Annotated in this window: 51 protein-coding genes, 1 tRNA gene and 3 rRNA genes (1 of these 55 cut by a window edge); 23 read left to right on the top strand and 32 right to left on the bottom strand. The window is 52.1% G+C overall.

The genetic code is table 11. The features are described 5' to 3' along the window. Positions 1–48, top strand: partial view of a hypothetical protein gene (locus EHV07_RS23395; protein ID WP_147200460.1) — the end only. 384 nt of this gene lie to the left of the window's left edge; only the last 48 of its 432 coding nucleotides appear in the window; the start codon falls outside the window, past its left edge; it ends in the stop codon at positions 46–48. Between the two features lie 111 nt (positions 49–159). Here the strand turns inward: EHV07_RS23395 and phoU are convergent, their stop codons facing one another. Genes phoU through pstS form a run of 5 tightly spaced genes read right to left on the bottom strand, consistent with a single transcriptional unit; the run spans position 160 to position 4,681 of the window. Then, positions 160–894: a phosphate signaling complex protein PhoU gene (gene phoU, locus EHV07_RS23390; RefSeq protein WP_147200459.1), complete on the bottom strand. Its 735-nt coding sequence runs from the start codon at positions 892–894 to the stop codon at positions 160–162. Positions 895–911: 17 nt separating this feature from the next. After that, complete coding sequence (gene pstB / locus EHV07_RS23385; protein ID WP_147200458.1) at positions 912–1,682, bottom strand: phosphate ABC transporter ATP-binding protein PstB; 771 nt, start codon at positions 1,680–1,682, stop codon at positions 912–914. Between the two features lie 43 nt (positions 1,683–1,725). Beyond that, positions 1,726–2,613, bottom strand: coding sequence for a phosphate ABC transporter permease PstA (pstA, locus tag EHV07_RS23380; RefSeq protein WP_147200457.1), 888 nt, complete (start codon positions 2,611–2,613; stop codon positions 1,726–1,728). Beyond that, positions 2,610–3,572 carry a phosphate ABC transporter permease PstC gene (gene pstC, locus EHV07_RS23375; RefSeq protein WP_147200456.1) on the bottom strand — a complete coding sequence of 321 codons (963 nt, stop codon included), beginning with the start codon at positions 3,570–3,572 and terminating at the stop codon, positions 2,610–2,612. The genes pstA and pstC overlap by 4 nt, the downstream gene beginning before the upstream one ends. Before the next feature lie 59 nt (positions 3,573–3,631). Then, a complete protein-coding gene (gene pstS / locus EHV07_RS23370) occupies positions 3,632–4,681 on the bottom strand; it encodes a phosphate ABC transporter substrate-binding protein PstS (RefSeq protein ID WP_147200455.1) in 1,050 nt (349 codons plus the stop codon). Positions 4,682–5,029: 348 nt separating this feature from the next. On the opposite strand from pstS, the gene EHV07_RS23365 reads away from it, so the two are divergent. Further along, positions 5,030–5,458 carry a hypothetical protein gene (locus EHV07_RS23365; RefSeq protein WP_147200454.1) on the top strand — a complete coding sequence of 143 codons (429 nt, stop codon included), beginning with the start codon at positions 5,030–5,032 and terminating at the stop codon, positions 5,456–5,458. A gap of 8 nt (positions 5,459–5,466) precedes the next feature. Next, a complete protein-coding gene (locus EHV07_RS23360; protein WP_147200453.1) occupies positions 5,467–6,012 on the top strand; it encodes a hypothetical protein in 546 nt (181 codons plus the stop codon). A gap of 42 nt (positions 6,013–6,054) precedes the next feature. Here EHV07_RS23360 and glmS read toward each other — a convergent pair whose 3' ends face one another. The 5 genes from glmS to EHV07_RS23335 form a co-directional block, all read right to left on the bottom strand. Then, positions 6,055–7,887, bottom strand: coding sequence for a glutamine--fructose-6-phosphate transaminase (isomerizing) (gene glmS, locus EHV07_RS23355; RefSeq protein WP_147200452.1), 1,833 nt, complete (start codon positions 7,885–7,887; stop codon positions 6,055–6,057). Between the two features lie 153 nt (positions 7,888–8,040). Then, positions 8,041–9,411 (bottom strand): bifunctional UDP-N-acetylglucosamine diphosphorylase/glucosamine-1-phosphate N-acetyltransferase GlmU, encoded by a 1,371-nt coding sequence (gene glmU / locus EHV07_RS23350; RefSeq protein ID WP_147200451.1) that lies wholly within the window; start codon positions 9,409–9,411, stop codon positions 8,041–8,043. A 251-nt stretch (positions 9,412–9,662) separates the two neighbouring features. Further along, entirely contained in the window at positions 9,663–9,980 is a 318-nt protein-coding gene (locus tag EHV07_RS23345; RefSeq protein ID WP_147200450.1) for a phage holin family protein, read from the bottom strand. Further along, on the bottom strand, positions 9,977–10,498 hold the full coding sequence (locus tag EHV07_RS23340; protein WP_168199662.1) for a lysozyme: 522 nt from the start codon (positions 10,496–10,498) through the stop codon (positions 9,977–9,979). Before EHV07_RS23340 ends, EHV07_RS23345 begins: the two co-directional genes overlap by 4 nt. Before the next feature lie 57 nt (positions 10,499–10,555). Beyond that, positions 10,556–12,616: a glycosyl hydrolase family 18 protein gene (locus EHV07_RS23335; RefSeq protein ID WP_371419658.1), complete on the bottom strand. Its 2,061-nt coding sequence runs from the start codon at positions 12,614–12,616 to the stop codon at positions 10,556–10,558. Positions 12,617–13,175: 559 nt separating this feature from the next. Here EHV07_RS23335 and EHV07_RS23330 point away from each other — a divergent pair. Then, positions 13,176–13,607: a winged helix-turn-helix domain-containing protein gene (locus tag EHV07_RS23330; protein ID WP_147200447.1), complete on the top strand. Its 432-nt coding sequence runs from the start codon at positions 13,176–13,178 to the stop codon at positions 13,605–13,607. Positions 13,608–13,690: 83 nt separating this feature from the next. On the opposite strand, the gene EHV07_RS23325 is transcribed toward EHV07_RS23330, so the two are convergent. The 16 genes from EHV07_RS23325 to ravA all read right to left on the bottom strand — a co-directional run bounded on the left by EHV07_RS23325 (position 13,691) and on the right by ravA (position 31,097). Then, entirely contained in the window at positions 13,691–14,110 is a 420-nt protein-coding gene (locus tag EHV07_RS23325) for a F0F1 ATP synthase subunit epsilon (protein ID WP_147200446.1), read from the bottom strand. Between the two features lie 21 nt (positions 14,111–14,131). Further along, positions 14,132–15,514: a F0F1 ATP synthase subunit beta gene (atpD, locus tag EHV07_RS23320; protein WP_147200445.1), complete on the bottom strand. Its 1,383-nt coding sequence runs from the start codon at positions 15,512–15,514 to the stop codon at positions 14,132–14,134. Between the two features lie 31 nt (positions 15,515–15,545). Continuing rightward, complete coding sequence (gene atpG, locus EHV07_RS23315) at positions 15,546–16,415, bottom strand: F0F1 ATP synthase subunit gamma (protein ID WP_147200444.1); 870 nt, start codon at positions 16,413–16,415, stop codon at positions 15,546–15,548. A gap of 54 nt (positions 16,416–16,469) precedes the next feature. After that, positions 16,470–18,011 (bottom strand): F0F1 ATP synthase subunit alpha, encoded by a 1,542-nt coding sequence (gene atpA, locus EHV07_RS23310; RefSeq protein ID WP_147200443.1) that lies wholly within the window; start codon positions 18,009–18,011, stop codon positions 16,470–16,472. A 14-nt stretch (positions 18,012–18,025) separates the two neighbouring features. After that, positions 18,026–18,559, bottom strand: coding sequence for a F0F1 ATP synthase subunit delta (gene atpH / locus EHV07_RS23305; RefSeq protein WP_147200442.1), 534 nt, complete (start codon positions 18,557–18,559; stop codon positions 18,026–18,028). Positions 18,560–18,573: 14 nt separating this feature from the next. Beyond that, positions 18,574–19,044: a F0F1 ATP synthase subunit B gene (gene atpF / locus EHV07_RS23300; RefSeq protein WP_147200441.1), complete on the bottom strand. Its 471-nt coding sequence runs from the start codon at positions 19,042–19,044 to the stop codon at positions 18,574–18,576. 216 nt (positions 19,045–19,260) lie between these two features. Further along, positions 19,261–19,500: a F0F1 ATP synthase subunit C gene (gene atpE, locus EHV07_RS23295; protein ID WP_003849523.1), complete on the bottom strand. Its 240-nt coding sequence runs from the start codon at positions 19,498–19,500 to the stop codon at positions 19,261–19,263. Positions 19,501–19,549: 49 nt separating this feature from the next. Beyond that, a complete protein-coding gene (gene atpB / locus EHV07_RS23290) occupies positions 19,550–20,365 on the bottom strand; it encodes a F0F1 ATP synthase subunit A (protein ID WP_147200440.1) in 816 nt (271 codons plus the stop codon). An 8-nt stretch (positions 20,366–20,373) separates the two neighbouring features. Beyond that, complete coding sequence (gene atpI, locus EHV07_RS23285; RefSeq protein ID WP_147200439.1) at positions 20,374–20,754, bottom strand: F0F1 ATP synthase subunit I; 381 nt, start codon at positions 20,752–20,754, stop codon at positions 20,374–20,376. A gap of 842 nt (positions 20,755–21,596) precedes the next feature. Next, on the bottom strand, positions 21,597–22,226 hold the full coding sequence (rsmG, locus tag EHV07_RS23280) for a 16S rRNA (guanine(527)-N(7))-methyltransferase RsmG (protein ID WP_147200438.1): 630 nt from the start codon (positions 22,224–22,226) through the stop codon (positions 21,597–21,599). 74 nt (positions 22,227–22,300) lie between these two features. Continuing rightward, positions 22,301–24,190: a tRNA uridine-5-carboxymethylaminomethyl(34) synthesis enzyme MnmG gene (gene mnmG, locus EHV07_RS23275; RefSeq protein ID WP_147200437.1), complete on the bottom strand. Its 1,890-nt coding sequence runs from the start codon at positions 24,188–24,190 to the stop codon at positions 22,301–22,303. Positions 24,191–24,651: 461 nt separating this feature from the next. Next, the gene (mioC, locus tag EHV07_RS23265; protein WP_147200436.1) at positions 24,652–25,095 is read right to left on the bottom strand and encodes an FMN-binding protein MioC; all 444 of its coding nucleotides are present in this window, start codon (positions 25,093–25,095) and stop codon (positions 24,652–24,654) included. Between the two features lie 257 nt (positions 25,096–25,352). Next, entirely contained in the window at positions 25,353–25,814 is a 462-nt protein-coding gene (asnC, locus tag EHV07_RS23260) for a transcriptional regulator AsnC (RefSeq protein WP_147200435.1), read from the bottom strand. Between the two features lie 116 nt (positions 25,815–25,930). Next, on the bottom strand, positions 25,931–28,063 hold the full coding sequence (ovoA, locus tag EHV07_RS23255; protein ID WP_147200434.1) for a 5-histidylcysteine sulfoxide synthase: 2,133 nt from the start codon (positions 28,061–28,063) through the stop codon (positions 25,931–25,933). A 77-nt stretch (positions 28,064–28,140) separates the two neighbouring features. Continuing rightward, positions 28,141–29,604 (bottom strand): ATPase RavA stimulator ViaA, encoded by a 1,464-nt coding sequence (gene viaA, locus EHV07_RS23250; RefSeq protein WP_147200433.1) that lies wholly within the window; start codon positions 29,602–29,604, stop codon positions 28,141–28,143. Beyond that, on the bottom strand, positions 29,601–31,097 hold the full coding sequence (ravA, locus tag EHV07_RS23245; protein WP_147200713.1) for an ATPase RavA: 1,497 nt from the start codon (positions 31,095–31,097) through the stop codon (positions 29,601–29,603). The genes viaA and ravA overlap by 4 nt, the downstream gene beginning before the upstream one ends. Before the next feature lie 258 nt (positions 31,098–31,355). Between ravA and kup the strand changes: the two genes are divergently transcribed. Further along, entirely contained in the window at positions 31,356–33,227 is a 1,872-nt protein-coding gene (gene kup / locus EHV07_RS23240; RefSeq protein WP_147200432.1) for a low affinity potassium transporter Kup, read from the top strand. A gap of 90 nt (positions 33,228–33,317) precedes the next feature. Here kup and qseC read toward each other — a convergent pair whose 3' ends face one another. After that, a complete protein-coding gene (qseC, locus tag EHV07_RS23235; protein ID WP_147200431.1) occupies positions 33,318–34,667 on the bottom strand; it encodes a quorum sensing histidine kinase QseC in 1,350 nt (449 codons plus the stop codon). Further along, entirely contained in the window at positions 34,664–35,326 is a 663-nt protein-coding gene (gene qseB, locus EHV07_RS23230) for a quorum sensing response regulator transcription factor QseB (protein WP_147200430.1), read from the bottom strand. The genes qseC and qseB overlap by 4 nt, the downstream gene beginning before the upstream one ends. 219 nt (positions 35,327–35,545) lie before the next feature. Between qseB and EHV07_RS23225 the strand changes: the two genes are divergently transcribed. Continuing rightward, positions 35,546–35,950, top strand: a complete 405-nt coding sequence (locus EHV07_RS23225) for a YgiW/YdeI family stress tolerance OB fold protein (protein ID WP_147200429.1) — start codon at positions 35,546–35,548, stop codon at positions 35,948–35,950. Between the two features lie 188 nt (positions 35,951–36,138). Here the strand turns inward: EHV07_RS23225 and EHV07_RS23220 are convergent, their stop codons facing one another. Further along, complete coding sequence (locus tag EHV07_RS23220; RefSeq protein WP_147200428.1) at positions 36,139–37,026, bottom strand: LysR family transcriptional regulator; 888 nt, start codon at positions 37,024–37,026, stop codon at positions 36,139–36,141. A gap of 105 nt (positions 37,027–37,131) precedes the next feature. Between EHV07_RS23220 and budA the strand changes: the two genes are divergently transcribed. The 9 genes from budA (at position 37,132) to rbsR (ending at position 46,474) form a co-directional block, all read left to right on the top strand. Further along, positions 37,132–37,914: an acetolactate decarboxylase gene (budA, locus tag EHV07_RS23215; protein WP_147200427.1), complete on the top strand. Its 783-nt coding sequence runs from the start codon at positions 37,132–37,134 to the stop codon at positions 37,912–37,914. A 14-nt stretch (positions 37,915–37,928) separates the two neighbouring features. Then, positions 37,929–39,608 carry an acetolactate synthase AlsS gene (gene alsS / locus EHV07_RS23210; RefSeq protein WP_147200426.1) on the top strand — a complete coding sequence of 560 codons (1,680 nt, stop codon included), beginning with the start codon at positions 37,929–37,931 and terminating at the stop codon, positions 39,606–39,608. Positions 39,609–39,628: 20 nt separating this feature from the next. Then, positions 39,629–40,402 carry a (S)-acetoin forming diacetyl reductase gene (locus tag EHV07_RS23205; protein ID WP_147200425.1) on the top strand — a complete coding sequence of 258 codons (774 nt, stop codon included), beginning with the start codon at positions 39,629–39,631 and terminating at the stop codon, positions 40,400–40,402. A 274-nt stretch (positions 40,403–40,676) separates the two neighbouring features. Continuing rightward, positions 40,677–41,096, top strand: coding sequence for a D-ribose pyranase (gene rbsD / locus EHV07_RS23200; protein ID WP_147200424.1), 420 nt, complete (start codon positions 40,677–40,679; stop codon positions 41,094–41,096). Positions 41,097–41,103: 7 nt separating this feature from the next. After that, complete coding sequence (gene rbsA / locus EHV07_RS23195) at positions 41,104–42,609, top strand: ribose ABC transporter ATP-binding protein RbsA (protein ID WP_147200423.1); 1,506 nt, start codon at positions 41,104–41,106, stop codon at positions 42,607–42,609. After that, positions 42,606–43,574 carry a ribose ABC transporter permease gene (gene rbsC, locus EHV07_RS23190; protein WP_147200422.1) on the top strand — a complete coding sequence of 323 codons (969 nt, stop codon included), beginning with the start codon at positions 42,606–42,608 and terminating at the stop codon, positions 43,572–43,574. The genes rbsA and rbsC overlap by 4 nt, the downstream gene beginning before the upstream one ends. Positions 43,575–43,596: 22 nt before the next feature. After that, a complete protein-coding gene (gene rbsB / locus EHV07_RS23185) occupies positions 43,597–44,478 on the top strand; it encodes a ribose ABC transporter substrate-binding protein RbsB (RefSeq protein ID WP_174822373.1) in 882 nt (293 codons plus the stop codon). 64 nt (positions 44,479–44,542) lie between these two features. After that, positions 44,543–45,469 carry a ribokinase gene (gene rbsK / locus EHV07_RS23180; RefSeq protein ID WP_147200711.1) on the top strand — a complete coding sequence of 309 codons (927 nt, stop codon included), beginning with the start codon at positions 44,543–44,545 and terminating at the stop codon, positions 45,467–45,469. A 3-nt stretch (positions 45,470–45,472) separates the two neighbouring features. Next, positions 45,473–46,474: a ribose operon transcriptional repressor RbsR gene (rbsR, locus tag EHV07_RS23175; RefSeq protein ID WP_254446285.1), complete on the top strand. Its 1,002-nt coding sequence runs from the start codon at positions 45,473–45,475 to the stop codon at positions 46,472–46,474. On the opposite strand, the gene mdtD is transcribed toward rbsR, so the two are convergent. Beyond that, positions 46,471–47,871, bottom strand: a complete 1,401-nt coding sequence (gene mdtD, locus EHV07_RS23170) for a multidrug transporter subunit MdtD (protein WP_147200421.1) — start codon at positions 47,869–47,871, stop codon at positions 46,471–46,473. The two genes, rbsR and mdtD, sit on opposite strands and share 4 nt — an antisense overlap. A 550-nt stretch (positions 47,872–48,421) precedes the next feature. Between mdtD and EHV07_RS23165 the strand changes: the two genes are divergently transcribed. From EHV07_RS23165 to EHV07_RS23145, 5 genes are all read left to right on the top strand, one after another. Continuing rightward, positions 48,422–49,962, top strand: a 16S ribosomal RNA gene (locus EHV07_RS23165). Positions 49,963–50,035: 73 nt separating this feature from the next. Next, a tRNA-Glu gene (locus EHV07_RS23160) sits at positions 50,036–50,111 on the top strand. Positions 50,112–50,336: 225 nt separating this feature from the next. After that, positions 50,337–53,246 (top strand): 23S ribosomal RNA (locus EHV07_RS23155). A 104-nt stretch (positions 53,247–53,350) separates the two neighbouring features. Continuing rightward, positions 53,351–53,466: ribosomal RNA gene (gene rrf / locus EHV07_RS23150) — 5S ribosomal RNA — on the top strand. The 16S, 23S and 5S rRNA genes sit together here with 1 tRNA gene alongside, the layout of an rRNA operon. A 393-nt stretch (positions 53,467–53,859) precedes the next feature. Next, positions 53,860–54,177, top strand: coding sequence for a hypothetical protein (locus tag EHV07_RS23145; protein ID WP_147200420.1), 318 nt, complete (start codon positions 53,860–53,862; stop codon positions 54,175–54,177). A gap of 71 nt (positions 54,178–54,248) precedes the next feature. On the opposite strand, the gene mobB is transcribed toward EHV07_RS23145, so the two are convergent. Both mobB and mobA read right to left on the bottom strand, forming a co-directional pair. Next, complete coding sequence (mobB, locus tag EHV07_RS23140; protein ID WP_147200419.1) at positions 54,249–54,755, bottom strand: molybdopterin-guanine dinucleotide biosynthesis protein MobB; 507 nt, start codon at positions 54,753–54,755, stop codon at positions 54,249–54,251. Further along, complete coding sequence (gene mobA, locus EHV07_RS23135) at positions 54,755–55,351, bottom strand: molybdenum cofactor guanylyltransferase MobA (RefSeq protein WP_371419657.1); 597 nt, start codon at positions 55,349–55,351, stop codon at positions 54,755–54,757. The genes mobB and mobA overlap by 1 nt, the downstream gene beginning before the upstream one ends. A 76-nt stretch (positions 55,352–55,427) precedes the next feature. Between mobA and EHV07_RS23130 the strand changes: the two genes are divergently transcribed. The 3 genes from EHV07_RS23130 (at position 55,428) to dsbA (ending at position 57,448) form a co-directional block, all read left to right on the top strand. Continuing rightward, positions 55,428–55,697: a YihD family protein gene (locus EHV07_RS23130; RefSeq protein ID WP_147200418.1), complete on the top strand. Its 270-nt coding sequence runs from the start codon at positions 55,428–55,430 to the stop codon at positions 55,695–55,697. Positions 55,698–55,779: 82 nt separating this feature from the next. After that, positions 55,780–56,772: a serine/threonine protein kinase gene (locus tag EHV07_RS23125; RefSeq protein WP_147200417.1), complete on the top strand. Its 993-nt coding sequence runs from the start codon at positions 55,780–55,782 to the stop codon at positions 56,770–56,772. 46 nt (positions 56,773–56,818) lie between these two features. Next, positions 56,819–57,448 carry a thiol:disulfide interchange protein DsbA gene (gene dsbA / locus EHV07_RS23120; RefSeq protein ID WP_147200416.1) on the top strand — a complete coding sequence of 210 codons (630 nt, stop codon included), beginning with the start codon at positions 56,819–56,821 and terminating at the stop codon, positions 57,446–57,448. Positions 57,449–57,671: the final 223 nt, after the last annotated feature.

The raw sequence follows: 57,671 nt of genomic DNA, 5'->3' as shown, positions 1-57,671 counted from the left end.
CCCGATAGTATAGCGGTGCAGATTTATCGCAGCCCGGATACTGAATAGCGGATGATATCGGCAAAAAAATGAGAAGGGTTTATGGGAACTCTTCTCATTTTTATAAAAGTCATTGATGATCAAGATATTGATAGATTAACGTCCTTGTTACTCTTTCTGTCAGACAGGCGTATCTTTACTGCTTTCGCCCGTCAACAGTTCATCAAGCTTGTCGCCACCAACGTGGCGGAAATCCTGCCCTTTAACAAAGTAGAAGATGATCTCGCAGATGTTCTGACAGCGATCGCCAATACGTTCGATAGCGCGCGCACAGAACAGCGCGGTCAGCACGCTGGGGATAGTGCGGGGATCTTCCATCATGTAGGTCATCAGCTGCCGCACGATGCCCTCGTATTCCTGATCGACCTTCTTGTCTTCACGGTAAATTTCAATAGCCGCGCTCAGATCCATGCGGGCGAAAGCATCCAGTACATCATGCAGCATCTGAATCGTGTGATACCCCAGCGATTCCAGGCTCACCAGCAATGACTGATGCTGCTGGCCAAACTTCTCCAGTGCCGTGCGGCTGATTTTTTCCGCTACGTCGCCAATGCGTTCCAGTTCGGAAATGGTTTTAATAATCGCCATCACCAGACGTAAATCGCTGGCGGTAGGCTGACGCTTGGCGATAATCCGCACGCAGGCTTCATCGATCGACACTTCCATCATGTTGACCTTCTGATCGCCGTCAATGACCCGCTGCGCCAGCTCGCCGTCCTGATTGTGCATGGCGATAATCGCGTCCGTCAGCTGCTTCTCCACCAGCCCGCCCATGGTCATGACCTGGGTGCGGATATGCTCCAGCTCGGCGTTGAACTGCCCGGAGATATGTTTATTCAGATTCAGGTTATCCATGATGTGCTCCAGGCAACTCAGCCGTAGCGGCCGGTAATGTAGTCTTCAGTTTGTTTCTGGTGCGGCTTGGTGAACAGCGTGTCGGTGTCGCTGAATTCAATCAGCTCGCCCAGATACATAAATGCCGTGTGATCGGAACAGCGCGCCGCCTGCTGCATGTTGTGGGTTACGATAACGACGGTGTAATCCTGCTTCAGCTCGGTAATCAGCTCTTCGATACGTCCGGTAGAAATCGGATCCAGCGCCGAGCACGGTTCGTCCAGCAGCAGCACTTCCGGCCGAATAGCGATGCCGCGAGCGATACAGAGTCGCTGCTGCTGACCGCCGGAAAGGCTGTAACCGCTTTGATGCAGCTTATCTTTGGTTTCATTCCACAGAGCGGCTTTACTCAGCGCCCATTGTACCCGCTCGTCCATATCGGCACGGGAAAGTTTTTCAAACAGGCGCACGCCAAAAGCGATGTTATCGTAAATTGACATCGGGAACGGCGTCGGTTTCTGGAACACCATCCCGACGCGCGCGCGCAGCAGGGCGATATCCTGGCTGGCGGTCAGGATGTTTTCGCCATCCAGCAGGATCTCGCCTTCGGCGCGCTGCTCAGGATAGAGCGAGAACATCTTGTTGAAGGTGCGCAGCAGGGTAGATTTACCACAGCCTGACGGGCCGATAAACGCCGTGACCTGGTTTTTAGCGATATCCAGATTAACGTTTTTCAGCGCATGAAATTTTCCATAATAGAAGTTCAAATCGCGAACCTGAATCATATTTCCGGCGGTATTGTCAGCCATTCTCTTTCTCGCTTGTTTGCGCCGCCGCAGCCGCGCATCTTAATTAGTGTTTGCGCTTGGAAAAAATCACGCGTGCCAGGATATTCAGTACTAACACGCAGAGAGTAATCAGCAGCACGCCAGCCCAGGCCAGACTTTGCCATTCGGCAAACGGGCTCATGGCGAATTTAAAAATGGTTACCGGCAGGTTGGCCAGTGGCTGCATCAGGTCGGTGCTCCAGAACTGGTTGGACAGCGAGGTAAACAGCAGGGGAGCCGTCTCGCCGGCAATGCGCGCAACGGCCAGCAGAACACCGGTAAGAATGCCGGATACCGACGCTTTCAGCGTGATGGCCGAGATCATTTTCCATTTTGGCGTTCCCAGCGCGTAAGCCGCTTCACGCAGGCTGTCCGGCACCAGTTTCAACATGTTTTCCGTGGTGCGAATAATGATGGGGATTTGCAGCAGCGCCAGCGCGAGCACGCCAGCCAGACCGGAGAAATGCTGCATCCGCGCGACGACCAGCGTATAGACAAACAGGCCAACCACGATGGACGGTGCCGACAGTAGAATGTCGTTGATAAAGCGGATCACTTCAGCCAGCCAGCCTTTACGGCCATATTCCGCCAGATAAATGCCCGCCATAATGCCCAGCGGTGTGCCGATCACGGTAGCCCACAGGATCAGCAGGCCGCTACCCATAATGGCATTCGCCAGACCGCCGCCAGCCGTATTGGGTGGAGGCGTATTTTCGGTGAACAGCGACAGCGTCATGCCGTCGAAACCGCGAGTCACGGTGGCCCACAGGATCCAGACCAGCCAGAACAGGCCAAAAGCCATCGTCAGCAGAGAAAGCGTTAGCGCAATGCGGTTTTTCATCCGCCGCCACGCCTGCATTTTACGGCGTGATGCGTCCAGTTCGGCGCGCGATTGCAAAGCCATCATCGTCATGAGCGTGCTCCTTCACTTTTTGCCAGGCGCAGGATCATAAATTTCGAGCAGGCCAGCACGATAAAGGTAATCACAAACAGGATCAGCCCCAGCTCCATCAGTGCGGCGGTATGCACGCCCGATTCCGCTTCAGCAAATTCATTCGCCAGCGCCGAGGTGATGCTGTTACCCGGCATAAACAGCGAGGCGCTGTCGAGCTGGTAGGTATTGCCGATAATAAACGTCACCGCCATGGTTTCACCCAGCGCGCGGCCCAGTCCCAGCATCACGCCGCCGATCACGCCATTTTTGGTGAACGGCAGAACGATGCGCCAAATCACCTCCCATGTGGTGCAGCCAATGCCATAAGCCGACTCTTTCATCATCACCGGCGTCTGTTCAAAGACGTCACGCATGACAGAGGCGATATAGGGAATGATCATAATGGCCAGGATAATCCCGGCGGCAAGAATACCAATACCGAAAGCCGGGCCGGAAAAGAGCATGCCGACGATGGGAATATTCGCCATCAGCTCGCCGAGCGGCGTCTGGAAATAAGTGGCAAACAGCGGGGCAAAAATAAACAGACCCCACATGCCGTAAACGATGCTGGGGATCGCTGCCAGCAGCTCAATCGCCATGCCTAAGGGGCGACGCAGCCAGTTTGGCGCCAGTTCCGTCAGAAACAGCGCGATGCCAAAGCTAACCGGAACGGCGATAATCAGCGCAATAACCGAGGTGACAACAGTGCCGTAGATGGGCACCAGCGCACCAAACTGTTCGTTGGGCGCATCCCAGGTTTTGGTCCATAAAAAAGAAAAGCCGAACTTTTGTATGCTGGGCCAGGATGAGATAACGAGTGAGACAATAATGCCGCCAAGCAGCAACAGGACAATCAGCGCAGCCAGTTTTACCAGCGCGCCGAAAAGGATGTCGCCCTGCTTGCCGGGGGGATTAAATGTCGGCCTGGTCGTAGCCATAGAATTCTCGATAGTAGAGGTTCAGGGCGGCGCAGCGTCCGCCCGTAACTTTTAGCCGTTTAATCAGCCTGGTACAGCGCTTTACCTGAGCTGTCTTTCACATTGGTTTTCCAGGCTGCACGAACCTGTTCAACAACGGAATCTGGCAGAGAAGCATAATCAAGGCTGTTGGTGGTCGCAGTGCCGTTTTTATAAGCCCAGTCGAAGAACTTCAGCACGGCAGTCCCTTTCTCAGCGTTCGCCTGCTCTTTTTGCAACAGGATGAACGTGGTTGAGGTGATCGGCCATGCATTCTCACCTTTTTGATAAGTCAGATCCTGAGCAAAAGATTTGCTCCAGTCTGCACCCTTAGCCGCATCGCTGAAGCTCTGCTCGCTCGGCTCAACCGCTTTGCCATCGGCATCCAGCAGTTTGGTGTAAGCCAGGCTGTTCTGTTTGGCATAAGCGTATTCAACATAGCCGATAGAGCCAGGCAGACGCTGAACAAAAGCGGCCACGCCATCGTTACCTTTCCCGCCAAGGCCGACCGGCCAGTTAACGGTGTTGCCTTTACCAATTTTACTGTTCCAGTCGCTGTTCACTTTTGCCAGATAGCTGGTAAACACGAATGACGTACCGGAACCATCAGCACGGCGTACCACGTTAATATTGCTGTCCGGCAGTTTTACGTCGGGGTTCAGTTTAGTGATGGCCGGGTCGTTCCATTTTTTAACGGTACCCAGATAGATGTCGCCAACGGTTTTACCATCCAGCGTCAGCTGACCGGATTTTACGCCTGGGATATTCACCGCCAGCACGACGCCGCCAATCACGGTTGGGAACTGGAACAGACCATTTTTTTGCAGATCTTCTTCTTTCATTGGCGCGTCCGAAGCACCGAAGTCGACCGTTTTTGCAATAATCTGTTTTACGCCGCCCGAAGAACCGATGCCCTGATAGTTAACCTGAGCGCCCGTTGCCTTATTGTATTCCGCCGCCCATTTGTTATAGACCGGTGCCGGGAAAGTCCCACCTGCGCCAGTAAGATTGTCGGCGGCAAAAGCAGAAACAGCGCTCAATGAAAGGGTTAAAGCGATACATTGAGCCAGCGTTTTTTGCATCAGTGTCATGTTCCCTCCAGGGGAGTAAAGTCAGGCTACATGCCGTTTTATCAGTAATAATGATTGCTGCTGGAGGCAAAATAGGACAGTTTGATGACAGTGAAATGTAGAAAATATGACAGTTTTGTGACAACTAACTCATCTTTCCTCCTTACAGGAGTAGTCTTTTTTTCGAAAGAAAAAAAAGGATTCAAATATTAAAAATTTGAGTTAATCCAGCAACATTAATCATTTTTTGTTGCCCGCTTTCGTTCAGGAGTGTAAAACCCTCTTCAGGTAATAGATTTTACCAGACCTTGATCGCTGTCTGTGAAACCACGATCAAGTACAACAATGGATGTTGTAAGAGGGATACTTATGACTATTAAAAATTTTTATTTTTCACAGTTGGCTGACATGCGTATAGAAGGCGTAGGCATACATGCAAGCTTCTCAATTTCTCTGGTTGTAAAAGATGAAAACACAACTGACGGAAAAAAAATATATATCTCTGCAGCAGGTAAAACTGCTGCAGTTAAAGCTGCTGGTTCGGGAGTAGCTTTGTTTTGGTGTAAAATAAGAAATAACATAGATAACCATGAAGCTATTTTACAAAAAAAATTTAATGAAAGATTTGCAGTAGGAATCGATGAGATTCTCATTGGCAGTACAGAATTTTTTATTAAAAAAAACGATAAATCTGCCTCAATCATCGTTGAAGGCGGATACGTAATCTCAGGTTACACAGGCCAGATTGTGCCTTTTCCTAAAAGTCTCAAAAGAGTCATAAATCTTACTCCTTTTTAGGTAAAATAATGAAAAAATTAATTTTTATGATGTTATTTTCATTCTGGTCAGGTTACTCCCTGGCGACAGGTGCTTACGCTGACAAAGCAACGCAGGAAGTTTCAGAGCTTGTCTCAGGATATTTGAAAGCCGACGATCACAACAAACTTGTAATAATTGAAAAGATTGAATCCATTGTAAAAAATAATCCCGACAACGGTAATGTGAAAAATATGTATGCGAATATTCTGGTAGCCGACGGGCAGTATCTTAAAGGGCTCAAAGAAATTGAAAGTATAAATATTAAAAATAAGAGACCCGTATCATCCCTGACTGAATGCATGCTAAAAGAAAAACTCTCCATGCCATACAATCAATGTTACAAAGAAGTAGTCAAGTTATCTGAAAAAGAAAAAACAAAAGATATTAATTATCTTGCAGCTTTATATTTAGGCAGCGACAAAAGATTTCCAGCAGAAAAAGAACGTTTACTTCAGCAAGGGAAAATAACCACTGAGGAAGTGGAACATTTCAATTTGGACAGAAATAAATATATAAATGAAATTTTCCCATAATATTTTGCTGTGCCATACAGGCACAGCAAAATTCAGAACCCGTTACTCGACCGTGACAGACTTCGCCAGGTTACGCGGCTGATCCACATCGGTGCCTTTAATCAGCGCCACGTGATACGAGAGCAGCTGAAGCGGGACGGTGTAGAAGATCGGGGCAATGATCTCTTCCACATGCGGCAGCGAGACGATCTGCATACCCTCGGAGCTGGTGAAACCCGCGTCCCGATCGGCAAAGACATACAGCAGGCCGCCACGAGCACGCACTTCTTCGATATTCGACTTCAGCTTTTCCAGCAGTTCGTTGTTAGGTGCCACAACGATAACCGGCATATCCGCATCAATCAGCGCCAGCGGGCCGTGCTTCAGTTCGCCCGCCGCGTAAGCTTCTGCATGAATATACGAAATCTCTTTCAGCTTCAGCGCCCCTTCCATCGCAATCGGATACTGATCGCCACGGCCAAGGAATAAGGCGTGATGCTTGTCGGAGAAGTCTTCTGCCAGCGTTTCGATCAGTTTGTCTTGTGACAGCATCTGCTCAATTCGGCTTGGCAGCGCCTGAAGACCGTGAACGATATCGTGCTCAATCTGCGGATCCACACCCTTCAGACGACCCATCTTCGCCACCAGCATCAGCAGGACGGCCAGCTGGGTGGTAAAGGCTTTGGTAGAAGCCACGCCGATTTCGGTGCCCGCTTTGGTCATCAGCGCCAGATCGGATTCACGTACCAGCGAGGAGCCTGCCACGTTACAAATTGCCAGTGAACCGAGGTAGCCCAGCTCTTTTGACAGGCGCAGTGCCGCCAGCGTATCGGCCGTTTCGCCAGACTGCGACAGCGTAATCAACAGGCTGTTTTTACGCACGGCAGATTTGCGATAGCGGAATTCTGACGCGATTTCCACATCACAAGGTATGTTTGCCAGCGCTTCAAACCAGTAGCGTGACACCATTCCTGAATTGTATGAGGTACCGCAGGCGATGATCTGAATATGTTCGACCTGGCTCAGTAGCGCGTTAGCATCGGGTCCCAGTTCAGAGAGATCCACTTCGCCATGGCTGAAACGCCCGCTAAGGGTGTTTTTGATTGCCATTGGCTGTTCATAAATCTCTTTCTGCATGTAGTGACGGTACAGGCCTTTGTCACCCGCATCGTACTGCACGTTGGATTCGATTTCGTTGCGCTGTACCCGATCGCCATTACGATCGACGATGGTAACGTCGCGACGGGTAACTTCAGCGATATCGCCTTCTTCCAGGTAGATAAAGCGACGCGTCACCGGCAGCAGCGCCAGCTGGTCAGAAGCGATAAAGTTTTCGCCTACACCACAGCCAACCACCAGTGGGCTACCGGAACGGGCAGCGACCAGCACGGACGGATCGCGGCTGTCCATGATCACCATACCGTATGCGCCACGCAGCTGAGGAATAACTCGCTGTACGACTTCACGCAGCGTGCCGCCGTACTGCTTCTGCTCCCAGTGCACTAAATGCGCTACAACTTCGGTATCGGTTTCGGAAGCAAAATGATAGCCACGCGCCATCAGCTGCTCGCGCAGTGGTTCGTGATTCTCAATAATGCCGTTATGAACAATGATGATGTGTTCTGAGATATGAGGATGCGCATTGGCTTCTGAAGGTTCACCATGCGTTGCCCAACGGGTATGTGCGATACCGGTGCCGCCTGTCAGCGGCGTCGTTTCCGCCGCTTCTGCCAGTTTTTGCACCTTACCCAGTCGACGAAGACGGGTAACCTGCCCTTCTGCCGTCACCACAGCAAGCCCGGCAGAATCATAGCCGCGATATTCCAGGCGACGTAATCCTTCAAGAAGGATCTCAGCGATATCACGCTGCGCTACTGCTCCAACAATTCCACACATAGTAGTTTTCCTGACGTTATGGCCTGAGCCATTAACTTTGTCTTCTGACCTGTTTGTTCCGGTATTTTCCGGTGCCCCGAGCCTTGTAGAGAGTGGGGCTTATCATTATGACTGCTTCAATCAGGCGGCTCTCTGGCCGCCTTAAGGTGCTGCTTATTGTTTCTTAACCGGACGCTGCCAGCCTGTTTTCAGCTGCTGATCCCGACGATTGTAGACCAGGCCTTTGGCTGCCACGTCTTTCATCACTGTCGTTCCGGCAGCGATGGTTGCCCCGGCAGCGACGGAAACCGGCGCTATCAGTTGCGTATCTGAGCCGACGAACACGTCGTCGCCAATAACCGTTAGCGATTTATTTACGCCGTCATAATTGCAGGTAATCGTTCCGGCACCGATATTCACGTTGGCGCCAATTTCTGCATCGCCCAGGTAGCTCAAATGGCCCGCCTTCGAGCCTTTACCCAGCGAGGCTTTTTTCATTTCAACGAAGTTGCCAACGTGTGCCCCTTCAGCCAGCGAGCTACCGGGACGTAACCGAGCGAAAGGCCCGACGGTGCAGGTCGCCGCCAGCTCTGCATTTTCCAGCACGCTGTAGGGACTGATTTCGCAGTCATCACCAATAACACAGTTTTTCAGTATGCATCCGCTGCCAATCTTCACGCGATCGCCGAGATGAACGCGGCCTTCTACGATAACGTTAGTATCAATCACCACGTCACGGCCATGCGTCAGTTCGCCCCGCAGATCGAAACGAGCCGGATCCTGCAACATTACGCCTGCCAGCAGCAGCTTTTCAGCTTGTTCTGCCTGGAAAACGCGTTCCAGCGTCGCCAGCTGAAGCCGGTTATTGACGCCGTCGGTTTCCGAATTGCGGGAAGGATGCACCGCTTCAGTGACCCGTCCTTCCTGATGCGCGAAAGCAATGATGTCGGTAATGTAGTACTCGCCCTGCGCGTTATTATTGGTCAGTTTGCTCAGCCAGCGCTTCAGATCGGCGCCGTTAGCCAGCAAAATACCGGTATTGATTTCGCGGATCGCCAGCTGTTCCGGCGTGGCATCTTTCTGTTCCACAATACCGACAACTGAACCCTGTTCGCGGATAATGCGGCCGTAACCCGTCGGATTATCAAGGATAACAGTCAGCAGCGCGATTCCGCCTTTGGGTTTAGCGCTGCGCAGGCGCTGGAGCGTTTCTGGCGAAATCAGCGGCACGTCGCCGTAGAGCATCATGATGTCTTCATCATCGGCAAAGAAAGGCGCAGCCTGCTGCATAGCATGGCCGGTGCCCAGTTGCTCTGCCTGGAGCACCCAGTTCAGCGAGGGATCGGTTAAGCGAGATTGTAGTAACTCGCCGCCATGGCCATAGACCAGGTGGACTTTATCAGCACCTACGCCGTTAGCCGCGTCGATAACGTGCTGTACCATCGGTTTACCGGCCAGCAGATGAAGAACTTTAGGAAGGTCGGAATACATACGGGTTCCCTTGCCTGCTGCAAGGATCACCACACTCATCGCGCTGTTTGACATAAACATCCTGCTTCTGATTTTGGCGAAAAAAATCTGCTTTCCACGCCGAAAAGTAAAACCATTTTGCGGCATAAATACTACTTCTTTTGCCACTCAAAAATACTTCGGTCATGGCTGATAAAAGAGGAGGAGATCTGAGCGACCTTCCCTCAATAGCAGCGGGCATGATATCACCAAAACTGTGCCATTCCTTCAGGATCTGGGCACCTGGCGGCGGTGAAAGCCGATGATGCAGAATTACTTAAAAAAAGTTACGCTTTTCTTTGTCCCAGCCACAGGCTCAGGCGCTTTTGCAGCAGCAGGATAATTTCACTGCCGCTGGTGCCGGCGACTCCGGCAAAAAACAGCGTCTGGGATGTTGTGGCATTGAAATCGACACACAGTAAACCGATTAACAGCCCGGTAAACATCGATACGATCAGATGCTGTAGAAATGTTTTCAGCCGGTGCGCGTTGCAGGGCTTGATTCGCTGATGAAGAATATAACTCACCACGCCACCCATCCCTGAAATGACGACCGCATCCAGAAGATGATGCTCAGATAAAAAGACCCATAGTAAAGGACTCATCGCGGCAGCCCTCCTGAAGCAGCGTGCTGGAGAATGACATCCGTCGCCAGGCGGCGCTTGCGAAGAAAAAGATTCTTCTCATGTTCTCTGCGCAGTATCAGGTCTTTTTTTACAGTATTGCCCGCATAGATCCATGAGCCAAACTGCTCTGCCGCGGCCGCATAACATCCCTGATTAAGAAACAAAAGAAGCGCAGATGGCTGCCCACTTCTCAGTTCCACCAGCCCGCTTTTTACCCCTCGCTGTCCGGCACCCACACTGAAAAGAAAAGAACAAAGCGCATCGAACTGATTTTGTGAAACGGGAACCTCGATGACGTTGTTAAGCAGCTCGCTGCATTTCAGCAGATCCTGCTTTAGCCATTCATCCGCTTCTTCCTGAGTAATGACCTGGTTTTCACAGATATTCTCTCTGTGCCCATAACCGATAACCCGGATATTCATATCATCAAGGCTGGCACTTAGAATAAGTTTCTCGTGGCTTTTAATGAAATTAATACCCGCACTGGAAATATTCATTTTCTTACCATAAACAGAATAATGCTCCCGAAGGAGCATTAAATTAAAATGACATTATCAGAGATAATCCCATGGCTTACCGAACTGTCCGGTCGTTTCTTCCAAGCCCGGTTCGGAACCCTGTGACCAGAATTTACCGATGAAGTTAACGCCTTTGTGGGTAACTTTACTGCCTTCCAGGTAAGTTGCCGTTGCGCTCCATTGTGGATAGTCAGAAGGCACTTCAGGATTAACAGGCACATCCGGTACAACTGGCTCATCCGGCGTAACGGCTGCCGCAGGCGCGATAATAACTTTATAAGAAGCCATATCGGTTTTACCGTTCGCAGCGGTCACGGTCAGCAGCACTTCCACCACGGTTTCAGTGGTCACGGCTGGCAGAGCAACATTCGTTTCGCTGGCCTGCGGAGAAACAATTTGCACGTTACCGGTGCTTGACCATTTGTAGCTGGCTGCTTTTGCAGATTTGTCAGCCGAGAAAATTAACGTGCTGCCGCCCACTGCTTTAACGGTGATAACCGCCGTTGGCATGGTGTTATCCTCCGGATCAACAGGCTCTACAGGATCAACAGGCTTAACCGGCGTTTCACCCTCAATATTGATACCTTTGAAATAGAAAGGAGACATATCAATATTCTGCTGAACAATAGGGCAATCCATACCTTCACGACCCGCATTAACCAGCAGGCCATTGTCGTTATCGATAGTCCAGGTGAACAGACCGCCCAGACCTTTTTCAATAACGTAGCGGGCTTTTTCACGAACGGTACGTGGGGTATCAATAGAATGGAAAACTTTTGACGTAGGGCTGTAGAGATAATCCGCACAGGCTTCATCATCGGTATAAACGTTAAAACCGTTACGACCAGACTGATTTTCCAGATCCAGATAGTTATTAATGACGTCATACCATTCCACACAGCCTGATTCAAACGTACCGGCGGTCGTACCGTTACCGTCATAAGAACCTTCGAGTGGAGAGAAAGAACGGATTTCACCGCCTTTGGCACTGCGTGAATAGCCTGCGTAACCAATGTTGATGGCTTCAGGATCGACACCCAGGTTCAGCAGATATTCCACTGCTTCTTCCAGGCTATAGGTCGAATTTTGGGTTTTATACAGGTTAGCATGATGACCCAGACCGTCCGCCCACGGCGTACCGAAGAAGTCATAAGTCATCAGGTTGATGCCATACAGACCCACTTCCAGCAGACCTTTGATATTGGAATGCTGTAACACTTCCACGTTAGCCGAAGAAGCGATGCTGATTTTTACATGGCTCATGTTATTGGCGATCAGCGCTTTGTGCAGCGTATCAATCAGCACGGCGTAGTTGTCGCCGTCTTCCGGGCCATGTGGGTTGCCTGCGCCTGGCGCATTGGGGTATTCCCAGTCGATATCGATTTCAGAAAACATCGGAAAGCGGTTGAAGAAATCAATGATACTGGCAACCAGCGTATCGATAGCGCTCTGGCTTTTCGCCAGCTCGTGGAACGCATCACTCATGGTCCAGCCACCGAGGCTGAAAGAGAGCGCCAGATCGTGGCCCTGTGCTTTCGCGTTTTTCTGTAAGTCGCGCATCGCACCCAGCACACCCTGTAGGTTAGGGTGATTTTGATAGAAGCAGTCTTCCTCGATATCGGAACCAATGCTGCCAGCACCAAAACCGAACGCTTTCCAGCCGCTAAAACCACAGTTGATATAGGACTGGCAATCGCCCCACGGATCCAGGATGGTCATTTCATTGGTTTTTTTCAGCGTTTGTTTCGCTGCCAGCTCAATTTTTTCCCGATTATCACCTTTATCACCAACGATACCGGTAAAACCAAAAATGATTTTATCGTAAGCGGTTGGGTCTAATTTAGTGATGTCAATCCCACGGCCACGGCTCGCTTTGGCGATGTTGCCATTATTATCAACCTGACGTTGATCGTAATGCGCCCAGTCGGTGTAGTAACCAAACAGCTTAGGTTTATTAGCGGTGTTATATTTGTTATACACACGTTTCGCTACGCGGCCGGAAGTATAGCTGAACTCAGCGGTATTCGTTGCCGGGTTAAAGCCATCCGCAGCATAGGATTGCTCGGTTAAAAGATCTTTTTGAATCAACTTACTCATGATAATTCCTTCTTTTGCGAGGGTTGCGTTTCCGTTTGTATTGAATCTTCATATCACTACCCCGCTGAGTCTCTTCCTTAACCCCTGGCGTTTCCAACCATAAATAAAGAGTAATATTGAAAAATAATTGTAAGAAACCTGAGGCGCCATCAAAAATATTATTAATAGCAACGCAGTTTAAACAAAGGGTGATTTCTTATGATAACTTTCACTCTTAAAAATAAATGGAAGGTAAACAATTTTTACTCTTGCCTGAGGTTTTTTGCTCAGTGTAGCCGCAGCCAGCCCGGTCAGGATAAGGCTTTGCTCCTGCGGGCATGCACTTTTTGCGAGCGAGGTGTTAATAATTGCAAGACAGATATTCTTTTTTGCCTGTTATATTGCGCTCTAGACGGCGACTGGAAGCATCTGGCTAATATTTATGAACGCAGTAAGTCATTAAGATAAAATCGTTAATAACGCATAAAATTAATTACGGTTATCTTATTTCTCTGACAACGCCTCATACTTCTTTCGCTATAACGATTTATAACCTTCATTTTGAACGAGTAGCCGGTAAATGAACAAAAAAATCCATCTTGGTAATAATATCTTCTTTTCAGAAGAGACTAACCAACTTATCAATGGTGCTATTAAATTAAGTATCAGTGAAAAAGAGAAACGACTGCTGAGTCATTTTATCCGACACCCTGATACTGAACTGACCAAAAGAAATTTGATTGGCGTGATTTGGGAACAGCGGGCGGAAACAACGGATGATGCCAATTTGACACAGCTGATTTACAAAACACGACGGGATCTGGCGGCCGTAAACCTGACCAATTGCATCAAGACCATCCCCGGCAAAGGCTATCTTTTTATTTCCGATAAAGCGGATGGGGCGGTCATTTACCACAAGCCGAGATATGAACGCCTCATTGGTTCAATTATTACGTTCATCGCCTTTATCATCCTGATCTATACCCTCATCTACTGTTTTCATCCGGCCTGATTGGCGCGGTGTTGCTGGCTGACCGTAAGGCAAAAAAAATGCCAGTCAGTTTCCTGACTGGCATTCTGTAGCTTAAACCTGAGTTACATCGCTTTTTTGGTCAACTCGATCACGCGCAGTTTGGCGATCGCTTTAGCCAGTTCAGCAGATGCAGTAGCAAAGTCTACATCGCCATGAGAGCTGTTCATGTGCTCTTCAGCTTTGCGCTTCGCTTCCAGGGCGCGAGCCTCATCGAGGTCGGTGCCGCGGATCGCAGTATCAGCCAGCACGGTAGCCGCGCCAGGCTGTACTTCCAGCATGCCGCCAGAGAGATAAATATACTCTTCGTCGCCGTGCTCTTTAACGATACGGATCATACCAGGTTTAATGGCGGTCAGCAGCGGGGCGTGGCCAGGGAAAATCCCTAACTCACCTTCGCTACCTGACACCTGGATTTTCTGCACAGTGCCGGTGAACATCTGCTGTTCTGCACTGACAACGTCCAGGTGATAAGTCATAGCCATAGTTAACCTCCAGAGAAACTCTTACAGTTTCTTCGCTTTTTCCACAGCTTCTTCGATGGAACCAACCATGTAGAAAGCCTGCTCTGGCATATGGTCGAATTCACCGTCCATGATGCCTTTAAAGCCACGGATGGTATCTTTCAGCGACACATACTTACCAGGTGAACCGGTGAAGACTTCTGCCACGAAGAACGGCTGAGACAGGAAGCGCTGCATCTTACGAGAGCGAGCAACCACCAGCTTGTCTTCTTCAGACAGCTCGTCCATCCCCAGGATGGCGATGATGTCTTTCAGTTCCTGATAACGCTGCAGCAGCGACTGAACGCCACGCGCTACGTCGTAGTGCTCCTGGCCAACAACCAGTGGATCCAGCTGACGGCTGGTAGAATCCAGTGGGTCAACCGCTGGGTAGATACCCAGAGAAGCAATCTGACGGCTCAGTACCACGGTTGCGTCTAAGTGAGCAAAGGTGGTGGCTGGTGATGGGTCAGTCAAGTCATCCGCAGGAACGTAAACGGCCTGTACGGAAGTGATTGAACCGGTTTTGGTTGAGGTGATACGTTCCTGCAGAACGCCCATCTCTTCCGCCAGCGTTGGCTGATAACCTACCGCAGAAGGCATACGACCCAGCAGTGCAGAAACTTCTGTACCGGCCAGGGTATAACGGTAGATGTTATCGATGAACAGCAGAACGTCACGACCTTCGTCACGGAACTTCTCAGCCATAGTCAGGCCAGTCAGCGCGACGCGCAGACGGTTTCCTGGTGGCTCGTTCATCTGACCATAGACCAGAGAAACTTTATCGATAACGTTAGAGTCGGTCATTTCGTGGTAGAAGTCGTTACCTTCACGGGTACGCTCGCCCACACCGGCAAATACGGAGAAACCTGAGTGCTCAGCCGCAATGTTACGGATCAGCTCCATCATGTTTACGGTTTTACCTACACCCGCACCGCCGAACAGACCAACTTTACCGCCCTTAGCGAACGGACACATCAGGTCGATAACTTTGATACCGGTTTCCAGCAGCTCCTGAGAGTTGGACTGGTCTTCGTACGAAGGTGCTGAACGGTGGATAGCCCAACGCTCTTCTTCGCCGATATCGCCTTTCATATCGATTGGCTCACCCAGCACGTTCATGATACGGCCAAGTGTTGCAGTACCGACGGGTACTTCGATTGGGTGCGCAAGGTCTGCGACTTCCAGGCCACGCTTCAGGCCATCGGAAGAACCCATCGCGATGGCGCGAACCACGCCGCCACCCAGCTGCTGCTGAACTTCCAGCACCAGACGGGCATCACCATTTTTAGTCTCAAGCGCGCTGTACACCTGTGGTACTGCGTCCTGAGGAAACTCGACGTCAACAACGGCGCCGATTACCTGGACAATTTTTCCAGTAGCCATTCTGAATCCTCTACCTAATTCGTTAACCTGGTTAAACCGCGGAGGCCCCACCGACAATCTCGGTAAGTTCCTGGGTGATGCTGGCCTGACGAGCCTTGTTGTATACCAACTGCAGCTCTTTGATCAGGTTTCCGCCGTTGTCGGTCGCAGCTTTCATCGCCACCATACGCGCGGCCTGCTCGCTGGCCAGGTTCTCTACAACACCCTGGTAAACCTGAGACTCGACGTAGCGACGCAGTAACGTGTCCAGCAGCGCTTTCGGATCCGGCTCATACAGGTAATCCCAGGTACTCTTCTTCACCACGCCTTCAGTTTCTTCTGCTGGCGGTAACGGCAGCAGCTGAACGATTTGTGGAGACTGGGACATGGTGTTGATAAATTTGTTGCTGACAATAAACAGCTTGTCGATACGACCTTCGTCGTAGGCTTGCAGCATCACTTTCACTGGGCCAATCAGGTCAGACAGGGAAGGTTTATCCCCCATGCCGGTAACCTGGGCAACCACGTTGCCACCGACAGAACGGAAGAATGACAGACCTTTTGAGCCGATAATCGCCAGATCGCTCTCGACGCCTTTATCTGCCCAGCCTTTCATATCAGCCAGCAATTTTTTGAACAGGTTAATGTTCAAACCACCACAAAGCCCGCGGTCGGTAGACACGACCAGGTAGCCGACGCGCTTAACGTCACGCTCATCCAGGTAAGGGTGTTTGTACTCCAGATTCCCTAACGCAATGTGACCAATCACTTTGCGCATGGTCTCTGCATAAGGACGGCTGGCCGCCATGCGTTCCTGCGATTTACGCATCTTGGAGGCGGCGACCATTTCCATCGCTTTGGTGATCTTTTGCGTGTTCTGCACGCTTCCGATCTTACTACGTATCTCTTTTGCGCCGGCCATAAGCTTCTCCTCAAAGCCTTGCGGCCTGCCCCTTAAAGGACAAGCCGCCAGACATTACCAGGACTGGGTTTTCTTGAACGTTTCGAGCAGGCCTTTCAGCTTCGCTTCGATATCGTTGTTGTAGTTACCAGCCTGGTTGATTTCAGCCATCAGCTCATTGTGCTCACGATCCGCATAAGCCAGCAGCGCTGCTTCGAAGCTGCCTACTTTCGCCAGTTCGACGTCAGTCAGGAAGCCACGCTCTGCGGCAAACAGCACCAGACCCTGCTGCGCTACGGACATCGGCGCATACTGTTTCTGTTTCAGAAGCTCGGTCACTTTCTGACCGTGGTTCAGCTGTTTACGGGTCGCTTCGTCCAGATCGGAAGCGAACTGAGAGAACGCTGCCAGTTCACGATACTGTGCCAGTGCGGTACGGATACCACCGGACAGTTTCTTGATGATCTTGGTCTGCGCAGCACCACCCACACGAGATACGGAGATCCCTGGGTTAACTGCAGGACGAATACCAGAGTTGAACAGGTTGGTTTCCAGGAAGATCTGACCATCAGTAATCGAGATTACGTTGGTCGGAACGAACGCGGAAACGTCACCAGCCTGAGTTTCAATGATTGGCAGCGCGGTCAAAGAACCGGTTTTACCTTTCACTTCACCGTTGGTGAAACGCTCAACGTACTCAGCGCTAACGCGAGAAGCACGCTCCAGCAGACGGGAGTGGAGATAGAACACGTCACCAGGGAATGCTTCACGACCTGGTGGACGACGCAGCAGCAGGGAAACCTGACGGTAAGCAACAGCCTGTTTAGACAGGTCATCGTATACGATCAGTGCATCTTCACCGCGGTCACGGAAGTATTCGCCCATGGCGCAACCTGCATACGGAGCCAGGTACTGCAGAGCAGCAGACTCAGAAGCCGTTGCCACAACAACGATGGTGTTAGCCAGCGCGTTATGCTCTTCCAGTTTACGAACCACGTTAGCGATAGTAGAGGCTTTCTGACCGATAGCCACATACACACACTTGATGCCAGAATCACGCTGGTTGATGATTGCATCGATCGCCATTGCGGTTTTACCGGTCTGACGGTCACCGATGATCAGCTCACGCTGGCCACGGCCGATTGGGATCATCGCATCGACAGCTTTGTAACCAGTCTGTACAGGCTGGTCAACGGACTGACGGTCGATAACGCCCGGTGCAATCACTTCAATTGGCGAGAAGCCGTCGTTATCAATGGCGCCTTTGCCATCGATTGGTGCACCCAGGGTGTTCACCACACGACCCAGCAGGCCACGGCCTACCGGAACTTCCAGAATACGGCCAGTACACTTAACTTTCATGCCTTCGGCAAGGTCAGCGTATGGGCCCATCACTACTGCACCTACAGAGTCGCGCTCGAGGTTCAGTGCGATTGCGTAGCGGTTGCCTGGCAGTGAGATCATCTCACCCTGCATAACATCGGCCAGGCCGTTTACGCGGATGATTCCGTCACTGACAGAAACAATAGTACCTTCGTTGTGAGCTTCACTCACGACATTGAACTGAGCAATGCGCTGCTTGATCAGTTCGCTGATTTCGGTGGAATTCAGTTGCATATGCTCCAGTCCCCTTAAGACTGCAAGACGTCTGCAAGACGCTCAAGACGGCCGCGTACGCTGCCGTCAATGACCATATCACCCGCACGGATGATTACGCCTGCCATTACAGACTTATCGATTTTGCAATTCAGCTTAACTTTGCGTGACAGACGTTTTTCCATAGCGGCGCTGATTTTATTCAGCTGTTCGTCACTCAGTGTAGTGGAAGAGATTACCTCAACTTCCGCAGTCGCATCGTATGCGGCACGTAGCTGGATAAACTGAGCCAGTACATCGGGAAGCGCGGGTAAACGTTTGTTTTCAGCCATGACCTTAATCAGGTTCTGACCGGCTTCATCCAGTTGATCACCACAGATAGCGATGAACTGCGCAGACAACGCTTCCGGCGCTAACGCGCCGGAAAGGAGTTCTGCCACTTGTTCATTGCTGGCTACCTGGGTAGCGAACGCCAGCATCTGCTGCCAGCGATCGACACTTTGATGCTCAACAGCAAAGTCAAAAGCTGCTTTGGCGTAGGGGCGAGCTACAGTAGTAAATTCAGACATCAGCCCCTCCCTCCTTACAGTTCAGCGACCAGTTTATCAACGATGTCGCTGTTAGCAGCTTCATCCACGGAACGTTCAATGATTTTCTCGGCGCCGGCAACAGCCAGCATCGCGACCTGCTTACGCAACTCTTCACGTGCACGTTTGCGTTCGGCGTCAATTTCAGCCTGCGCCTGGGTGACGATCTTGTTACGTTCCTGCTCAGCTTCGGCTTTGGCTTCGTCCAGGATCTGCGAACGACGCTTATTAGCTTGTTCGATGATTACCTGAGCTTCTTCTTTCGCTTTTTTCAGCTGGTCGGTCGCATTAGCCTGCGCGAGATCCAGATCTTTTTTGGCACGTTCAGCGGAAGCAAGGCCATCAGCAACTTCTTTCTGGCGCTTTTCGATAGCAGCCATCAGCGGCGGCCATACGTACTTCATGCAGAACACTACAAACAGGATGAACGCGATAGCCTGGCCGAGGATTGTTGCGTTTAAGTTCACAGCACAATGCCTCTTGTTAAGTTAACTTTCTTCTACCCCTATCTTTCAAGCTGTAGCTGCGTTAGCGGCCCTCTCTCACTCCAGTCACTTACTTGAGTAAGCTCCTGGAGATTCATTCGGTTGCTGCTTTGCTACAACTTGAAATCTACGGGCATAAGTAGAGCAATCTTTAAAACCCATTCATCGACGGGCTAAGCCCTGTGATGAACAATCGAGTTACGCGACAGCAAACATCACGTACAGGCCCAGACCAACAGCGATCATCGGGATTGCATCCACCAGACCCATTACAACAAAGAACTGCGTACGCAGCAGAGGGATCAGATCCGGTTGACGCGCGGCGCCTTCCAGGAATTTGCCTCCGAGGATGCCGATACCGATTGCAGCACCGATTGCCGCTAAGCCCATCATCACAGCGGCAGCCATGTACAGCAGATCCATATTCAGGTTTTCCATGACAGTCTCCAGTTTGTTTCAGTTAAAACGCAGTAGTGTTAATAAAAAATCAATGTTCTTCAGATGCCATCGACAGATAGACAATCGTCAGTACCATGAAAATGAAAGCCTGTAGCGAAATGATCAGGATGTGGAAAATGGCCCATGGCACACTCAGAACCCACTGTGACCACCACGGCAACAGACCGGCAATCAGGATAAAAATCAATTCACCCGCATACATGTTGCCGAACAGTCGCAGACCAAGTGAAACCGGTTTGGACAGCAGGCTCACACCTTCAAGGATCAGGTTGATCGGAATGAAGATAGGGTGATTGAAGGGTTGCAATGTCAGCTCTTTAGTAAAGCCCCCAATGCCTTTCATCTTGATGCTGTAGAACAGAATCAAAATAAATACGCCAAGTGCCATAGACAGCGTGACGTTTACGTCAGCTGAAGGCACAACACGCAACGCTGGCAGACCCAGGAGATGCTCGCCAACATATGGCAGCAAATCGATAGGCAGCAGGTCCATGAAGTTCATCAGGAAGACCCAGACGAAAATCGTCAGAGCCAGCGGAGCGATTAGTTTGCTTTTACCGTGGTACATGTCGCGGACGTTGCTGTCGACAAAGCCAACAACCAACTCTATCGCGGCCTGCAGTTTTCCCGGTACGCCGCTGGTGGCTGATTTCGCAACTTTACGAAACAGCACCAGGAACACCAGTCCCAGCACCACAGAGAAAAACATGGAGTCGATATTTAATACCCAGAACGACGGAGCGTCGTGCGGATTCACTAGCTCGAAGGTACGCAGATCAAGCTGAAGGTTATTCAGATGATGACCTATGTATTCCTGCGGCGTAGAGATTTCTCCTGCAGCCATGATGCCTCTTACCCTTTGTTGTTAATTACAGCCGGTGCGACGATTTGCACAATCAGCACCGATAACCAGGTCAGTCCGAGCGGCGTAAATGCCGCCCCAAATACCGCCAGCGCCACGACAAGCAGAAGAATGGTTGTCAGAACCTTCGCCACTTCACCTAAGGCAAAGCTCCAGGCGACGCGCCCTTTGACCGGGTCTCCCGCCTGATGACGCCAGGCAAAAATCATAAACAGAATGTTTGGCAGCCAGGCCGCCAGACCACCCGCAAGCGCGGATAAGCCCCAGGTCAGATCCTTCAGGGCAAACAGCGCACCGATGATGACCAAAATCACCAGTTGCAGGAGCAACACGGTTCGGGCAAATTTTACTCTGTAAAGGGACACTGACATGACGCTAAAACTCTCCTGCCCCATCCGGGGTATGTCGCGTGTCGTATAAAACTGCCTTTGCCGCTTTGAGTCAAGCAGCAAAAAACGTGCAAATTATACGGTGCGTCCCTGCGATTTCAATGGATAAGTAGCGAAAAGGTGAACAATTATTTAAATTTCTTTCGCCAGCCCTGTTTTTCAAAAGCACGCAGAACGGTAAACAGGCAAAAATTCCCTGCAAAGCCGCTTAAATACTGGTCATAAAGCGTGCCCAAGATCACAATTCAGTAATATATTCATTAATATACAAGCCAGATTATTCCTGGTGTTAATTAATTTAATACTTTAAAAACAATAACTTCTAACAAAACACCGTCACTTATTTTTTGTAGTTACCGGTTTTCTGATTAAAAGCATTAATTGACATCCTTCATAACTAAATTTTTCAGACTTTACGCCACGCTATCCGCATTTATAAAGAGGATATAATCCCCTCCCCTGCCGCTGGAATTTTCATTATCGCGCGGCAAGGTAAATTCCTTGATAACACAATGTGACATTTAGGTTAAATGTAAACAAGCGTGACAGATAATTTCAAGGTGATATTTTAACCTGACAGAAACAATTTAGCGGTCGAAAAAAATCTGCGTATTTCCCTCAAAAGGCTAAATTTGCACCACCCTTTTTCACTCACGGCGGCCGGGCTTTCCAAAAGCCGCCCCGAATGTGTCTGACCTTAAGCTAAATTGAGCGGCATAAAGCACTTACTGCCTGTGTGCCTATTGATAAAACAGGGCATAATCGAGCTAAAAAACTCAAAAAAACTCAGCATAAGCGGATAAATAACCGCCAAAAAGCGCGTCTTATCCGCCGCTTTTTTTGCCGTTTACTATCACCAGATGACGCTCGCCTTCCAGCTGCGGCACAGAAAGTCTGACCACGCGATTGAGGGTAAATCCTTCCGCCAGAGCAGCAATTTCCTCTTCAGGAACTACCCCTTTTAGTGCGTAAAAGTGCCCATTTTGGCCAGGAAGATGATGACACCAACTGAGCATATCATTCAGCGAGGCGAACGCCCGGCTTATGACCCCATCAAACGGCGGCTCTTCGCTAAACTCTTCTACCCTGCTCTGCACCGGCGCAATGTTATCCAGCTTCAGCTCATGCTGAACTTGTTTAAGAAAGCGTATGCGCTTGCCTAAGCTGTCCAGCAGGGTGAAATGTGAATCAGGACGGACAATCGCTAACGGCACGCCAGGTAATCCAGGACCGGTTCCCACATCGATAAAACGGCTGCCCTGCAAATGCGGCTCAACCACGATGCTGTCCATGATGTGGCGAACCAGCATCTGTTCCGGGTCACGCACTGAGGTCAGATTATAGGCCTTGTTCCATTTGTGCAGCAGTTCTACATAGCCAACCAGCTGCTGTTTTTGCTGATCGGACAGAGTTATCTGGGCGGCACTGAGCAGCGAAGAGAGTTTATTAATCACAATGGCATCCGGTAATGATGTTAAAAGGGGCGAAATTATCGCCCCTGAAGTACAGACTGAAAAGCAGAGCTGACTCAGGCGCTTTTGCGCAGCAAACCCTGTTTTTTCAGATAGATCAGCAGAATAGAAATGGCCGCTGGGGTAATCCCCGAAATTCGTGATGCCTGACCAATCGATCCTGGCTTGTGATCGTTGAGTTTGGCAATCGCTTCGTTGGACAGGCCACTCACCTGGCGGTAATCAAGATCTACCGGCAGTAAAGTGTTCTCATTGCGCAGCTGGCGATCGATCTCTTCCTGCTGGCGAGCGATATAGCCCTCATATTTTACCTGGATTTCAACCTGTTCGGCCGCCTGAGGATCGCTCAGCGCAGGTGCAAAGGTGCTCAGCGTCATTAGCTGCTGATAAGTCATCTCTGGCCTGCGCAGCAAATCTTCGCCGTTAGCTTCTTTGGTCAGAGCGGCGCTCAGCACGCCATTCACTTCGTTTACCGTTTCCGATTTAGGGTGAACCCAGATATCACGCAGACGCTGGCGTTCCTGCTCAATGCTTTCCAGCTTCTCGTTGAAGCGAGCCCAGCGAGCATCATCCACCAGGCCAAGTTCACGACCGGCTTCAGTCAGACGTAAATCAGCGTTGTCTTCACGCAGCATCAAACGGTATTCCGCACGGGAGGTGAACATGCGGTACGGTTCTTTGGTGCCCAGCGTACACAGGTCGTCGACCAATACGCCCAGGTAAGCCTGATCGCGGCGTGGTGCCCAGGTTTCTTTGTCGGCAGAAAGTCGTGCAGCGTTCAACCCGGCCAGTAACCCCTGCGCTGCGGCTTCTTCGTAACCGGTAGTGCCGTTGATCTGACCGGCAAAGAACAAACCATGGATAAATTTGCTTTCCAGCGTCGGTTTCAGATCGCGAGGATCGAAGAAATCATACTCAATGGCATAGCCTGGACGGATGATTTTTGCGTTTTCCAACCCCTGCATGGAGCGTACGATCTGCATCTGAACGTCAAACGGCAGGCTGGTCGAGATGCCGTTCGGGTAAATTTCGTTGCTGGTCAGTCCTTCCGGCTCCAGGAAGATCTGATGCGCGTTACGATCGGCAAAGCGCATCACTTTGTCTTCGATGGACGGACAGTAACGTGGACCGATCCCTTCAATCACGCCAGCATACATTGGGCTGCGATCCAGGTTTTGGCGGATCACATCATGGGTTTTTTCGTTGGTGTAGGTGATGTAGCAAGGCACCTGTTGTGGATGCTGCGCGACATTGCCCATGAACGAGAAGACCGGCAGTGGCGTATCGCCGTGCTGCGGAGCCAGTACGCTGAAATCAATGGTTCGGGCATCGATACGGGGTGGCGTACCTGTTTTCAGACGGCTCACGCGCAGCGGTAACTCACGCAGTCGACGAGCCAGTGGGATCGAAGGCGGATCCCCTGCACGTCCACCGCTGTAATTATCCAGCCCGATATGAATTTTGCCATCCAGGAAGGTGCCCACGGTCAGTACAACTGACTTAGCGCGGAATTTCAGTCCCATCTGGGTGACTGCACCCACAACGCGATCGTTCTCAACGATAAGATCGTCGACCGCCTGTTGGAAGATCATCAGGTTCGGCTGGTTCTCCAGCGCAGTACGGACGGCCTGCCGGTAAAGCACGCGATCCGCCTGAGCACGGGTTGCCCGAACCGCCGGCCCTTTGCTTGCGTTTAGTATCCTGAACTGGATACCCGCATGGTCAATGGCATGGCCCATCAGGCCGCCAAGTGCATCCACTTCCTTAACCAGATGTCCTTTGCCGATACCACCGATCGCAGGATTACAGGACATTTGTCCAAGCGTATCAATGTTATGGGTTAAAAGCAGGGTTTGCTGACCCATTCGGGCAGCCGCCATAGCGGCTTCGGTGCCCGCATGACCACCACCGATCACGATGACGTCAAAAGGATCTGGATAAAACATGGTACTGCACCTCGCGGTTGTGCGATTAAGAGATTGGGGTATGTCAGGGCGTGAATTCTACTCAACTTCGGGTGAAGGTGAAAGCTCAGGGGTCAGACACGTATTAAAAAGAAGATCTTTTTTATCTAGAGATCTCTTTACTAGATCTTCTATTAGGATCGACGATCTCTGTGGATAAGCCTTTTTTCCTGATTAGGATCATCGCTTTATCCGGGATCGTTTGCTGTGAAAGATCGGTGATCCTGGCGCGTATAAGCTGGGATCAAAATAGCATGTTATGCACAGGCTCAGGCAAGTACCCGAGTTGTTCTTTGGATAACAACCGGTTATTACCGGGTAATTAGCCATGTTATCCACAGTTGATCGCTATTTAAATGAACAAAATGAGGCAATATTTACAAAACTCTGCCTCTTTTTTCAGCTGTGAACCGCTAAATCATCACGATCCAGCAGTAAGATCGTCAGTTGAGCAACGTTTTCCAGCTCTCGATCCACACCTCTGCGGGATCTTCAGGGATCTCATGTTCCATTACGTCAATATCGAGACGATCGCCCAACCGTTTTGCGCCACAGGAGGCCAAAAGATTGTCCATCTTCTCTATGGCACCGCAAAACAGATCGTATTCACGATTGCCAATACCCACTGCGCCATAACGGACACCGCTAAGATCGGGTTTCTTCTCTTCTATTGCATCGAAAAGCGGTTGCAGGTTATCAGGCAGATCTCCGGCACCATGGGTTGACGTCACTACCAGCCAGGTTCCGCTCACCGGCAGGGCTTCCAGCTCAGGCCCGTGCAGCATTTCTGTAGAAAAACCGGCTTCTTCTAACTTCTCAGCCAGATGTTCAGCAACATACTCTGCGCTGCCTAAGGTGCTGCCACTGATTAAGGTTACGTCAGTCATGAGGGATCCCTGTTCACTAAAGGCGGGTATTGTACGCTGTGATCAGTCTGGGATCTACCTGTGGAAAAATAGGGTTTTTATGTGGGGCGTCTGGCTTACTTGCCATTTTGAATTCGGGCAGTGCTCGCGGTCCTCACATACTTAAGTATGCTGCGGGCGCTGTGCGCTGGCCGAATCCAAACTGACTGCGACGCCGACGACGCTGACTTTTTTGAAGAAAAAGATTAAAAGAAGCTGTGGATAGTTTTGTGCACAGATCAGGGCTTGATCGACCGCATGATCGGGTTTTGCAGGGAGATCAGGGTTTCGGTTGACTGGATTTCGTCAATGGTCTGGATCTTGTTGATCAACACCTGCTGAAGCGCATCAATTGAGCGGCACATGACTTTAATGAAGATGCTGTAGTGGCCGGTGGTGTACCAGGCTTCAACCACTTCATCCAGCGCATCGAGTTTGGCCAGTGCCGCTGGATAATCCCTGGCGCTTTTTAAAATAATGCCGATAAAACAGCAAACGTCATAGCCCAACTGCTTGGGATCGATCTCAACGCGAGTGCCTTTGATAATCCCTGCCTGCTTCATTTTTTCAACGCGTACGTGGATGGTGCCGGGGCTGACATTAAACTGTTTCGCCAGCTCTGCATAGGCGATGCGGGCATTAGCCAGCAGGGCGTTAAGAATGCCGCGGTCGAGATCGTCAGGTTGTTGATTATCGGCCATTATGGCTCCGTCATTGAGGAATTATTAATTTACATGCGGATAATGTGAAGGAATACAGGTGAACAGGCAATATGATTCAATATGCGGGTGCCGGGCAGCACCCGCTTTTGGTAAGTTTATCGTTTACGCCAGACCGTCAACTGCGCCAGGGTATGCTGATATTTACGGGCCGTTTCACGGATGACGAAAGGCACATCCTGCGGTGGCGCAATCTCATCAAAGTCAGTGGCCAGCAAACGTTGCAGCGCCTGATGCGTCGTCAACGCTTCTCCATTCTCCCGGATACCCCCCAGCCAGTTCTCCTTTGGTGTGAACGCTTCCAGCCAGGTATAAGGTGAAGAGAGCATCAGCACGCCACCAGAGTTGATCATGCGGGTGATATCTTGCAGGAAGCGTTTTGGCTGTCGCAGCCTGTCGATCAGGTTAGAGGCAAGGACCAAATCATAACGATCTTTCCCAGGCTTCAGATTGCAGGCATCACCCTGTACGAACCTGATTCGGCTGCCCTGTTCAGGGCCGAGATCAAAATCTTTCAGGCGTACCTGTCGATATTCGACCAAATCGCCTTCTTCCTGCGTCACGTAACGGAAATCTTCACCGCTGGTGAGCTGCAATGCCACGTCGATAAAGCGTGCGGAATAATCCATACCCACGACTTCATCGAAATGACGGGCCAGTTCAAAGCTGGCGCGGCCGGTAGCACAGCCTATATCCAGCGCTTTGCCACGTCTGTCCGTCATCTCAATGGCGATATCCACCAGCGCTTTCGCATAGTTCTGCGTACTGAAATAGTCCGGGCCGTACTGGAAGTCCAGATACTGAGAAACCATGCTGTCGGTTTCGTACGGGTTGAGCGTCATCTTTTCCTGGTGGCTGGAAATCACGTAGCGGAAACCGGCATGCTGGAAGAAGTGACGGCGGAAGGCGTAGCGGGAGGATTTAATCGCTTCATTACCCGTCGAGATCCAGCTGCCGCCTTTGATCAACGCATGCTTGCCGTCAAAGGTTGGCGTTGAGAAATCATCGTAAAGCGGATGAACTTTAAATCCTTCCAGCCCGTTGATTGGCGTCGTCGTCCATTGCCAGACGTTGCCGGTAAGATCAAAGAATTTCCCCTGCGCAAAGCGGTCTACCGGACAGGAAGAAGCCCACCAGGCCAGATTAATATTGCCCGCCTCTGCTGATGACCGGTCATCACCGACCTGTTCACGCAGCAGCAGCCATTCTGCTTCACTGGGAAGCTGCACGGATTTGCCGGTTTCTTCTGCTTTCCAGCGGCAAAACGCAGCGGCCTCCAGCTGATTGACCTCAACGGGCCAGTCCCATGGCATCAGCACTTCTTCGGTTAACAGACGCAGGCGCAGCTGGTCAGGATCGTCAGGCGATCCCACCCAGAACGTTGGCATGACGGCGTTGGCGAAGTTGCGCCAGCCCAAACCTTCCTCATCCCACCAGCGATCGTCCTGATAGCCGCCAGCGGCAACAAATTCGAAAAACTCCGCGTTGCTTGCCAGCATCTGGCTCGCTTGAAACGGGTTTACCTCAGTGGTCAGCGTCCCGTACTCGTTATCCCAGCCGTAAGTCTCATCCGTTTTTCCCTGAGTAACGCGGGCGCCATCAACGGGTAACAGCGTGTTTTTTGGCACGGAATAACGATCGTGACGCGCATCGGGACAGGCAGGCCAGTGCGGTTGCGGATGCACCCATTCCAGCGGCAGCTGGCGGATCAGCACGCTGGAGGTTTCAAGGTGAATACGTTCATGCTCAATGCCCATCAGCACAACCCAGGCCGGGCTGTCCCAGCCAATGGGCAACGTCAGCGGCATCTCTTTAATAAAGTTTTCGACCAGTCTGCGAACTTTACCGCGGTAATCACGCAGTTCAGCAAGCGTCGGCCATTGATAATGCGTGGTATCCAGATCGTCCCAGCTCATCTCATCGACGCCAATAGCCATCATCGCTTCGATATGATCATCGACGCGGTTCTCAACCAGCCCTGCGGCTATCAGCTTATTAATATAGAAAGTCGCGGTATGACCGAAGTAAAACACCAGCGGATGGCGCAGTGAAATTGCTTTGGTGTAATAAGCCTTTTCATCGGCAAGGCAGTCAAACAGACGTTCATAAAGCGTCCAGGTTTGTTGAAAATAAGTGAGGAGCTCCTGACGTTTTTGTTCAGCGTCGCCGCCGTTTAACGGTAAAGTGCGGGTCGGTTCAGGTAGTCCTGATGCAGATTGATTCTGTGCCACGTGTTACTCCCGGTCTTGCTAAAGCGTACATATGACTATAGCAAATAAGCATTGCCGTACTGTTGCAGTGCGAGTACCTACCGCTGCCAGCGCCGCAGCAGGCGGCTTTTCAGACCGGTATCAAACTGCCAGATGTGGTCGAATATACGTAAAATGCCGGGTTTTCCATGATCGGACAGCGCAACCGCGTGAAAGCGTTGCTGCTGGCGCAACTGATGATTTTTGATGGTTTTGACCAGTTCGTCAGGCAGACGTTGAGCAATAAAGTCAGAGATGATGACCGCATCAGCATCATTCCACATCGGCGTGGCGAGCTTCGCCAGTACCGCATCCAGACAGGCTGCCAGATCGGTGCCGCCACGAAAACGCTGGCTGAGAAAGCGGATTGCCTGAGCGATGCCGTCACCTTCTGTTAATTCGTAACCCACGACCTCATGAGCAAAGAGCATCACGTAGCAGCGCCGGTTATCTGCCAGCGCGACTTTCAGCAGCGCCAGGCAGAAGGCTTTAGCACAGCGTTCGTTAAAACCGCCCATCGATCCGGACGTATCGACACAGACAATAAAAGGCCCGCGCGGTTGTTCATCATGATGTTGGTGGGAGACGGGACGCAGGGAGACTTTATCGTGCCAGGCATCACCCTGTAGCCGGTAGGTGAGCAGACGTTTTTCCACCAGCCGCCGGTAAAACTCCAGCTCCAGCTCGCTGATGCCAAGCGTTGCCAGTTCGGGCGGAAGCAGGCGCAGAATATCGTCGCTTTGATGAAGCCCATTCACTTCTTCCGGCACGCTTTCCGGTTCTCTGACCAGCTGGTGGAACGCTTCAAGAGGCGCATCTTCGGTCAGTACTGCTTTTGCTTCGCGGCTGCGTCCTAACTGTTCCGCCAGTTTCCGCAACGTTGGTTGCTGCGCCAGGAAATCACCGTATTCCACAATCAGCTGATAATCGCCCTGCTGGAGAGGGCTTCTGGTTAAATCCCATAACCGGCCTGCCGCCGCTTCATCATTGGCCGACAGCACCGGGGCGAGCTGCCCACTCATCGCCAGCCGCTGCTGGAGCTCGGCCAGCAGTTTTTCCCGCTCCCGATCCAGCAGCTGCTGATTCAGTGAAAGCGTTTGTAGCGTCAGGCTCAATCGCCAGCGCTGGAGGAACAGCGTCTGTTGCGGTTCGCTCATCGACTGGCCTGCGGCAACATTCGCCAGCAGCATGTGTGCTTTTTCGGCAAAGGGCGAGTGATGCTGTTCCAGATGCAGCATCACCTCGGGCAGTTTCAGGCAAAAAGCCTTATGGCTCAGCATCTGACACTGTTGAAAAAGGGCAAATTCAGCGGCTAAATCATCAGGAACTGCCGTCTGTTTCAGCTGTTCGTGGATCTCGCTTTTCCAGCGCGGCAAATCACTCAACAAGGCTTTTTTTAGCCCGGGGAATTTTTCAAAAAATACCGACAGCTGCGGACTGGCCAGCAGCACAATAACCAGTTCTTCAATCAGCTCGCCTTCGCTGACCGCCAGAAACGTGCTTAACGTATCTAACGAAATCAATGGCGAACCTGTTTCAGCCGATCGGCGATCTGTTGCAGGCTTTCTTCAATCTTAGCCAGCCAGTCATCGCTGATAAACAGGCACAGGTGATGTTGGCTGAACAGCGTGCGCTGAGCGTGAAGCTGCGTTTCCACTTCATCAAGCGCGTCGACGATTTCTGGCGGCAGGCCGCTCTCCTGCTGTTTGCCCGGCAGCATCAGGCGGGAAGGCTGTAGGCTGACATCACGCAGCGTCAGACAGTCAGTGCCGTCAACGTGCAAATCCAGCGCCTGAGCAAAGCCAATGCCGTTGAGCTTGCCGCGAACGTCGCCGCCTTTTTGCAGCCAGTGCTGCAATGCTTCACGGGCGATAACCACATGTGTCACCTGCATATCATGCAGCACCAGCGTTTTTTGCAGCATCAGCGTCAGCGTTTCGTCGGCCAGCGTCGCCGGGAGTTCATAGTGAGGCTTACGGACAAACATGCCGCCATGCTTCTCCAGCCTGATCGCCTGCTCAGCGCTTTTTTCCTGCTGAAGGGCCAGACGACGCGAAGCAATCTGTTGGAGTTTGATCAGCATCGACTGTTGCTGCCAGCCTTGTTGCGTGATCAGGTTATCGATCTCACGATCGAGCAGCTTCATGGAGGCCACATCGTGCCAGAGACAATCCTTCAGCAGGATAAGATCAACGGGCGCAATCGCCTGGCGGCCGCTATAAAAGGCGCAGGCTTGCAACAGGTGAATGGCTTTTTTCCAGCGTCTGTCGGAGATATAGGGCGCTTCCGGCTGGTTTTCTAACTGCTGACGTAGCAGGAAAATCAGCTCAAAAACGTCGTCCGGTAATGCAACCTGAGCAATGCCTTTCTGCCAGTCGCTATACTCTTCATCAGTAATGCGAAGCGAATCCGCCACGGGGTTGCTGTTTTCGTCCTGCTGGTGGATAAGCATGCTTTTGAAATTCTGCTTCTCATGCACGTTGTCCAGCCACAGACGAATCAGCATGCGGTCATAGAGCGCTTCCAAACCGCTATCCGCTTCAGGCAGTTCATTGGACGCGGTTACCAGCAGGCGCATCGGAATTTTTTCTTCACAGTCGCCGTTGCGAAACCGACGCTCGTTAATGGCGGTCAGGAGCGTATTTAAAATGGCCGGCCCGGCTTTCCAGATCTCATCCAGAAAAACGATTTCGGCATCGGGCAGGTAGCCTTTGGTGAGTCGTTGATAGCGGCCTTCATCTTTCAGCGCCTGAATAGAAAGCGGCCCAAAAACCTCTTCAGGGGTGGAGAAACGGGTCATCAAATATTCAAAGGCGCGGGAGTGCTGGAAAGCAAACTTCAGGCGACGGGCAATCAGGCTTTTTGCAATGCCCGGCGGACCGAGCAGAAAAACGCTTTCCCCACTCAGCGCCGCCAGCAGGCAAAGCCTGATAGCATGATGGCGCTCGTAAAGTCCCTTTTCCAAGGCATTGCTGAGGCGGGCAATTCTTTCCGCAAGTCGGTGAGGCTGGGACATCATCAAACAGTTATCCTTTTCCACGGTCAGGCCAGCACGGTGACTGGCGAGCGCAAACACTACTGGCTATGATGCTTGAAAGAGTTGATACGAGTCAGCTTTTTTCTTTTCAAAGGGTGACGCAGGCCATTGAAGTGGCTTTCTGTAACGTATTTAAGGATAGGCATTCATGATGATTGATGCATACTGTGCGCTTTTTGATGACCTGATGAGCTGCGAGCTTTATTGCTGCTCCCGATTCCAACAAAAGATCCCCTTATGAGCTCTGATAAAAAGCAGTCCCTTGGTGCCGTAACGCTTGCGGCGATAGGCGTGGTGTATGGCGATATCGGTACCAGCCCACTTTATACCCTGCGTGAATGTCTTTCCGGGCAGTTCGGTTTTGGCGTCGAGCGCGATGCGGTATTCGGTTTTCTGTCGCTCATTTTCTGGCTGCTGATCCTGGTGGTGTCACTCAAATACATCAGCTATGTGATGCGGGCTGATAACGCTGGCGAAGGGGGTATCCTGACGCTGATGTCGCTGGCTGGCCGTAATACGGGCGCTAAAGCCACGGCGGTGCTGGTCATTATGGGACTGATTGGCGGCAGCTTTTTCTATGGCGAGGTGGTGATTACCCCTGCGGTGTCCGTACTGTCGGCCATTGAAGGGCTGGAAATTGCGGCGCCAAATCTTGATGCTTATATCGTACCGCTGGCGATCGCCGTTCTGACGCTGCTGTTTGTGATTCAAAAACACGGCACCGGCATTGTGGGTAAGCTTTTTGCACCCGTTATGCTGCTGTGGTTCGGCGTACTGGCGGTACTGGGCGCGCGTGGTATTATCGATAACCCCGACGTCCTGCATGCCATGAATCCTTACTGGGCGATGCACTTCTTTTTTGAATATAAAGCCGTCTCTTTCTTTGCGCTGGGCGCGGTGGTGCTGGCCATTACCGGCGTGGAAGCGCTGTATGCGGATATGGGCCACTTCGGTAAACTGCCTATCCGGCTGGCCTGGTTTATGGCGGTATTGCCATCGCTGGTGCTGAACTACTTCGGCCAGGGCGCGCTGCTGCTAAAGCATCCTGAAGCGATCAAAAACCCCTTCTTTCTGCTGGCACCGGACTGGGCGCTGATCCCCATGCTGATCCTGGCCACGCTGGCGACGGTCATTGCTTCGCAGGCGGTGATTTCCGGCGTCTTCTCGCTGACTCGCCAGGCCGTGCGTCTGGGCTATCTGCCGCCGATGCGTATCGTTCACACCTCGGAAGAAGAGTCCGGACAAATATATATCCCGATCATCAACTGGATTTTGTTCTTCTCGGTAGTGATTGTGATTATGGGCTTTAAACATTCCAGCAATCTGGCCGCCGCCTATGGTATTGCCGTGACCGGCACCATGGTTCTGACCGCCATTCTCTGCACCACGGTAGCGATTAAAAACTGGCACTGGAACCGCTATCTGGTGCTGTTTATCCTGGTTTGCATGCTGTGCATCGATATTTCACTGTTCTCCGCCAACCTGGTGAAAGTATTCTCCGGCGGCTGGCTGCCACTGAGCCTGGCGCTGGTGATGTTTGTGATCATGACGACCTGGAAAAGCGAGCGTTTCCGCCTGCTGCGTCGGATGCACGAGCACGGTAATTCTCTGGAAGCGATGATTGGCTCCCTGGAAAAATCGCCGCCGGTACGCGTGCCAGGAACCGCGGTTTATATGTCCCGCGCATTGAACGTCATCCCGTTTGCGATGCTGCATAATCTCAAACATAACAAAGTATTACATGAGCGAGTGGTATTGTTGACGCTGCGGACGGAAGATGCACCCTACGTGCATAACGTGAAGCGCGTGACCATTGAGCAGCTTTCCCCCACCTTCTGGCGTGTTGTCGCGAACTACGGCTGGCGAGAAACGCCAAACATGGAAGAAATCTTCCACCGCTGTGGGCTGGAAGGCCTGAGCTGCCGGATGATGGAAACCTCGTTCTTTATGTCGCATGAATCGCTGATTATCGGTGGCAAACGCCCCTGGTATTTGCGCCTGCGCGGCAAGCTGTTTTTGGCCTTGCAGCGTAATGCATTGCGCGCGCCTGACCAGTTTGAGATCCCACCTAACCGGGTTATCGAGTTGGGCACTCAGGTTGAAATCTGAATGCCCAGGCGACCTGGCCTGAAACAACACTTTCCCACCCTGTGAGCATGGCTTACAGGGTGGGGGTAGACAGGCTAAATAACCGGGACCCTACCAATAAATCCGCGCAGCAAAACCGCCTTCGTCGCGGTTAGCAAACTGCACGCGCATGCCGTGAAGTCGTGCGATATGGCTGACAATAGACAAGCCTAAACCGCTGCCGGTTTTTTCCTGCCCTGGCGGACGGTAAAAGCGCTCGCCGATACGCTGCAACGCCTCGCGACTCACGCCCGGCCCGTTATCGGCCACCTCAATACTGTTACGCGTCAGATTCAGCTCTGTGTGACCACCCGGCGGGCTGTAACGCAGGGCATTGTCCAGCAGGTTGCGTATCATCAGCGATAGCAACAGCGCATTACCGGGTCTGATCACTGCCGCATCTGGCGCATTCAGCACAATTTCGGTTTCTGTTGCGCGCGCTTTAGCGTAGTGATCTACCGCCGCCTGTTGCAGCAGCTGATGCAGATCGACCGGCTGCGTTTCCAGCTCACCTTCGCTGTCCAGCCGTGAGAGCGTCAGCAGCTGATCCACAAGGCGCGTTGCGCGATCGATACCCGCATCCAGATTCTGTAACGCACGATGGCGCATTTTTTCGTCATCATGCGCCAGCTGCGCCACTTCGGTTTGCACTTTCAGCGCCGCCAGCGGGCTACGTAATTCGTGTGCGGCATCTGAGGTAAATCGCCGTTCCCGCACCAGCATGTCGCCAGTTCGCTGAAACAGCGCGTTTAATTCTGCCAGCAGCGGCCTGACTTCCTGAGGAATACGGGCTTCCTGGAGAGGAGTATCGTCATCGGGTGTGCGCTCGCGCAGCTGGCGTGCGATTCTTTTTAACGGCGCCAGTTCATACGTCACCAGCCATAGCAGCAGTAACATCATGACTGGCAGCGCGATTAGCCATGGCAGCAGGTTAGCGTGCACGATATCGCGAGTCATATCGTCACGATATTCCCATTCCTGACCGACCACGATGACATACTGTTTATCGGGCGTACTGAGCCAGACCATTCGCCACAGATCGTCATCGCCTTGTAGCTTGCCGTCGGTAAAACCATTGCGCTGGTAAGCGCTGAAGAGAAAATCTTTGCCGTTGTCGCCGTCGTTCATCACCATTTGGCCATCGTGGGTAAACACGGCGAAGGCCAGCGCATCATCTTCCTGCTCGCCGCGATGATGCCTGAGGAGCTTTTTGGTTTTGGGCAGGCTCAGGGGCGAGTGGCTCAGCTGTTCGGGGTTCATCGTTGCCAGACGTTTGGCAAACAGCATCTGTTGCGTATCGAACAGCATGTTGATGTTGTGACGGGTTTGCCACCAGGCACCGATGCTGGCCACTCCCCAGCCAATCAGCGTCAGCAGAACAAAGCCGAGCATCAGGCGCAGGCGCAGACTTGCGAGGTTCACGGCGCATCTCCCAGCGTGTAGCCCACGCCATGCACGGTGCGAATAAACTGGCTACCCAGTTTTTTACGCAGATGATGGATATGGACTTCCACGGCGTTGCTGGAGACGTCGTCATCCCAGCCATACAGTTTTTCTTCCAGCTGCCCACGCGTCAGTACACGTCCGGCGTTCATCAAAAAAAGCTCCAGCAAGGCCAGCTCACGCGCTTTTAGCGGCAGCGGTTCACCGTGCAGCATGACGGTATGCGATCCCGTTTCCATTTTTACCGCGCCGTGACTGAGAACCGGCACTAACTGGCCGTGGCGACGTCGAATCAGCGCCTGTAACCGCGCGGCGACTTCACTGAGCGCAAATGGCTTGCAAAGATAATCGTCCGCCCCTTGCTGAAGCCCGGCAACCCGCTGTTCCAGGGCATCTCTGGCTGTCAGGATCAGCACGGGCTCATCACGCCCTTGCTGCCGCCAGGTACGCAAAATATCCAGACCGTCAACGCCAGGCAGGCTGAGATCCAGCACTACGGCATCATAAGGTGCCGTGGTCAGTGCCGCCTGTCCTTCTTTTCCATCGATAAACCAGTCAACGCTAAAGCCCATTTTGCCGAGGCCCGCTTTGATGCCATCGCCAATCAAGGCGTCGTCTTCTATGACTAAAATTCTCATTGCGAAATCCTTCTGTAGTTAACGGTTTTATACGTTTCACCCGGGGGATTTGTACAGGCAAGATCGCCGATAATCGTGCTTTTTCGGCAAATAAAATAAAAAAGTCTCCTTTATGATTTTCCTTAAGATCCTGTTAAGAAAACCTGGGTTAAATAGCTCACGAACACAACGAATCGCGCAGTATTGACTGCATAACGTAAGGGAATAAAGGTGAATAACATGAAAAAGAGAGCTGCTTTGTTTGCTATTGCTGCACTGGTTTCCACACCGGTATTTGCTGCTCAGACGGGTGGATTCAACGATCCTAATGCACCGGCACCTTCCACTCAGGTTCATAAAGGCGGATTCAGCGGCGCGAAAGAGGCGATTGTTACGGTTAAGCAGGCTCAGGATCTGGCAGACGATGCCTGGGTGACGCTGCGCGGCAACATTGAAAAACGCGTGGGTGATGATGACTATATCTTCCGCGATGCGACCGGCACCCTCAAAGTTGAAATCGATCACAAGCGCTGGGAAGGACAAAACGTGACGCCTGCCGATAAAGTCGAAATTCAGGGCAAGCTGGATAAGGATTTCAACTCTGTTGAGCTGGAAGTGAAACAGATCCGTAAAATCCAGGGCTAAGCGTAACCTGCGGGACGAACCCTTTCGCAAACAACTGAGATACTCAAAGCGCGAGGAACATCAGCCTGGAACAAAGCGTCCTGGGCCATGGACGGCCCAGGCCGAGCTGGCATGGATGCCGCTTTTTGCGTCTTTGTGGAAGGCTGGTGTTCCTCGTGCCGGCACCTTGTTAACAATGACTGGTAAGGCTATCCCCGCAGGTTTTCCATCATCGCAACCAGGTGCAGTACGGCGGGCGAACGGTCGAGCCGTCGCCAGGCCAGCGCGATGTCCGTGTTCAGCGCGGCATCGTCAATCGGCAGATAAGTTACGCCCGGATGGCTGATACAGCACAAAGAGGCGGGCACAATAGCAAAACCAAATCCGGCAGCGACCATACCGACGGAAGAGGAAATTTGCGGTGACTGCTGGCCGGTATGCGGCTGAAATCCGGCTCGCAGACAGGCACTAAGCACCAGCTCGTACAGACTGGGGGCGACTTCACGAGGAAACATAATCAGCGGCTCGTCTCCTAATTGAGACAGCGCCACTCGGGTTTCTTTCGCAAGCGCATGGCCCACCGGCAGCACCACCAGCATCTTTTCACTGGCTATCACCTTCAGATTAAAGGCTTTGCTGCTTTCGCAAGGCAGCCGCACAAAAGCCGCATCCAGCAAGCCCTCCTGCAAATCATGCATCAGCGCCGCCATATTTTGCTCGCGCATCAACAGTTCCATATCGGGATAGCGTTCCTGAAAATCCCGCAGCAGATTAAAAACCCGATCGTGAAAAGAGACCGAGCTGGCGACGCCGAGCGACAGCTGGCCACTGACGCCGCGTGCAATGCCTTTGGCTTTTTCCAGCGCATGGCCGGTTTGCTCCAGGATCTGGCAGGCATCCTGATAGAAAGCTTCTCCCGCTTCCGTCAGCTCGACGCTGCGCGTCAGCCTTTTCAACAGCGGTGTACCAATCTCCCGCTCCAGACGCAGGATTTGCTGGCTGAGAGGAGGCTGAGAGATCCCCAGCATTTCCGCCGCACGCGTAAAGTTATGCGTTTGCGCAACCGCAACGAAATAACGCAGATGGCGAAGTTCCATATCAAATACGTCTCAAAGTGATGGGTTTTCTGTATTGGAAACGGTGACTGAATCGAGTCAACATTCTATTAATAACTCTGAACTGTTTTAGTGGCGAGGCAAGTAATGAAACATTCTGTAAATGACTGTTTATGTGAGCAACAGCTGGCATCCACCGTCAGTGCGCTGCGCAAACATAAGCCAGAAAGCGTAATCTATCAGACCTCCCTGATGAGCGCGTTGCTCAGCGGCGTCTACGACGGCAACGTCACCGTTGCCGATTTGATGAAAAAAGGGGATTTTGGTCTGGGCACCTTCAACCAGCTGGACGGTGAACTGATCGCGTTCGACAGCGAATTTTATCAGCTGCGCTCCGACGGTAGCGCCCGTGAAGCCCGCCCTGACCAGAAGACGCCTTTCGCCGTTGTTACCTTCTTTAAGCCACAGTACAGCCATCATTTCTCCAAACCGGCTAGCCGTCAGGAAATTCATGCGCTGATTGACAGCCAGGTAACGTCAGATAACCAGTTCTGCGCGCTGCGTATTAACGGACATTTCTCTGCGGCGTCTACGCGTACCGTTCCCTGCCAGCATCGCCCTTACCGCTCCATGCCGGAAGTTCTGGGCCAGCAGCCGACCTTTCATTTCAGCCAGCGCAATGGCGTGCTGATTGGATTCCGCACGCCGCAATACATGCAGGGCATTAACGTTGCGGGCTATCACGAACACTTTATTACCGACGATCGCCAGGGCGGCGGACACCTGCTCGATTATCAGCTGGAGGAAGGCGAACTGACCTTTGGCGAAATCAGTAAGTTGGTGATTGATCTGCCTGGTGATAACGATTTCCTGAGCGCCAATCTTAATCCTGAAAATCTGGATTCCGCGATCCGTTCCGTAGAAAGCTAACCTGAGGACCCATTATGAAAAATCCAACCGAGACAGCAATCTGGCAGCACGGCGCGGATCTGGTCGTCGCACAACTTGAAGCGCAGGGTGTGAAACAGGTGTTCGGCATTCCCGGCGCGAAAATCGATAAAATGTTCGACTCGCTGGTGGACTCCACTATTCAGACCATCCCGGTGCGTCATGAAGCGAATGCGGCTTTTATGGCGGCAGCGGTTGGACGCCTGACCGGTAATGCAGGCGTTGCGCTGGTCACCTCCGGCCCTGGCTGTTCAAACCTGATCACCGGTATGGCTACCGCCACCAGTGAAGGCGATCCCGTTGTTGCCTTAGGTGGCCAGGTAAAACGTGCCGACAGCGCCAAACAGGTGCATCAGAGCATGGACACCGTGTCCATGTTCCGTCCGGTCACCAAATATGCGGTTGAAGTTACCGATTCAAACGCGCTGGCGGAAGTGGTTGCTAACGCATTCCGTCATGCGGAACACGGACGCGGCGGCGGCGCTTTTGTCAGCCTGCCCCAGGATATTGTTGACCAACCGGCCACCGGCCAGTTACTGACCAGCAAAGGTCAGGTTCTGCTGGGATCTGCACCGGAAGCGGCTATCGCTGCCGTGGCACAACAAATAACGCAGGCGAAGAACCCGGTGATCCTGCTGGGCCTGATGGCCAGCCAGCCGGAAAACAGCGATGCCATTCATCGTCTGCTGGCACGTAGCCATATTCCCGTCACCAGTACTTATCAGGCTGCGGGCGCAGTCCGACAGGAGCATTTTTCCCGCTTTGCCGGTCGTGTCGGATTGTTCAACAACCAGGCGGGCGACCGTTTGCTACGCGGCGCGGATTTAATTATCACGATTGGCTACAGCCCGGTCGAGTACGAACCGGCGATGTGGAACAGCGGTACGGCAACGCTGGTGCATATCGACGTCCTGCCGTCGGATGCCGATAACTGCTATCTGCCGGATGCGGAGCTGGTCGGTGATATTGCCGCCACCGTCGACAAGCTGGCCGGGCGTATTGAAACCCGCTTACAGCTCAGCCCGGAAGCCGCCGCGATTCTGGAAGATCGCCAGCATCAGCGTGAACTGCTGTCGCTACAGGGCCAAAGCCTGAATCAGTTTGCCCTGCACCCGCTGCGCATTGTAAGAGCGATGCAGGACATCATTAACAATGACGTCACGCTGACCGTTGATATGGGCAGCTTCCACATCTGGATCGCTCGTTATCTTTACAGCTTCCGCGCCCGCCAAATCATGATCTCTAACGGTCAGCAAACCATGGGCGTTGCGCTGCCATGGGCGATTGGAGCCTGGCTGGTGGATCCGAGCCGTAAAGTGGTGTCCGTTTCCGGCGATGGCGGCTTCCTGCAATCAAGCATGGAGCTGGAAACTGCGGTGCGTCTTGGCGCCAATATCCTGCACATCATCTGGGTCGATGAAGCCTACAACATGGTGGCGATGCAGGAAGAGAAAAAATATAACCGCGTATCAGGCGTCAAATTCGGCCCGGTCGATTTCAAAGCCTATGCGCAATCCTTTGGCGCCGCCGGTTTTGCGGTTGAAAGCGCCGCCGAACTCGAGCCAACGCTTCGACGCGCCATGGATGTGCAGGGACCCGCAGTGGTAGCCGTGCCGGTAGACTATGCCGACAATCCAATGCTGATGGGCCAGCTGCATCTGAGTCAGATTTTTTAAGAACTGTTCACGGAGAAGATATGAAAACGAAAGTCGCTTTAGTTACCGGTAGTGGTCAGGGAATTGGTAAAGCCATCGCGTTACGTTTAGCAAAAGATGGCTTTGCCGTCGCGGTCGCGGATTTCAATGCCCAGACTGCCCGTCAGGTTGCTGATGAAATTGTCAGCGCGGGCGGTAAGGCTCTCGCGGTGACGGTAGATGTTTCAAAACGGGATCGGGTTTTTGCGGCGGTTGAGCAGGCCCGGAAAGAGCTGGGTGGATTCGACGTCATCGTTAACAACGCGGGCGTTGCGCCGAGCACGCCGATTGAAGAGATCACAGAAGAAGTGGTCGATAAAGTCTATAATATCAACGTGAAAGGCGTGATTTGGGGCATGCAGGCCGCTATCCAGGCCTTTAAAGCGGAAGGCCACGGCGGCAAGATCATTAACGCCTGCTCGCAAGCGGGCCATGTCGGCAACCCTGAACTGGCGGTTTACAGCTCAAGTAAATTTGCCGTACGCGGACTGACCCAGACTGCTGCCCGAGACCTTGCTCCCGCCGGCATCACCGTGAACGCTTTCTGTCCGGGCATTGTAAAAACGCCGATGTGGGCAGAAATCGATCGTCAGGTTTCTGAAGCGGCTGGTAAGCCACTGGGCTATGGGACGGCAGAGTTTGCGAAACGCATCACGCTGGGCCGCCTGTCCGAGCCGGAGGATGTCTCTGCCTGCGTCTCTTTCCTCGCAGGCCCGGATTCCGATTATATGACCGGACAGTCGCTATTGATTGACGGCGGTATGGTCTTCAACTGATTCATATTAGCGTGATGACAGCGTTCGGCCGTCGCTAAACCGTGGCGGCTGAACAGCTCAACGCCGCCACCGCGTATCCTTCATCTCCCAGACAGGGTGTTTTTTACCTCATTTTCCCGCAGGCTGACTTCCCCGTTCTCTCCCTTTAGTCAAATGCCTCCCCCTGTTAACGAAACGTTTCGATAGCGATCACAATTTCATCGCATGCAGATTGTTTTCCTGCGGCGTTTTTTTACACTCCCGATCAGCGAAACGTTTCGCTCTGGAGTGAAAGATGAAAAAAGGCACCCTACTGAATTCTGCTATTTCGTCCCTGGTTTCCCGCCTGGGGCATACCGACAGCCTGACAATCGGTGATGCTGGCCTGCCTGTTCCGGCCGGGCCAGAGCGTATCGATCTGGCGTTAACGCAAGGTATTCCCAGCTTTATGCAGGTGGTGAAAGCCGTAACTGAAGAGATGCAGGTTGAGAGCGCCATCATCGCGGAAGAGATCAAATCTCATAACCCCCGTCTTCATGACGAACTGCTGGCACTGCTCGACTTATTGCAACAACACCAGGGAAACAGCATTGCTGTTCAATACGTAACTCATCAACAGTTCAAACAGCAGACCCAGCATAGTCATGCGGTTATTCGCAGCGGGGAGTGTTCTCCCTATGCGAACGTCATCTTCTGTGCTGGCGTGACCTTCTGAGGCCGTGATGCAACCTTTACTGCAATTACAGGGTATTGAAAAATCCTTTCCTGGCGTCAAAGCGCTTTCGGGCGCGACGCTGGCCGTTTACCCAGGCCGCGTGATGGCGCTGGTGGGCGAAAACGGCGCAGGGAAATCCACCATGATGAAGGTGATGACCGGTATCTACAGCCGCGATGCAGGATCCATGAAGTGGCTGGGCGAAGAAGTGAATTTTTCCGGTCCAAAAGCCTCGCAGGAAGCGGGGATTGGCATTATTCATCAGGAACTGAATCTGATCCCGCAGCTCAGCGTTGCTGAAAATATTTTCCTCGGACGCGAGTTTGTTAACAAACTCGGTTGTATCCAGTGGAAGAAAATGCACGCCGAGGCGGACATTTTGCTGAAGCGGCTCAACCTGCGCTTCAGCAGTCACACGCTGGTGGGTGATTTGTCGATTGGCGATCAGCAGATGGTGGAAATAGCCAAGGTATTGAGTTACCAGTCCAAAGTTATCGTCATGGACGAACCTACCGATGCGCTGACCGATACCGAAACGGCGTCGCTGTTTCGCGTTATTAAGGAACTGAAAGCCCAGGGCTGCGGCATTGTTTACATCTCGCACCGCATGAAAGAGATTTTCGAGATTTGCGATGACGTCACCATCTTCCGCGACGGTCAGTTTATTGCCGAACGCGCGGTGGAGACGCTCAACGAAGATTCTCTGATTGAGATGATGGTTGGCCGCAAGCTGGAAGAACAATATCCCCGGCTGGACAAAGCACCTGGCGATATTCGCCTTCACGTTGAGCATCTCAGCGGCCCCGGCGTGGAGGATGTCAGCTTCTCGCTGCGCAAAGGCGAGATTCTGGGTGTTGCCGGACTGATGGGCGCGGGCCGCACCGAACTGATGAAGGTGCTTTACGGCGCGCTGACGCGCAGCAGCGGTAACGTGACGCTCGACGGTAAAAAAGTACTAACACGTTCACCAGAAGAAGGCCTGAGATGCGGCATCGTTTATATCTCCGAAGATCGTAAACGTGACGGGCTGGTGCTGGGTATGTCAGTAAAAGAGAACATGTCCCTGACCGCGCTGGACTATTTCAGCCACAGCGGCGGACGGTTGAAACACGCGGAAGAGCAGCTGGCGGTTAGCGATTTTATCAAACTCTTCAACGTAAAGACGCCTTCAATGGAACAACCCATCGGGCTGTTATCCGGCGGCAACCAGCAAAAAATCGCGATTGCTCGCGGGCTGATGACGCGGCCAAAAGTGCTGATTCTCGACGAGCCAACGCGTGGCGTCGATGTGGGCGCTAAAAAAGAAATTTATCAGTTAATCAATCAGTTCAAACAGGAAGGACTGAGCATCATCCTGGTGTCCTCGGAAATGCCCGAAGTGCTGGGTATGAGCGATCGCGTGCTGGTGATGCATGAAGGCCGCCTGAGCGGCGATTTCCCGATTGAACAGGCCACGCAGGAAGTCCTGATGGCGGCAGCGGTCGGCAAGAAACATAGCGTGGAGCATCTATGAGTACCCAAACCCTTCAGGCAAACCGCCTGTTCAGCAAAAGCTGGCTGCTGGAACAAAAATCCCTGATTGCGCTGATCGTGCTGATTGCGATCGTCTCAAGCCTGAGCCCGAACTTCTTCACCCTGAACAATATGTTCAACATCCTTCAGCAGACATCGGTCAATGCCATTATGGCCGTGGGCATGACGCTGGTGATCCTGACCTCCGGCATCGATCTTTCCGTCGGTTCCCTGCTGGCGCTAACTGGCGCAGTGGGTGCCTCGCTGATCGGAATGGAGGTGAATGCGCTGGTGGCCGTTGCGGCTTCGCTGGCGCTGGGGGCAGCGGTCGGTGCCGTGACCGGCACCATTGTCGCCAAAGGAAAAGTGCAGGCCTTTATTGCCACGCTGGTGATGATGCTGCTGCTACGCGGCGTAACGATGGTTTATACCAACGGCAGTCCGGTCAATACTGGCTTTAACGATAATGCCGATCTGTTTGGCTGGTTCGGCATTGGCCGTCCGCTGGGGGTCCCGACGCCGGTCTGGCTGATGGCGCTGGTATTTTTACTGGCCTGGTACATGCTGCACCATACGCGCCTCGGCCGCTATATCTATGCGTTGGGCGGTAACGAAGCGGCCACTCGTTTATCCGGTATCAGCGTCAGTCGGGTAAAAATCATTGTCTATGCGTTGTGCGGCATGCTGGCTTCCCTGGCAGGCACCATTGAAGTGGCGCGTCTCTCTTCGGCACAGCCTACGGCCGGAACCGGCTATGAACTGGATGCTATCGCCGCCGTCGTGCTGGGCGGCACCAGCCTGGCGGGCGGTAAAGGGCGCATCATGGGCACCTTAATCGGCGCGCTGATCCTCGGCTTTCTGAATAACGGTCTGAACCTGCTTGGCGTTTCATCTTATTTCCAGATGATCGTCAAAGCGGTAGTGATCTTGCTGGCAGTACTGGTAGATAACAAAAGCGGTAAATAACTCTCCCCTACAGGAACTGATAATGAAAATGACCAAACTGACCGCGCTGGCCGTGCTGCTCAGCGCCACGGTAAGCGCAAACGCGCTGGCTAAAGAGACCATCGCGCTGGTGGTGTCCACGCTGAACAACCCGTTCTTCGTCTCATTAAAAGAGGGTGCACAGAAAGAAGCAGACAAGCTGGGCTACAACCTGGTCGTGCTGGATTCGCAAAACAACCCGGCAAAAGAGCTGGCTAACGTGCAGGACTTATCGGTACGCGGTACCAAACTGCTGCTGATTAACCCGACTGATTCAGATGCGGTAGGCAATGCGGTGAAAATGGCTAATCAGGCCAATATCCCGGTCATTACGCTTGACCGCGTTGCTGCTCAGGGCAAGGTCGTCAGTCATGTTGCCTCCGATAACCGCCTGGGCGGGAAAATGGCGGGCGACTACATTGCGAAGCGGCTGGGCGACAATGCCAAAATCATTGAACTGGCAGGTATTGCCGGGACTTCTGCGGCACGTGAGCGTGGCGAAGGCTTCAAAACGGCGGCGGATGCGCACAAGTTTGTTGTGCTGGCCAGCCAGCCGGCAGATTTTGACCGTACCAAGGGGCTGAACGTGATGCAAAACCTGCTGACAGCCCATCCGGACGTGCAGGCAGTCTTTGCTCAGAACGATGAAATGGCATTAGGTGCTATGCGCGCATTGCAAACGGCGGGCAAATCTGATGTGGTAGTAGTCGGCTTCGACGGCACCGCGGACGGCGTAAAAGCCGTGCAGGGCGGCAAACTGGCCGCTACTGTCGCACAGCAGCCGGAGCAAATCGGCGTTATCGGCGTGCAAACGGCCGATAAAGTGCTGAAGGGCCAGCAGGTTCAGGCTATCAATCCGGTTGACCTGAAGCTGGTCACTCAATAAATCAAAGAAAAGCATGGCACGCGCCACCTCTTGCAGGTGGCGCCTTTTTCTGGACTCCCCGATGATGAAAACCGGCAAGCTGGCTGTTCTTGGCAGTATTAATGCAGATCATATCCTCAATCTGACCACCTTTCCTCGCCCCGGCGAAACGGTTATTGGCAAGCAGTATCAGGTCGCTTTTGGCGGTAAAGGCGCTAATCAGGCGGTCGCTGCCGGACGCAGCGGTGCCGATATTTCCTTTATTGCCTGCGTGGGCGAAGATGATATTGGCCAGCGTATTCGTCAGCAGCTGGCTGAAGACAATATTGATGTCTCGCCTGTTACCGCTGTCCCGGGTGAATCAACCGGCGTCGCGCTGATTTTTGTTAATGGTGAAGGCGAAAACAGCATCGGGATCCATGCGGGTGCTAACGCTTCACTCACACCCGCGCGGGTTCAAAAACATCAGCAGACGATTGCCGACGCGAATGCACTATTAATGCAGTTGGAATCCCCGCTCGATAGCGTGCTGGCGGCGGCGCAAATTGCGCAACAGCATCAAACGAAAGTTATCCTCAATCCTGCGCCTGCAACAAAGCTTTCAGACGAGCTGCTGTCGTTAATCGATATGATCACGCCCAACGAAACCGAAGCGGAAATCCTGACGGGCGTACATATTGAATCCGATGAAGATGCTGCGCAGGCGGCGGCGGTGCTGCATGACAAAGGTATCCCCAGCGTGCTGATTACCCTGGGCAGCCGTGGCGTGTGGCTGAGCGAAGAAGGCCGCGGCGAGCGCATTGCCGGATTCAAAGTCGACGCTGTGGATACTATCGCAGCGGGCGATACCTTTAATGGTGCGCTAATCACTGCCCTGTTGGAAGGCATGGCAATGCCTCAGGCCGTACGTTTTGCGCATGCGGCGGCGGCCATTGCCGTAACGCGCCCCGGCGCGCAGCCTTCTGTGCCATGGCGGGAAGAAACTGACAGTTTCCTTCTGCGGCAGGAGTAGGCCGTGGCGACCATGAAAGATGTTGCACGGCTGGCAGGCGTATCAACTTCCACCGTTTCTCACGTCATTAATAACAATCGCTTTGTCAGCGAAGCGGTGCGTGAAAAAGTCACCACGGCGATCGGCAACCTGAATTATGCGCCTTCTGCGCTGGCACGCAGCCTGAAACTCAAGCAAACGCGGACCATCGGGATGCTACTCACTGCCAGCAGCAACCCCTTTTATTCAGAAGTGGTTCGCGGCGTAGAAAGAAGTTGCTATGAGCGAGGCTACAGCCTGGTATTGTGCAATACCGAAGGCGACGAAGCGCGCATGAACCGCAGCCTGGAAACGCTGCTACAGAAGCGCGTCGATGGTTTGTTGATTATGTGTACTGAAAGTCATCTGCCGTCGGCTGATATCCTTAATCGTTATCCTTCCGTTCCTTCGGTGATGATGGACTGGGCGCCTTTTGACGGCGGCAGCGATATTATTCAGGATAACTCACTGCTGGGCGGCGAAATGGCGACGCGCTATCTGATCTCGCGTGGTTACCGCCGTATCGCCTGCATTACCGGGCCGCAGGACAAGACGCCAGCACGCCTGCGTCTTAATGGTTATCTTCAGGCGATGAACAATGCGGATTTGCCAGTCCTGCCGGGCTACGTGGTGACAGGAGACTTTGAGTTCCAGGGCGGTTTTAATGCGATGAATCAGCTGTTGGCGATCAACCCACAGCCTGAAGCCGTTTTTACCAGTAATGATGCGATGGCGGTTGGCGTCTATCATGCTTTATATCAGGCCGGGCTCTCTGTGCCGCAGGATATCGCGGTAATTGGTTATGACGACATCGAACTGGCGCGCTATATGACGCCGCCGCTGACCACCATTCATCAGCCGAAAGACGATTTAGGCGAGCTGGCAATTGATACCCTTATCCATCGTCTTGCCGCTCCTGGCGGCAGCCAGCAGCTGCTGGTGCTGACGCCAGAATTAATAGAGCGTGGCTCGGTTGCCGGGATCTAGCTTTTCTTACGTTTTTCCCGATTGCTAATCAGATGCCTGCCATCGCCGGGCTTCAGCAGCATAAATACCAGTCCGGAAAGTATTGTCACCACGCCCATCGTCAGGAAGGTGGCGTGGAAATGCTGAACGGTGGTGCCGTCAAAGTTTTCATAAAAGCGCAGGACAGCTGCGCTGACGGCAACACCAAAACTGATCGCCAGCTGCTGCGTCACGGCCAGCATGCTGTTACCGCTACTGGCGTTCGCATCGTTCAGATCGGCCAGGGTAATCGTGTTCATGGCTGTGAACTGTGTAGACATCGCCATGCCCAATATAAAGAGCGGCAGCAATAGCATGATCAAATCTGACGCCGGGCTTTGCAGCGAGAAGCTGGCGATCAGCAGGCCGATAATGATGCTAATCCACATTAATGTCTTTCTGTAGCCAAACCAGCGCAGCACCTGCGTTACCGTCGATTTTGCCAGAATCGACCCTACTGCCGTTGGTGCCATCATGCAACCCGCCAGCACGGCCGAATAGCCAAAGCCGACCTGCAACATCAGCGGCATCAGAAAGGGAATACATCCGGTGCCCAGACGCGAAGCGATGTTGCCAAGAATGCCTACTGAGAAAGTGCGGGTTTTGAACATCGGTAAAGGAATGAGAGGAGCCGGGTTGCGGCGGGCGTGCACTATATAGAGAAGAAGAAGCAAAATGCCGCCGAACGTCACCGCTAGCGCAACAGCCGTGGCAACAATCCTCTCGCCAAAAAGCTCAATGCCGCTGGAGAGCAGAACCAGCCCGGTACCAAACAGTAAGAACCCCACTAAATCGAAGCGGCGTTTTGGCGTAGTGAAGTCCGGCATGTATTTGCGGGCGTAAACGATGCCCAGAATGCCCATTGGAATGTTGATCAGGAATATCCAGTGCCAGGTGGCATACGTAACCAGCACGCCGCCCAGCAGCGGACCGAGTACTGGCCCGATTAAGCCCGGCATCGTGACGAAATTCAGCACGGGTAGCAGTTCGCTACGCGGATACGCTCGCAGTAGGGCAAGCCTGGCGACCGGCATCATCATCGCACCACCAATCCCCTGCACAATCCTGAAGATAACCAGCATCGCCAGCGAACTGGAGAGCGCGCAGGCCAGCGATCCCAACGTAAACAGGGAAACGGCAATAATAAAGATTTTGCGCGTTCCGAACCGGTCGGCCAGCCAGCCACTGACGGGAATCAACATGGCGACGGTAAGGGTATAGCTGATAACGGCAGATTGCATTGCCAGAGGAGAGCGGTTAAGGCTTTGGGCGATAGCAGGAAGTGCAGTATTGAGTATCGTGGCATCCAGCGACTGCATAAAGAAAGCCATCGCTGCAATCCACGGAAGTCCGGCCATACTGCGCGCGGATTTAATCATTGGGCATCCTTCTCAGTAATAATTGCCGACAGGTATTCCTGAAGAACATAAAGAATAGCATTGCGTTGCAGGCAGCCGTGATGCCAAAAGCGGGATTTAGCGGGCGTTTTGCTGGCAAAGTAGCCACGAAATGGTGTTGTTTTCAGCGTTCGGTGAAAAAAGAAACGGTCGGCATTTTTTCTTAAATAAAAACTTGTCAGCCGGCGAGAACTCCCTATAATGCGCAACCACTGAGACGGCACAACGGCTTACAGCCCGCCGGTTCAGGAGGTTCAGGAAGCTGAATCGCCGGAGAAAAACTTCCAAAAAAGAAGTTGACTCTGAAGGAGGAAAGCGTAATATACGCCACCTCGCGACAGGAAGCTAAGGCACTGTTCGCAACGCTCTTTAACAATTTATCAGACAATCTGTGTGGGCACTCGCAGGATTGATATCAAGACACCTTCGGGTGTCAAAAAATATCAAGTCTTAAGAGTGAACACATAATGAAAATTCATTATGACGTTTTACACTTGAGCATCGCTGCACTTGTTGCAGCAAATCGAACTTTTAATTGAAGAGTTTGATCATGGCTCAGATTGAACGCTGGCGGCAGGCCTAACACATGCAAGTCGAACGGTAGCACAGAGAGCTTGCTCTTGGGTGACGAGTGGCGGACGGGTGAGTAATGTCTGGGGATCTGCCTGACAGAGGGGGATAACTACTGGAAACGGTAGCTAATACCGCATAACCTCGCAAGAGCAAAGAGGGGGACCTTCGGGCCTCTCGCTGTCAGATGAACCCAGATGGGATTAGCTAGTAGGTGGGGTAATGGCTCACCTAGGCGACGATCCCTAGCTGGTCTGAGAGGATGACCAGCCACACTGGAACTGAGACACGGTCCAGACTCCTACGGGAGGCAGCAGTGGGGAATATTGCACAATGGGCGCAAGCCTGATGCAGCCATGCCGCGTGTATGAAGAAGGCCTTCGGGTTGTAAAGTACTTTCAGCGGGGAGGAAGGTGTTGAGGTTAATAACCTCAGCAATTGACGTTACCCGCAGAAGAAGCACCGGCTAACTCCGTGCCAGCAGCCGCGGTAATACGGAGGGTGCAAGCGTTAATCGGAATTACTGGGCGTAAAGCGCACGCAGGCGGTCTGTCAAGTCAGATGTGAAATCCCCGGGCTTAACCTGGGAACTGCATTTGAAACTGGCAGGCTAGAGTCTTGTAGAGGGGGGTAGAATTCCAGGTGTAGCGGTGAAATGCGTAGAGATCTGGAGGAATACCGGTGGCGAAGGCGGCCCCCTGGACAAAGACTGACGCTCAGGTGCGAAAGCGTGGGGAGCAAACAGGATTAGATACCCTGGTAGTCCACGCCGTAAACGATGTCGACTTGGAGGTTGTTCCCTTGAGGAGTGGCTTCCGGAGCTAACGCGTTAAGTCGACCGCCTGGGGAGTACGGCCGCAAGGTTAAAACTCAAATGAATTGACGGGGGCCCGCACAAGCGGTGGAGCATGTGGTTTAATTCGATGCAACGCGAAGAACCTTACCTACTCTTGACATCCACGGAATTTGGCAGAGATGCCTTAGTGCCTTCGGGAACCGTGAGACAGGTGCTGCATGGCTGTCGTCAGCTCGTGTTGTGAAATGTTGGGTTAAGTCCCGCAACGAGCGCAACCCTTATCCTTTGTTGCCAGCACGTAATGGTGGGAACTCAAAGGAGACTGCCGGTGATAAACCGGAGGAAGGTGGGGATGACGTCAAGTCATCATGGCCCTTACGAGTAGGGCTACACACGTGCTACAATGGCGCATACAAAGAGAAGCGACCTCGCGAGAGCAAGCGGACCTCATAAAGTGCGTCGTAGTCCGGATCGGAGTCTGCAACTCGACTCCGTGAAGTCGGAATCGCTAGTAATCGTGGATCAGAATGCCACGGTGAATACGTTCCCGGGCCTTGTACACACCGCCCGTCACACCATGGGAGTGGGTTGCAAAAGAAGTAGGTAGCTTAACCTTCGGGAGGGCGCTTACCACTTTGTGATTCATGACTGGGGTGAAGTCGTAACAAGGTAACCGTAGGGGAACCTGCGGTTGGATCACCTCCTTACCTGAAGATACCTTCCCGCGCAGTGCTCACACAGATTGTCTGATAGAAAAGTAACGAGCAAAAGTATTACTGAGTCCCCATCGTCTAGAGGCCCAGGACACTGCCCTTTCACGGCTGTAACAGGGGTTCGAATCCCCTTGGGGACGCCATACCTGATAATGAGTGAAAGACATTATCAACCAGTATCTCAAAACTGATTCCGCCTTAACGGTGAGTCACGTTTGAGATATTTGCTCTTTAACAATCCGGAACAAGCTGAAAATTGAAACGACACGTCGTGTTTATCCTCCGTAATAAGGGTAAACAAAACGATGTGTTCGAGTCTCTCAAATGCTTACAACAGCAGTGTCTTTCGGGACGCTTGTGGGTTGTGAGGTTAAGTGACTAAGCGTACACGGTGGATGCCCTGGCAGTCAGAGGCGATGAAGGGCGTGCTAATCTGCGATAAGCGTCGGTAAGGTGATATGAACCGCAACAACCGACGATACCCGAATGGGGAAACCCGGTGCACTACGGTGCATCATCGCAACATGAATACATAGTGTTGCGAGGCGAACCTGGGGAACTGAAACATCTAAGTACCCAGAGGAAAAGAAATCAACCGAGATTCCCCCAGTAGCGGCGAGCGAACGGGGAACAGCCCAGAACCTGAATCAGTTTGTGCATTAGTGGAAGCGTCTGGAAAGTCGCAGGGTACAGGGTGATACTCCCGTACACAAAAATGCACTTACTGTGAGTTCGATGAGTAGGGCGGGACACGTGATATCCTGTCTGAATATGGGGGGACCATCCTCCAAGGCTAAATACTCCTGACTGACCGATAGTGAACCAGTACCGTGAGGGAAAGGCGAAAAGAACCCCGGCGAGGGGAGTGAAACAGAACCTGAAACCGTGTACGTACAAGCAGTGGGAGCCTTGATTTATCAGGGTGACTGCGTACCTTTTGTATAATGGGTCAGCGACTTATATTCTGTAGCAAGGTTAACCGTATAGGGGAGCCGCAGGGAAACCGAGTCTTAACTGGGCGTTAAGTTGCAGGGTATAGACCCGAAACCCGGTGATCTAGCCATGGGCAGGTTGAAGGTTGGGTAACACTAACTGGAGGACCGAACCGACTAATGTTGAAAAATTAGCGGATGACTTGTGGCTGGGGGTGAAAGGCCAATCAAACCGGGAGATAGCTGGTTCTCCCCGAAAGCTATTTAGGTAGCGCCTCGTGAATTCATCTTCGGGGGTAGAGCACTGTTTCGGCTAGGGGGCCATCCCGGCTTACCAACCCGATGCAAACTGCGAATACCGAAGAATGTTATCACGGGAGACACACGGCGGGTGCTAACGTCCGTCGTGAAGAGGGAAACAACCCAGACCGCCAGCTAAGGTCCCAAAGTCATGGTTAAGTGGGAAACGATGTGGGAAGGCACAGACAGCCAGGATGTTGGCTTAGAAGCAGCCATCATTTAAAGAAAGCGTAATAGCTCACTGGTCGAGTCGGCCTGCGCGGAAGATGTAACGGGGCTAAACCATGCACCGAAGCTGCGGCAGCGACGCTTATGCGTTGTTGGGTAGGGGAGCGTTCTGTAAGCCGTCGAAGGTGGACTGTGAGGTCTGCTGGAGGTATCAGAAGTGCGAATGCTGACATAAGTAACGATAAAGCGGGTGAAAAGCCCGCTCGCCGGAAGACCAAGGGTTCCTGTCCAACGTTAATCGGGGCAGGGTGAGTCGACCCCTAAGGCGAGGCCGAAAGGCGTAGTCGATGGGAAACAGGTTAATATTCCTGTACTCGGTGTTACTGCGAAGGGGGGACGGAGAAGGCTATGTTGGCCGGGCGACGGTTGTCCCGGTTTAAGCGTGTAGGCTTGAGTTCCAGGCAAATCCGGAACTCTTTAAGGCTGAGGCGTGATGACGAGGCACTACGGTGCTGAAGTAACAAATGCCCTGCTTCCAGGAAAAGCCTCTAAGCATCAGGTAACACAGAATCGTACCCCAAACCGACACAGGTGGTCAGGTAGAGAATACCAAGGCGCTTGAGAGAACTCGGGTGAAGGAACTAGGCAAAATGGTGCCGTAACTTCGGGAGAAGGCACGCTGGCGCGTAGGTGAAGGGACTTGCTCCCGGAGCTGAAGCCAGTCGAAGATACCAGCTGGCTGCAACTGTTTATTAAAAACACAGCACTGTGCAAACACGAAAGTGGACGTATACGGTGTGACGCCTGCCCGGTGCCGGAAGGTTAATTGATGGGGTTATCCGCAAGGAGAAGCTCTTGATCGAAGCCCCGGTAAACGGCGGCCGTAACTATAACGGTCCTAAGGTAGCGAAATTCCTTGTCGGGTAAGTTCCGACCTGCACGAATGGCGTAATGATGGCCAGGCTGTCTCCACCCGAGACTCAGTGAAATTGAACTCGCTGTGAAGATGCAGTGTACCCGCGGCAAGACGGAAAGACCCCGTGAACCTTTACTACAGCTTGACACTGAACATTGAGCCTTGATGTGTAGGATAGGTGGGAGGCTTTGAAGCGTGGACGCCAGTCTGCGTGGAGCCAACCTTGAAATACCACCCTTTAACGTTTGATGTTCTAACCTGGCGCCGTGATCCGGCGTGGGGACAGTGTCTGGTGGGTAGTTTGACTGGGGCGGTCTCCTCCCAAAGAGTAACGGAGGAGCACGAAGGTCAGCTAATCACGGTCGGACATCGTGAGGTTAGTGCAATGGCATAAGCTGGCTTGACTGCGAGAGTGACGGCTCGAGCAGGTGCGAAAGCAGGTCATAGTGATCCGGTGGTTCTGAATGGAAGGGCCATCGCTCAACGGATAAAAGGTACTCCGGGGATAACAGGCTGATACCGCCCAAGAGTTCATATCGACGGCGGTGTTTGGCACCTCGATGTCGGCTCATCACATCCTGGGGCTGAAGTAGGTCCCAAGGGTACGGCTGTTCGCCGTTTAAAGTGGTACGCGAGCTGGGTTTAGAACGTCGTGAGACAGTTCGGTCCCTATCTGCCGTGGGCGCTGGAGAATTGAGAGGGGTTGCTCCTAGTACGAGAGGACCGGAGTGAACGCACCACTGGTGTTCGGGTTGTCATGCCAATGGCACTGCCCGGTAGCTAAGTGCGGAAAAGATAAGCGCTGAAAGCATCTAAGCGCGAAACTTGCCTCGAGATGAGTTCTCCCTGTGGCTTTAAGCCACCTGAAGGGACGTTGAAGACTACGACGTTGATAGGCCGGGTGTGTAAGCGCAGCGATGCGTTGAGCTAACCGGTACTAATGACCCGTGAGGCTTAACCTTACAACGCCAGAAGCGTTCTGTAGCGTGGAGAGACGCAAAGATTTTCAGCTTGTTAACCGGATAAATTTGCGCGGCCTTTATGGCGGCGTGAATAACAGAATTTGCCTGGCGGCTTTAGCGCGGTGGTCCCACCTGACCCCATGCCGAACTCAGAAGTGAAACGCCGTAGCGCCGATGGTAGTGTGGGGTCTCCCCATGCGAGAGTAGGGAACTGCCAGGCATCAAATCGCGATAACCCTGACCTCACGGTCAGGGTTTTTTGCGTTATAATCGATAAAAAATTTTTTAAACCCCTTTGCGATATTAAAAACAGGTCTGAATTATTTGTTACAAACACGCAAAATAAAGTTCTTATATTGAAACAACGGTAATAATTATTGCCTGAATATTTATAATAAATGAGATATTACATCAATAATTTTAGCTTACAGTTATCCTGTTATAATTATATCCACCGATAGATTCCCTATAAATTCCTATTATTTCAATTAAATTAAAATTATTACTATTTAAGATCCTTTAAAAAAAAGAGATGATAATGTTGTTTTAACGCACATATAGTTTGTGCGGATAAAGAAACGCAGCATAATTTTTTATAACAAAGGAAAAAAAGATGAAAGAACTTACTTTGATTGAAATTGATAAGGTTTATGGTGGCGTTAGTGCTAATGTTTTTGATTCCATGGGCGGCGCTATCATTGGTGCAGTCGCTGGAGGAATGTCTGTAGCATGGGACGCCTGGAACATCTCCGCTCGTACTGACGGCATGACCAGCGGTATTCTGGCTCCGGTTCAAGGCGTTTTAGGTGGCCTGTTCGGTTCTATCTGGGGCGTAGTTTTTGGTGGCGTTATTGGTGCTGCTGAAGGCGTTACAGATTCTCTGGCGCGCGCTAATTCAGTATGGGATGTGCTCATTAACGCTGGTGCGTAACAGTACGCCATAATAATAAGGCAGAAGTGAGTTCGCTTCTGCCTTTTAACGCCCCTCCGTGATAAAAGGCGTCATGATTTCACGTTTATCCATGCCAATATAAAATCTGAAATTTCGACAGGATTATTTATATTAAGATGTGGAACTGACAGTGATAACTCACGATCGCTGGCAACCGCAATAACATGTTCATCAACAAGCTCATCGAAACGTTTTTCATCTCCCCCGCGCCACAAAACAATTTTAGCGACCGGCTCGTGTTTGAAGCCTTCCAGCAGAATGATATCCAGCAGGGAAGGGTCCATCCGACTGACAAGGAAAGAGAGATCGGGTTCTGTCTGTTGCGGTGTCTCAGTGATCAACGCCCAGCGCTGAGGGTTGTAAACCATCACTTGATCGGCGCCTGCCTTACGCAATTCGTAGCTATCTTTGCCGGGCGTATCTATATCCATATCATGATGGGTGTGTTTGATCAAACCAGCACGTATTCCACGTTCCTTTAAAATAGCAATCACCTGCTTCAGCAGTGTTGTTTTTCCGGTCCCGCTCCAGGCCGCAATAGCTAAGAGAGGAATCATCAGCTTTTTACTCCGGTAAGAAGATCCTGGTGGTGATTGATATTGATAAATGCCTCAGGACAATCGTCGAAACACACGGTACATCCTCCTGTCTGCTGCAAAAAGATCATAACTTTCCGTTGCCCGCCAGCCAAAAAAGCAGCCAGCTGTGGAGCGAGGCTGATGTGTACCAATGCCAGCGTGGGGTGATCGCGTCCTGCTGAACGGGCCCATACGGCGAGTGCCTCCTTTTTTTCCTGCCACAGGCGCGCAACCAAATCATCTGGCAGTAAAGGGGTGTCACAGGAAGCAAATATCGCCCATTCCGTATCAATCTTCTCCAGTGCAGCCAGCATCCCCGCTAATGGGCCAGGGAAATCAGGCAGCGAATCCGTTATTACCGGCAGACCACTTTGCTGATAAACAGCCTGATTGCGGTTGGCGCTGATACAGACTTTGCCCACCTGAGGCTGCAAGCGAGCCAATACATGTTGATAAAGAGGCTTCCCGTGATACAGGACTAATCCTTTATCCTCTCCCCTCATACGGCTACCACGGCCGCCAGCCAGGATGACGCCCGTCACCGATGTCATTATTGTCGGGGAACTGATGCTCATAACGCTAATACCCTCTTCTCTTGTAAGGTTAAGCCTGCTAACTTACCTGAATCTGCCCTGAAACCGGAATCCAGTTATGAAATGTCACCGTCTTAATGAATTAATCTCGCTGTTACAGCCCGCCTGGCAACAGGACCCCGATCTCAATTTAGTGCAGTTCTTAAAGAAACTGGCTGATGAAGCAGGATTCAAGCAGCCTCTCGACGAGCTGACTGATGATGTTTTGATTTATCACCTGAAGATGCGCGACAGCAATAAAAATGAAGCCATCCCAGGGCTGAAAAAAGATTATGAAGAAGATTTCAAAACAGCCATTTTGCGTGCGCGAGGCGTAATCAAAGATTAAATCCTTGCCATCATCCGTCGTTGCCTGCGTTTAATGATATTCTTGATCGCTAACTCATTGTGATTATCTACGAGAGCGCCGGATGAAAGAGCCTGCTTTTAACTTTCAAAATTTAAACCCTGATACCATTTTGGATGCGATATGGCAAACCGGTATCCGTGTGGAGTCAGGGCTAACCGCGCTGAACAGCTATGAAAACCGGGTTTATCAGTTCTCAGATGAGGACAGAAAGCGCTATGTGGTAAAGTTTTACCGTCCTCAGCGCTGGTCGCAGGAACAGATCTTAGAAGAGCATCAGTTTACGGCTGAGCTGCTGGCAGATGAAGTGCCCGTTGCAGCCCCTTTGGCATTAAACGGGCAGACATTGCATCAGCATGACGGGTACCTGTTTACTGTATTCCCCAGCCTGGGGGGCCGCCAGTACGAAACGGATAACTACGATCAACTGGAATGGGTTGGCCGTTTCCTTGGGCGTATTCATCAAACCGGGCGTAAGAGCACCTTTGCCGCTCGTCCCACGATAGGGCTGGAAGAATACATTGCGGAACCTCTACAGGTTCTGGAAGCCAGCACGTTAATCCCCGGCAAGTTAAAAGAAAGTTTATTAGTCAGCGTCAGAAAACTTGGCGCTATTTTACAAACGTGTTGGCATACTCAGTGGCAGCCATTGCGGCTGCATGGCGACTGTCATCCTGGGAATATTCTCTGGCGCGATGGGCCATTCTTCGTCGACCTTGATGATGCCCGCAACGGTCCGGCAGTACAGGATCTCTGGATGCTGATCAACGGAGATGTTCAGGAGCAACGCATTCAGTGGGATATTCTGCTTGAAGCCTATAGTGAATTCAGTGAGTTCGATACACACGAATTGTCACTGATTGAGCCTTTACGCGCCATGAGGATGGTTTATTATCTGGCGTGGGTTGTTCGCCGCTGGCAGGATCCCGCATTTCCCGCAAGTTTTCCGTGGATGACGGATGAGGATTTCTGGCGCAGGCAGATTTCCCTTTTTAACGAGCAGGCCAGGCTGTTGCAGGAGCCACCGCTGCAGCTGATGCCCGCATTCCAGGGCTGATCGTCTTCCCGGTCAGGTCCTTTTGCTGTTAGGAGAGAGTTTCCAGATGAAGAAGATTTTTATGGCACTGATGGGTATGGTTCTGGCTTTCAGCGCCTCTGCTGCCCAGTTCAACGAGGGCCAGCAATACCGTAGTCTCCAGAAACCCGTCACCGGCGAGCCTCAGGTTCTGGAGTTTTTCTCATTCTATTGTCCGCACTGCTATGAATTCGAGCGTGTTTGGCACGTCAGTGATACCGTGAAGAAAAGCCTGCCAGCCAACACCAAAGTGACGAAATACCACGTCGAATTCTTAGGTGGCGAGATGGGTAAAACGGTTACGCAGGCGTGGGCTGTGGCGATGGCGCTGGGTGTGGAAGACAAAGTTACCGCGCCAATTTTTGATGGCATCCAGAAAACGCAGACCATCAACGATCCGTCATCCCTGAAAGACGCGTTTGTTAAAGCGGCACGTATTAAGCCTGAGGAGTATGACGCTGCCTGGAATAGCTTCGTGGTCAAATCTTTGGTTGCACAACAAGAGAAAGCTGCGGCAGATGTTGAGTTGCAGGGCGTACCAGCCATGTTCGTTAACGGTAAGTTTATGGTTAACAATGGTGGCCTGGATACCAGCTCGATGGACAACTATGTTCAGCAATATGCTAACGTTGTGAAATACCTGCTGACGCAAAAGTAATTTGCTGTTTTAGCAGAACGCCGGCGCAATGCCGGCGTTGTTGTTCCTGACCCGGCAGTTTCGGGAAAGTAAAATATAAACGCGCTTAAGATAATATTTCCAGTGAAAGATCCCGTCCGATCGCAGAAGTAAATAATTCATATCCACATCTGAAAAGATCCTTCCTTGTTCTGTTGAAAAAACAGAAGTCCGCTATAACTTTATGAAAATACTCTCTTTTAAA

The organism is Pantoea sp. CCBC3-3-1, from assembly GCF_007981265.1.
GTDB lineage: Bacteria > Pseudomonadota > Gammaproteobacteria > Enterobacterales > Enterobacteriaceae > Erwinia.
Note: the sequence above shows the minus strand (reverse complement) of the source record. Positions and strands in the feature narration are given on the sequence as shown.

Bases quoted from the DNA above. Each gene is read 5' to 3' on its own strand.
- phoU (WP_147200459.1), bottom strand. From the start codon at position 894: ATGGATAACCTGAATCTGAATAAACATATCTCCGGGCAGTTCAACGCC.
- pstB (WP_147200458.1), bottom strand. From the start codon at position 1,682: ATGGCTGACAATACCGCCGGAAATATGATTCAGGTTCGCGATTTGAAC.
- pstA (WP_147200457.1), bottom strand. From the start codon at position 2,613: ATGACGATGATGGCTTTGCAATCGCGCGCCGAACTGGACGCATCACGC.
- pstC (WP_147200456.1), bottom strand. From the start codon at position 3,572: ATGGCTACGACCAGGCCGACATTTAATCCCCCCGGCAAGCAGGGCGAC.
- pstS (WP_147200455.1), bottom strand. From the start codon at position 4,681: ATGACACTGATGCAAAAAACGCTGGCTCAATGTATCGCTTTAACCCTT.
- EHV07_RS23365 (WP_147200454.1), top strand. From the start codon at position 5,030: ATGACTATTAAAAATTTTTATTTTTCACAGTTGGCTGACATGCGTATA.
- EHV07_RS23360 (WP_147200453.1), top strand. From the start codon at position 5,467: ATGAAAAAATTAATTTTTATGATGTTATTTTCATTCTGGTCAGGTTAC.
- glmS (WP_147200452.1), bottom strand. From the start codon at position 7,887: ATGTGTGGAATTGTTGGAGCAGTAGCGCAGCGTGATATCGCTGAGATC.
- glmU (WP_147200451.1), bottom strand. From the start codon at position 9,411: ATGTCAAACAGCGCGATGAGTGTGGTGATCCTTGCAGCAGGCAAGGGA.
- EHV07_RS23345 (WP_147200450.1), bottom strand. From the start codon at position 9,980: ATGAGTCCTTTACTATGGGTCTTTTTATCTGAGCATCATCTTCTGGAT.
- EHV07_RS23340 (WP_168199662.1), bottom strand. From the start codon at position 10,498: ATGAATATTTCCAGTGCGGGTATTAATTTCATTAAAAGCCACGAGAAA.
- EHV07_RS23335 (WP_371419658.1), bottom strand. From the start codon at position 12,616: ATGAGTAAGTTGATTCAAAAAGATCTTTTAACCGAGCAATCCTATGCT.
- EHV07_RS23330 (WP_147200447.1), top strand. From the start codon at position 13,176: ATGAACAAAAAAATCCATCTTGGTAATAATATCTTCTTTTCAGAAGAG.
- EHV07_RS23325 (WP_147200446.1), bottom strand. From the start codon at position 14,110: ATGGCTATGACTTATCACCTGGACGTTGTCAGTGCAGAACAGCAGATG.
- atpD (WP_147200445.1), bottom strand. From the start codon at position 15,514: ATGGCTACTGGAAAAATTGTCCAGGTAATCGGCGCCGTTGTTGACGTC.
- atpG (WP_147200444.1), bottom strand. From the start codon at position 16,415: ATGGCCGGCGCAAAAGAGATACGTAGTAAGATCGGAAGCGTGCAGAAC.
- atpA (WP_147200443.1), bottom strand. From the start codon at position 18,011: ATGCAACTGAATTCCACCGAAATCAGCGAACTGATCAAGCAGCGCATT.
- atpH (WP_147200442.1), bottom strand. From the start codon at position 18,559: ATGTCTGAATTTACTACTGTAGCTCGCCCCTACGCCAAAGCAGCTTTT.
- atpE (WP_003849523.1), bottom strand. From the start codon at position 19,500: ATGGAAAACCTGAATATGGATCTGCTGTACATGGCTGCCGCTGTGATG.
- atpB (WP_147200440.1), bottom strand. From the start codon at position 20,365: ATGGCTGCAGGAGAAATCTCTACGCCGCAGGAATACATAGGTCATCAT.
- atpI (WP_147200439.1), bottom strand. From the start codon at position 20,754: ATGTCAGTGTCCCTTTACAGAGTAAAATTTGCCCGAACCGTGTTGCTC.
- mnmG (WP_147200437.1), bottom strand. From the start codon at position 24,190: ATGTTTTATCCAGATCCTTTTGACGTCATCGTGATCGGTGGTGGTCAT.
- mioC (WP_147200436.1), bottom strand. From the start codon at position 25,095: ATGACTGACGTAACCTTAATCAGTGGCAGCACCTTAGGCAGCGCAGAG.
- asnC (WP_147200435.1), bottom strand. From the start codon at position 25,814: ATGGCCGATAATCAACAACCTGACGATCTCGACCGCGGCATTCTTAAC.
- ravA (WP_147200713.1), bottom strand. From the start codon at position 31,097: ATGTCCCAGCCTCACCGACTTGCGGAAAGAATTGCCCGCCTCAGCAAT.
- kup (WP_147200432.1), top strand. From the start codon at position 31,356: ATGAGCTCTGATAAAAAGCAGTCCCTTGGTGCCGTAACGCTTGCGGCG.
- qseB (WP_147200430.1), bottom strand. From the start codon at position 35,326: ATGAGAATTTTAGTCATAGAAGACGACGCCTTGATTGGCGATGGCATC.
- EHV07_RS23225 (WP_147200429.1), top strand. From the start codon at position 35,546: ATGAAAAAGAGAGCTGCTTTGTTTGCTATTGCTGCACTGGTTTCCACA.
- EHV07_RS23220 (WP_147200428.1), bottom strand. From the start codon at position 37,026: ATGGAACTTCGCCATCTGCGTTATTTCGTTGCGGTTGCGCAAACGCAT.
- budA (WP_147200427.1), top strand. From the start codon at position 37,132: ATGAAACATTCTGTAAATGACTGTTTATGTGAGCAACAGCTGGCATCC.
- alsS (WP_147200426.1), top strand. From the start codon at position 37,929: ATGAAAAATCCAACCGAGACAGCAATCTGGCAGCACGGCGCGGATCTG.
- EHV07_RS23205 (WP_147200425.1), top strand. From the start codon at position 39,629: ATGAAAACGAAAGTCGCTTTAGTTACCGGTAGTGGTCAGGGAATTGGT.
- rbsD (WP_147200424.1), top strand. From the start codon at position 40,677: ATGAAAAAAGGCACCCTACTGAATTCTGCTATTTCGTCCCTGGTTTCC.
- rbsA (WP_147200423.1), top strand. From the start codon at position 41,104: ATGCAACCTTTACTGCAATTACAGGGTATTGAAAAATCCTTTCCTGGC.
- rbsC (WP_147200422.1), top strand. From the start codon at position 42,606: ATGAGTACCCAAACCCTTCAGGCAAACCGCCTGTTCAGCAAAAGCTGG.
- rbsB (WP_174822373.1), top strand. From the start codon at position 43,597: ATGAAAATGACCAAACTGACCGCGCTGGCCGTGCTGCTCAGCGCCACG.
- rbsK (WP_147200711.1), top strand. From the start codon at position 44,543: ATGAAAACCGGCAAGCTGGCTGTTCTTGGCAGTATTAATGCAGATCAT.
- mdtD (WP_147200421.1), bottom strand. From the start codon at position 47,871: ATGATTAAATCCGCGCGCAGTATGGCCGGACTTCCGTGGATTGCAGCG.
- EHV07_RS23145 (WP_147200420.1), top strand. From the start codon at position 53,860: ATGAAAGAACTTACTTTGATTGAAATTGATAAGGTTTATGGTGGCGTT.
- mobB (WP_147200419.1), bottom strand. From the start codon at position 54,755: ATGATTCCTCTCTTAGCTATTGCGGCCTGGAGCGGGACCGGAAAAACA.
- mobA (WP_371419657.1), bottom strand. From the start codon at position 55,351: ATGAGCATCAGTTCCCCGACAATAATGACATCGGTGACGGGCGTCATC.
- EHV07_RS23130 (WP_147200418.1), top strand. From the start codon at position 55,428: ATGAAATGTCACCGTCTTAATGAATTAATCTCGCTGTTACAGCCCGCC.
- EHV07_RS23125 (WP_147200417.1), top strand. From the start codon at position 55,780: ATGAAAGAGCCTGCTTTTAACTTTCAAAATTTAAACCCTGATACCATT.
- dsbA (WP_147200416.1), top strand. From the start codon at position 56,819: ATGAAGAAGATTTTTATGGCACTGATGGGTATGGTTCTGGCTTTCAGC.